Here is a 57,671-nt window from a genome sequence, read left to right as displayed (position 1 = left end):
CTGATAATAATGGGCACGAATCTGTCGTATAAACTTTACCTTTACTGTCAATGTTTTTTAATTCTTTTTGAAATGATTTCACAAGAGAAACTCTGCGTCCTGCTGAAGTTATTAAGATATTCATTATTGTAATTTAGGGAATTAATTTATTGCAAAACAAATTAGAGACGATAAATATAATGTAGTTAAAATAAAATATTTCACAAAATCACCATAAAATCACAATTCAGATTAAAAAATATTGAAGATCAAATCCAAAACCATGCATTAATTTTATTTACCTTAAAGTCAATTCTATTATATCATGAGTTATTGGTAGTTAAAAAAGATATTAGTAGAGAACCTTTCAGAAATTGACTATAGGTAAACGTAAATATTTACTTTTGGTCGTTTTAATTGGGAGTGATGAAGATATTAACGGATATTTAGACTATAATTTAGAATGTATCCCCGATCCCTATATTGACATGACATTGAATGGTAATTATATATTACTTCACAATTCTTACTTATGAAACCGAAAATTTGGCTGTCATCACCACATATGAGTGGTAATGAGCTACCTTACATACAAGAAGCATTTGACTCTAATTGGGTAGCGCCACTTGGACCAAACGTAAATGGCTTCGAATTTGATTTACAAACTTATCTCAAAGAAGATTGTCATGTAGCCGCGTTGGCATCTGGAACCTCCGCCTTACATCTAAGTCTTATATTGTTAGGGGTCGAAAAGGGTGATGAAGTTATTTGTCAAAGTAAAACTTTTTCCGCTTCTGCTAATCCTATAGTCTACCAAGGGGCAACTCCTATCTTTGTGGATAGTGAAAGAGAGACTTGGAATATGTGCCCTGTGCAACTTGAAATAGCAATCAAGGATAGAGTTTCAAAAGGTATTAAGCCCAAAGCTATCATTGCCGTACATTTATACGGTATGCCTTATAAAGTTGATGAAATAAATCAAGTGGCATTAAAATATGAAATTCCAGTAATTGAAGATAGCGCAGAATCCTTAGGCAGCGAATATAACGGTCGAAAATGTGGAACGTTTGGAGATTTTTCCATTTTATCTTTTAATGGAAATAAAATCATTACCACTTCAGGAGGAGGGGCATTAGTCTCAAAAACCTTAAAAAATAAAAAAAAGGCCGTTTTCTTGGCTACACAGGCACGAGACAATGCGCCACATTATTTGCATTCACAAATTGGATACAATTATAGAATGTCCAATATTGTTGCAGGAATCGGTCGTGGGCAAATGACTGTATTAGATAGCCACGTGGCAAAGCGGCGTTCAAACCATGAGTTTTATGTAAGTGTTTTTAAAAACAACGATAATATCGTATTTTTACAAGAGCCTGAAGGTTGTTTTTCAAACCGCTGGTTGTCTTGCATTTTATTGAAATCTAAATCAATTAGAGAAGGTTTAAGATTATCTTTAGAAAATGAGAACATAGAATCCCGGCCCTTATGGAAACCAATGCACCAACAGCCAGTCTTTAAAAACGCGCCACGATATCTCAATGGTGTTTCGGACGAGTTATTTGAAAAAGGTCTGTGTCTGCCAAGTGGTTCAAATTTAACTGATGCTGAACTCGATAGAGTAGTCACAACCATTAACACATATTTTAATAAATGATTTATAAATTTTTACATAAAATATCCCATAGGTATGCCTCCAAATGGTTGGTATTGCTATTGGATTTATTTATTGTAATTGTTAGTTTATTTTTCGCATATTTTATTAGGTTTAATTTTAAGATTGAATTCGATCTTAACTTGATGATGCGTCAAGTTCCCTTTGTGCTAATAGCCGCATTGATTAGTTTTTTGTCTGTTAGATCACATAAGGGGGTCGTAAGATTTACAGGGTATAAAGACATTATCAATATAATCATTGGCGTCAATATTTTAGCCACAATTTTGATTATTTCGACCTTTTTCAGTCGAAAATTCGGTTATAGTGATGTATATGATATTCCTGGCTCCATAATTTATATACATTTATTGCTGAACATATTGCTGCTTATTGGCTTTAAGTTATTTATAAAGTCACTCTATAATGCTTTAAGCAATGATTTTAGCGTTACTAAGAAAGTCTTAATATATGGCGCCGGTAATTCAGGAATGATAACTTACGAAGCCATCAGTAACGATCCTCAAAACAGTTATATTGTCATAGGCTTTATTGATGACAATGAGAGTAAAGTTGGAAAGAAAATAAATCTTTTAACTGTCTATAGTTTAGACAAAGTAACTCCAGAATTTGTTTTAAAAAATAAAGTTGAAGAAGTCATTGTTTCGATTCAGAATATTGATCCAACACGGTTACTTCAAATCACAGGTTATTTATTTGATTTGGGACTTCATGTAAAAATCGTCCCTCCTGTACAGAGTTGGATCGATGGCGATTTGAGTATTGGGCAAATTAAACATGTCAACATTGAAGACTTACTTGGACGAGATCCCATATCTATAATCAATCCAACAGAAGAGTATGAGAATAGGATTATTCTTATAACAGGCGCTGCTGGATCCATAGGCAGTGAAATCTCTCGAAAAGTCAGTTTATACAATTACAAAAAATTAATTCTTTTGGACAATTCAGAGTCGGCATTATATGATCTTCAGCAAGAGTTTAGACAACAAGGGCTTGAAAACATAGAGGTTATAGTTGCCGATATTCGCAATAGAACCAGAGTAGATCAAATACTTAATGAATATAAGCCAAAAGTAATTTTCCACGCTGCTGCTTATAAACATGTACCATTAATGGAAAACAATCCTTTTGAAGCTGTTAGTGTTAATATTGGAGGCACTAAAAACGTAGCGGATATGGCTGTTAAGCATGGTGTCGATAAATTTGTATTGATCTCTACCGACAAAGCGGTCAACCCAACAAATGTTATGGGAGCGACTAAACGCATCGCCGAGCTTTATGTGACCTGTCTTAAAGGAAAAGGACATACCAAATTTATTACCACTAGATTTGGTAATGTCTTAGGATCAAATGGATCTGTGATTCCATTATTTAAAAAACAAATTGAAAAAGGTGGGCCTCTAACAGTGACCCATAAGGATATCACTCGCTACTTTATGACTATACCTGAAGCCTGTCAACTTGTTTTAGAGGCTGCAGCCATGGGTAATGGAGGTGAAATTTTTGTTTTCGATATGGGAGAACCGATTAAAATTTTCAACCTAGCAAAAAACATGATCATATTATCTGGTTTAAGATACCCAGAGGATGTGGACATTAAAATCACTGGTTTGAGGCCAGGGGAAAAGATTTACGAAGAACTTTTGGCAGATGGAGAAAACACCACAAAAACCTATCATGAAAAAATAATGATTGCAAAATCGCGATATGTGGATATCGAAAGTGTTGAAAAACAAATAAACAAATTAACTGCTGTGAGTTCTCTAACACAACCCTTGGAAATAGTATCTTCGATAAAACTTTTAATTCCTGAATATATATCTAATAACTCGACGTATGAAGTTTTAGATATTAAAAAATAGTCCTATTTTTAAGCTAAATCTTTAAAACTATTTACATGAAAACACGTCTTGTCACGATTTCAATTATAGCAATAGCATTGGTTACCTCTTGCACTTCAAGTAAAGATCTCTTATATTTTCAAGATGAACCTTTAAGCGGTGGTTATATAGATTCAACACCCGAACAACTAGTTTATAAACCGGATGACATTCTTACGATTAATGTCACTGCTGCAGACCCTTTGGCAGCAAAACCCTTTAACTTGTCACTCGTAACTGAAAGTGAAGATCTTGTTAGTGCCACAGGTGCGACCAGAATGCAGACTTATTTGGTTGACTTTAATGGGAATATTGAGTTTCCTGTTTTGGGTACTTTGCATATCGCTGGAATGACTAGAATCGAACTTACCGCTTTTCTAAAAGAAAAAATCAGTGTCTATGCAAAAGATCCTATTGTAAACATTAGACTTATTAATTTTACCGTAACCATAATTGGTGAAGTTTCAAGCCCGGGCACTTTTACAATCCAAAAAGAACGAATTTCCTTACCAGAAGCTTTAGGATTGGCTCATGATTTGACCATTTTTGGTGAACGAAAAAATGTACTATTGATCCGTGAAGTTGATGGTAGGAAAAAATTCGCCAAAATTGATTTGACATCTGTAAATTCAGTTAGTTCACCTCTTTATTATTTACAGCAGAATGATGTAATTGTAGTTGAACCAAATAAGGCAAGAATACGCTCCTCAAATTATAACCAAAATAATGCTGTACTAATTTCTGCGATAGGAACCTTAACTACGATTGTAGCCGTATTCTTGATAAGATAATTTAGTTAAAAAAATGAAAAAGACAAATAGTTCAGCTAATAACGAATTAAAGCAACAATTGGAACTAATTACCTCCCATTGGTTGATAATATCATTAAGTCTTGTAATTGCGGTTTCCTTGGCTTATTCTTATTTGAGATACGAAACTTATCAATACAACGCTAGCGCAACAATTAAAATTCAGGATGATACTCAGTCTCAAAAACTACCAAGTTTAGAAGACATCACGGGTAAAGGATTGTTCGCTAATGGGTCAAATAAAATCCTTGACGAAATTGAAGTAATTCAATCAAGAACGTTGATCGAAAATGTAGTCAAAGACTTAAATTTGAATATTAAATATTATACACAAGGTCAGATAAAAGAACTTGAAATTTATAACAATCCTCCTTTAAAACTCAATTTTTTCGCACACGATTCTATTATACACAACGTAGATACCACCCTTTTTATTAAAATTATTTCTCCGTCGAAATACTTAATGTTTAAAGATGATGGAAAATCGTTAATTGACAGAGATGAATCTCATGGTGACCCGTATAATTTTGGTGATAAGATTAAAACTGGATTTGGAGATGTTATAATCGTTCCAAATATTGGAAAATATGCACCTATTATAGGTAGCAATCTAAGGGTATCTATAGTACCTGTAAGAAAAGTAGTTGATGATTACCAAAAAAGAATTGCCGTTTCAACAGAAACTGGTTCGAGTGTTGTAAAATTAGAATTGAAAGACAATATTCCTGAACGAGCTATTGATATTCTCAACAATTTAATTAACGAATACAACAATGATGTTATTGCAGATAAAGAATCAGTTATTGAAATTACCTCTGATTTTATCAATAATCGTCTCCAAGTAGTTTCAAAGGAGTTGAATGAAGTAGATTTTACAGCCGAACAGCTTCAAAAAAAGAATAAGCTTACCGCTCTGGGTTCTCAAGCAAATTTATATTTAGAAAGCGAAAGAATAACTGAAGACAGGATTAACTCAACCACAAATACGATTCAGTTAATTGATTATTTAAAGGAGGAAATTAAGGAAAAACATAAAAGCTCAGATTTACTTCCAGCAAATATTATTGAAGATCCAGCTATTTTACAGGTCACAAGAACCCATAATGAATTAGTCGCACAACGAGAGAGTATTTTAAAGAACTCTAGCGAAATAAACCCTACGGTCATAAACTTAGATAATCAAATAAATGCTCTAAAAGATAATCTAGAAAATACGCTTGAGAGCTTAAAAAAAACGAATGAATTAACACTTAACAGTTTATCTAGGGAAGGAGCTAGAATTCGTGGACAATTATACTCTGCTCCCACAAGAGAAAGACAATTTAGGGATATTGAGCGACAACAAGGTATTAAAGAGTCATTATTTCTCTATCTTTTGCAACAGCGGGAGGAGTCCGCAATTAGTTTAGGTATGTTTTCTCCTAAAGCAAAAATTATTGACCATGGCTATTCATCGTTTCTTCCTGTATCACCAAACAAAATGTTAACTTATCTTGGCGCTATATTATTTGGATTGGCAGTGCCGATAGGCTCTATTTATCTATTAAATTTATTGGATAATAAAATCCACAATAAAGAAGATTTGATTAAAATCCTTGATATTCCGTACATTGGTGATATCCCAAAAACAAGCAAAAAAAATAAAATAGTCAAACAAATTGACTATTCACCCAAGGCTGAGGCTTTTAGAATTTTGCGTTCTAATATAGATTTTATGTTATCCGGTAATTCTGGGTATTCTAAAAAATTATTTATAACCTCTACTACTGCACAGGAAGGAAAATCGCACACTAGCACTAATCTTGCCATGTCCATCTCATACTCGGAGAAATCAGTTCTTTTAATTGAAGCTGACGTGAGAATACCAAAAATAATGGCTTATTTGAATAAATCCGAAAAAATTGAAAAAGGCTTATCAGATTTTATTATAGATAAATCCATAAAACCCCAAGACATAGTTGTGCACAATAAGGAAAACCCTTTCATTGACATCATTCCTTCTGGCACACTACCACCAAATCCATCAGAACTATTAATGAGTGACAGAGTGGGTGAACTTTTTGAATATTTTGATAAAATATATGATTATATAATCGTGGATACATCTGCTGTAGGGCTTGTTAGCGATACATTGCTTATTTCCAAATATGCCGATATGTTTATTTATGTTGTAAGTGCAAACAATATTGATAAAAGGCAATTAGTACATGTTGCAAGACCATTATATGAGAAAAAAAGGTTACCCAATATGACCCTGTTACTAAACGGTGTAAAAACCGGAAGTGAAGGATATGGCTATGGGTATGGAAATAACCCACAAAAACAGAAGAAAGGCCTATTTAGAAAGTAAATCAGCTGAAATTCCAATATAAATTTATCCTAAATAAACCATTTTCAAAATTTTAAATAAATCTAAATGACAGTATTAATGTTTCATAGCGTTGGATGTGAGAAAAATGAATGGTATAGAAATTGGTTGTCGGTGTCTTTAGATCATTTTGAAAGTTTTTGCAAGTTTTTAGTAGATGAGAATTATGAAACAGTTTTTCTTGATGAGTGGTACAACGAACAAGGAAGTCCCTCAAAAGAATCTACTCGAAAAGTTGTTTTAACTTTTGATGATGGCTACTTAGATAATTGGGTTTATGCATACCCAATTCTAAAAAAGTATAGATTGAAAGGGACAATTTTTGTGAATCCGGAATTTATTGATAATTCAGAAAATATTCGTTTTAACTTAGAAGATGTATGGGATAATAAAATTAATGTCGGAGAATTATCGCCGATAGGTTTCCTTAATTGGTCAGAATTGAAGAAAATGGATTCATCTAATACCATCGACATACAATCACACAGTATGAGCCATAATTTCTATTTCCATTCCAATAATATTAGAGACATCTATACCGGTCAGCCACACTACGACTGGATGGCTTGGATTAATAAACCTCATAGAAAACCCTACTATACTACAGAAAATCAAAAACAATTTGTCCCTTTTGGAAATCCCATATTTGATTTTGGAAGAGCACTAGGATTAAGACGCTATTTTCCGGATGAAAATTTAGTTAAATACGCTATTGAATTGTATTCTAATAATGAGAAACTGAGAGACAAGTCTTTGTTAATTGAAAAGTTAAATAAGAAACTTATTACTTTTCCAGGAACTTACGAGACGGACGAGGAGATGGAAAAGAGATATCGCTATGAGCTCTTTGAAAGCAAGTCACTCTTAGAAGAAAAGCTCAACAAGAAGATTGACTTCTTATGTTGGCCCGGAGGAGGATATAATGATTTAAGTGTTAATTTATCTATCGAAGCTGGCTATAAAGCATCTACTGTGTCGTTTAAGGATAAAAAGCTCGTTGAAAATAATGCGGATGATTACAAAAGAATCAAACGTTCTGCAATGGGTTCGTTTATTTCCACGAACACAAAGTATCATTATGTAAAGGACTCTAATTATCTCATCAATCTATTTAAATACCATAACGGAAGTGTTCTTCACAAAAATCTTTATCGCATAAACAAATTAGGGTTCATCATTTTAGACAAAATAGGTTTATAACTATAACTTTCTTCGCTTTCTTTCTGTTTTTATTAATGACAACTCCCTACTCGTCTGACCTGCAACCGAGGTATTCTCCTCTGCCCTTCTGATTAAATAGGGCATCACATCCTTTACTGGACCAAAGGGCACATATTTAGCTACATTATAGCCATGTTCAGCCAGATTGAAGCTGATATGGTCACTCATACCATAAAGCTGCCCAAACCACACCCTATTGTCGCTTTTATCAATTCCCAAATCCGCCATCAACTGCATCGCCAAATAACAGCTTTGTTCATTATGGGTGCCTATAAACAATGAAATGGTATCTAGATTTCTTAGAATATATTCCAATGTTTCATCAAAATTTAAATCTGTAGCTTCTTTTGTGGCACAAATAGGTGATTCATACCCCTCTTCTTCGGCTCTTTCCCTCTCCTTCTCCATGTAAGCTCCTCGCACAATTTTAGCCCCTACGGTGAAGCCATCTTTCTTAGCACGTTTATGAAGCGATTTAAGATAATCCAATCGGTCCCATCGATACAACTGTAAGGTGTTGTAAACTACTGGAACTCCTGTATTATACTTACGCATCATGGCTTCGCATAAATCGTCAGCAGCATCCTGCATCCAGCTTTGTTCGCTATCAATCAGAATTTCCACATCCTTTTCTTTTGCTAATTTGCATACCTTATCAAAACGCGCCACTACACGCTCCCACTCTTCTTGTTCTTTAGGAGTAAATGGCTTTCCTTCACCTTTCTTTTGATATAGGTGGAATCTTCCAAATCCAGTAGGCTTAAATACAGCAATGGGCATAGACTTTTTCTCGTCGGCAAAATTGATAATTTTCAAGGTTTTCTCCATAGCAGCATCAAAATGGGACTCGATTTCCTTGCCTTCAACAGAATAGTCCAATACAGAACTTACACCTTTAGCATACATCCTGTCAATAACCGGTAAGCAATCCTCTTCATTCACTCCCCCACAAAAGTGGTCAAAAACCGTCGACCTGATCAAACCTTCTACCGGCAAACGGGCTTTCAAAGCGAAATTTGTTGCCGCCGTACCTATTCTGACCAAAGGCTCATGAGAGATCATCTTGAACAAAAAATAAGCACGCTCAAGCTCTGAGTCACTTTTAAGACGAAAAGCGACTTCTGTATTTTCAAAAATTTTAGATATTGCCATTATGAGAAAAATAAAGACAAATTTAATTATTCATTTCTGATTAATTAATTAAAAACTGCTTATTTTCAGCCTTTATTAAAGCTATTAAAATAATGACATCAATTACGACCAATTCTTATGCCGTTCACTTTAATGCAAAGGGATACAAAGAATTAAACAACTATCTGAAAAACAATCATTTCTCAAAATTATTTATTATTGTCGATACCAATACACATGTGCATTGCTTACCACGTTTTATATCCAAATTAGAAACGGACCTGACATGTGAAATCATTGAAATTGATGCTGGTGAAGCTCATAAAAACATTGAGACTTGCGTAGGTGTATGGAATGCATTATCAGAATTGGGTGCAGACAGAAAAAGCCTGATCATCAATGTCGGTGGAGGCGTTGTAACTGATTTGGGAGGATTTGTCGCCTGCACTTTCAAGCGTGGCTTGAAATACATCAACGTCCCTACATCGCTTCTATCTATGGTTGATGCCTCTGTAGGTGGGAAAACAGGAATTGATCTCGGACCACTTAAAAATCAGGTGGGGGTGATTTCTTCAGGTGATATGGTCATTGTTGATACCGGTTTTCTGGATACACTTCCGCAAAATCACCTAAAGAGTGGATTGGCTGAAATGCTTAAGCATGGACTTATTTATGATAGAGAATATTGGAACAAATTTTTAAACCTAAACACGTTAACCTTAGATGATTTAGACGCCTTAATTCATCAATCTGTTGAGATAAAAAACCACATTGTAACTGAAGACCCAAATGAACATGGCCTGCGGAAAACACTCAATTTCGGACACACTTTGGGCCATGCCATTGAATCTTATTTTTTAAGTCAGACAGATAAGGAAGAACTCCTCCATGGAGAGGCCATTGCCATTGGAATGATTATGGAGGCCTATATTTCATCTCACTTGCTTGGCTTCCCAAAAGACGACTTAAAAACCATAAAGGAAACCTTTCTTAAAATCTTCAAAAGAGTGACTATTGAAGCTTCAGATCATAACGCCATCATCGATCTTTTAAAATATGACAAAAAGAATGAGCATGGTAATATCAACTTTGTGCTTTTGCAAAGGATAGGGATGCCAAAAATTGATTGTTTGGTAGAAAACGAATTGATTATAAAAGCCTTTGATTATTACAGATCATAGATAATGCTCCTTGATCATTTGGAGGTGATGGCTCTCATGACCTAAAATTATTAACGCAATGGCCCTAACAGAAAGACGACTATGACTGACGGTGCCTATTCGTGCCAAACTTTTTTGATTAAAGCTTTCAAACAAGGATATTGTAGCCTTTCTAACACTTTGGTATTCAGACAGGAGGCTTTCCATGCTTCTTTTATCAGCGTTACTGTGGGCAACAAAATCATCTTGATCAAAACCGGGCAATTCGGTTTTGTCACTTCTTGCAATACACATTGCCCGATAGGCAAAAACGCGTTCCGTATCAATCAAATGAAGAAGAATTTCCTTTATGGTCCATTTGCCTTTAGCGTAACGATAATGGAGTTTTTCTACCGGTATACTTTTTAAAAATAAAATTATTGTCTCATGATTGCTCCTTAAATCATCAAACACATTGCCAGTACCAGCTTTATCAATATATGGTTGATAGTAACTATTATACTCCTCTAAACTTATTTCGCTTTTGTTCATATACTCAACCTTAATTGATCTCAACAAAAAACACCCTTCATTGAGTGCTCAACAAAGGGTATGAATTTTCAAAAAATCGTTACACAATTAGAGTTCGTTAAAAATAGAATGCATTAAGCGCTTCTTATCATTTATACTTTCCTCTAATGAAATCATAGTTTCAGTCCTGTAAATGCCTTCGATATCATCTAACATAAAGATAATATCTTTTGCATGCGATGTGTTTCTAGCTCTTACCTTACAAAAAATATTGAACTTACCTGTTGTAATATGAGCCACCGTAACAAATGGAATTTCACTAATGCGCTCTAAAACAAATTTTGTTTGAGAGGTGTTGTTTAAGAAAACTCCAACATAAGCAATAAAAGAATAGCCTAGCTTTTTATAATCTAAGGTCAAGGATGACCCTTGAATAATACCAGCTTCCTCCATTTTCTTGACACGCACATGAACTGTTCCAGCCGAAATCACCAATTTTTTAGCAATATCCGTAAATGGAATTCGCGTATTATCTATTAACATATCTAAAATTTGATGATCAATCTCATCTAATTTGAACTTCCCCATTTGTTGTAAATTATTAAATTTTTTACAAAAATAACAGAAATATATTGAAGATAATACACCAAAAGCTACTTTTTTACACAAATAGTGGGTATTTCTTGTTGTTTATTAATACGAAATCGATTGCGATGCCCTCACTCAATTCCAAAACGTCTTTGACAAAAACCAATTGTTCACGAGCATCAATTTCTCTGTGGCCAAAAAAACCGCTCAGATCAGAAATTTTTACAATTTTGGGAATAAAAACAACTCGATCCTGTTTAAATACTTCTTCATACTGCACAGCAACATCTAAAATTTGATGAGAATCCTTTCTTTTCAGTTTCGCATTTCGGATGATAATATCATAAAACAACTTATCGTTTTGTGGAATCTCAAAATAGCCACTTTTATCAACCTTATCAACGTCCCCAAATGCAATTTCAGTAACCCCAACCCATAGCGATTGGAATATTAGCTCCCTAACCATCTCCCTATTGTAATCATCATAATAATGGCCAGCTTCAAACAATACTGTTGGTACGTTCAGAGCTTGAAAAGTGTCCCCAACACAATTAATATTAAATGAATCGTCATAAATACCCACTTGACCAGGGATTTGGCTTTGGAGATTCTGATTCATTTTCACGATTAAACCCATGGCTTTTTGGCGCGTTTTAGACACTGAGCGAGCCTCATCCTGGGCTGGAGACAAAAAGGAGATAGTCGCTGGCTTGTCGGTTGCTCCAGCGCTAAAAATAGTGCGCTGTCCATGAAGATTAAAGCAAAAATCGGGCTTAAAATCCTCAAAACACTTCCTGAGAATCCTGCTTTCTGGCTGGGATAAACTTTGCGCATCTCTGTTTAAGTCCACCTGATTTGCATTTAAACGGCTATAAACTCTTGAACCATCAGGGTTTAACATAGGAATGATGCCAATAGTACATTCGCTCAAAAGCCGCCTCACGTTGTCGTCATTTGATTTGGACAGGATATTCAAAAGATCAAATACAGCTTTTGTAGTTGTACTTTCATTACCATGCATTTGAGACCACATCAAAACCTTCTTAGCACCTGATCCGACTTTTAGAAAATGGATATTTTCATTCAAAACCGACCTACCAAGAACTGAGACATCATAATGAGCATTATGCTTTTCAAGCAGGCTTTTAATATGATCAAAGTTGATATATCGCCCAAAGAGTAACACCTCTTGATTTTGCTTATATACGTTCTTTAAGTAGTCGATTGTCATGTCAAAAAGTTATGCTACAAATGTAAACAAATGATTATTTACAAATGTAAACATTAAAAATACAAAGAATTGTTTACATCGATAAACAAGTATTCATGGTGTTTAAAGCAAATCATTGTCAAAATACCTTGATAAGTCAAAGCATCATATATATTGGCTATAATTATCACAATATCAGCTTTTTGAATTGCTATATGTGAACTGTTGATTTATGTATATTTACAAGCTAAAATGAAAATATTAGCTTTAATAAATGCTTTTTGTTACATTTGTAATCGGGCAGGGTTTTAAAATGAGTTTACAATGATAAACAGTGATGATTTCGCAATGCGGCTACAACAAGTGATAGATTACTACACGGACTCGGCATCTTCTTTCGCCGATACAATAGGTGTTCAGCGCTCAAGCATCTCACATATTCTATCGGGTCGAAACAAGCCTAGTTTAGATTTTGTCCTTAAAGTTTTATCCTCCTATCCCGAAGTTGAACTGTATTGGCTTTTAAACGGCAAAGGTGAATTTCCAGCTAAGGCCATAACACTCACTACAGAAAAAAACAACGTTCCTAAAATTCCGCAGCGACCTTTGATTCCCCCTACAGAAACAAATGACAAAAGCATTGAAAAAATTGTTATTTTTTATACAGATGGAACTTTTAAGGAATTTATAAAAAATTGATTCTTTTGCGTTTCTTTATATGATGAGTCATTTTACAATATTTAGATATAAATTAGCTTTCTTTTAAGTAATTTTGTCTCCAAATTTGTAAAACATGAAATTTCCATTAGTTTTTATTTTCTTACTCTTATTATCAAGCTGCTACAATAAAGCTCGTGAATGCAAAGATTTTAGGACAGGTACATTTGAATTTAAGTACACAACGGATGGTGTCGAAAAGATAGGCCGATTTGTGAGAACTGAAGATCTCAACATCGATTACTATGAGAACAAGATCGATACCGCTTCTATAAGATGGATCAATGATTGCGAATTTATCATGAAGCATATCAATCCAAAAAATATGAGTGAAGAGAAAGCGATTCACATGAAAATTCTTACAACTTCTGAGGACTCCTACACCTTTGAGTATAGTTTGGCCATACAACCTGGCAATCAAAAAAAGCATGTCGAACAAGGTACCGCTACAAAAATTAAATAAGAAACTATATGGTTTATTGTGCAGTAATCCAATTCTGATTTGCACTAAGTGTTTTTCACAAATCAGATTAGGAATTAAATGATATCTTTTACATAATTGGGGACAATAAATTCTTCCTTCTTAAAAAAGGAATGTTCAAAACAGAATCTCCACTCTTCAAAGAAATCCTGAATATTGGTCCATTGTAAATTTATTTATCAGAAGAATAACTACTTTTTTGTTGCCTACGTGCCGATATTTTAAGTTTCATTCAAAATAGTATAATCCACATATTTTAAGAATTCAGGTTTATGGAAAACGAAAAAGACATTCTTTTTCTTTATTTCTTAATCTTTTTCCCCGTGGGGCTCATGGAAATGCTGTTTTCAAAAACAATTTTTTGCGGTATCTTATAAAGTGATAGTTTTTCGGCACATTTAGACAATATCACCTCCCTCATTTGGGCTTCATCTTTTGGATTGTCCAAGACGATAGTCGCTAAAATTGATTCCCCTAATACGTCATCATCGATTCCTGTGACAGTACAATCAACAACTTGAGGAACGGAAAGGATCACTTCCTCGATCTCTTTAGGACTTACTCGTTTTCCACCTACTTTTATAATTTCCTTTTTTCTGGCCTTGAGGTATAAATAGCCATCTTGATCAAATTCGGCAATATCTCCAGTATGCAACCATCCGTTTATAATGGTTTTACTAGTCTCTTCTGGCTCATTATAGTAGCCTATCATAATATTATCCCCTTTTGCCATTAATTCACCTTCTTCTCCAATACTCACCTCTTCTCCTTTTTCATTGACTACTCTTAGAGACACGCCGGGAATACCTTTACCAATTGAACCTTTCTTTACACTGACCATATGTGGTGGTAAATATGACAAACGAGCCGTGGCCTCTGTTTGTCCGTACATCACAAAAAAGGCTATCTTAGGAAAGGTATCGATAAATTCATCGATAAATACATCATGTAATTTACCCCCGGCCTGGGTGACATATCTTAAATCCGGAAAATCTGTTGTTTTGAAACTTTGGGATTTTTTAAGCAAAATTTGATAATGGCTAGGGACACCTGCAAACCCAGTACATCTATACCTTTTTAAATCATTAATTACAGATCCTATAAATATAAAACTGTTATTTAGCACAATTGAGCCTCCAACTCTTAAATGGGTGTGCAATAAGGAAAGGCCGTAGCAATAAAAAAAGGGCAAAACGACCTGCATAATATCCTTGGAGGTTAAACTCAAATATTCTATTATGGATTGCGTATTGGCAATTATATTTTGATGACTGATCATGACCCCTTTTGGAAGGCCTGTTGAACCAGAGGTGTACACGATCTCTGCTAAACTGCTTTTATCTATATCCGGGTCAAATCGAACTAATTCCTGCTTATTGATGATTTCGTTGAAATGATCTTCATCAATAAGGTTTACTTTATTGCTCAACTGCTGTTTTGATTGTAGGGTGTCTGCCATAAAAACATTTCTACAGTTTGTTGCTTCTATGATAAAATTAAGGTTATCCTGTTCAATAGAGAAATTTAAAGGAACACAAACATTTCCAGATTTAAGTATTCCAAGATAAACGGTGATAAAAAAAACCGAATTGGGACTAATCAAAACAACATTTTGATTTTGGCCGACATTTACTTTTAAATAAGAAGCAATTTTTAAACTGTCTTCATGTAGTTTTTTAAATGAAATTGTTTCTTTTGGGCCCAACACAAAATCCTTTTCAAGATGTTGAGTCGTGGCGAATAAATAATCAAAAACATTCATAAACGATATAATTATTATTTTAGAATATGGGTCTCATTCTCAAATATTCAGTAGTATTTCTTTTTCTTTCGAAGCTCTTATAAATATTTTCTATTTCTTGAGCTGTTTTACCCATTACCTTTCCAACTTCATCAGTCTTATAATTATTTTCCCAACCATACCAAATTAAGTCCATTTCCTTATGTGGCATCTGAAAGAAAAAATCCTCCTGCGTTTGTTCCGCTGTATAGGTGTCCGTTGTCGGAGTTCGGTCGATTATTTCTTGTGGAACCCCCAAATATCTTGCTAATTGATAGACCTGTGTTTTGTAGAGATGTCCAATAGGCATGACATCAGCACCACCATCACCGTGTTTCACGAAAAAGCCCTGCTCAACTTCGTGTTTGTTAGGCGTTCCAATAACTGCATAGTGCAATCTTTCAGCATGGTAGTACAACATTGACATTCTACTGCGTTGTTTAAAGTTGGTTGATGCTACAATTTGAAGATATTCCTTAACGGGCAATAATTTGCTAATCACCTCTCCATTAGGCTTTATAACAGTAACCGAAAATATTCCCGGAATATTTTGGCTTATATCTTGCTTAATTTCAATTTTGGCCTTGTCGACTTTCGGATCAAAATTATGAATTACCCTGGCAATGGCTTCATCTCTTCTTCTATAACAACCAAATCCATCCAAAGCTTTTGTAATGTTTTCTTCTATAGTCTTGACACTGAACTTATTTGCTAATTTCAAGGCGAGGTTTTTACTGTCATCACTTGAATCTTGCTCTGGTAACATAATTGCGGTTACTTTTTCAGGACCAAATGCTTTGGTAGATAACGCCATGCAGACAGATGAATCTATACCTCCACTGATTCCTACTACAGCTCCCCTTCTTTGTAGCTTTTGAGCAACATCTGTTTTTAGTTTGTTAACAATCGTATCGCAAACTTCCTCAATGTTTTCTATGTGCAATATCTCTTTTGAAAATGGTTTCATAAAATTGTTTTATTTAGGATTAATAATCTATAACGGTTTTATCAAGATTAACGAGTTCATTGTCATTTAGCTCCTGAATTGATCTGTTTATAAACAGGTCGTTCAATATCTGCACAGATAAAATGGCAGTAATGGCCATATTGTCAATTTCAGATACTTGGTTTTTGCTCCTCATCTTTTGGAGCAACTGTTTCACATGGTTAGGATTAAATATCCCCGCTTGAGTAATTGCTTCTTCTGAGAGCATCTTCTCAAGATATGGAGGCAATTCATCCGGAACAAATGCACTGCGTATTGGCGCTCTATATGCCTGTTTGGATCTATTTAAGATGGCATCAGGCAGCCGGTCTTTCATTAAAATTTTTAGAAGATACTTTTCGTTTAAACCTTTGAGCTTTAAATCAGGATGTAGACTCATACAAAACTCTATAACCCTATGGTCCAAAAACGGATACCGTCCCTCTATGGAGTTTGCCATACCCATTCGGTCGCCCTGAGACGATAAAAGGTAACCAGACATAAATATGTTTATTTCGATCCATTGTGCTTTGGCCAAAGAATCTATGCCTTCAAGCTTATTGTTAAACTTTTGCTCAATAGCAACTATAGGATCGTAATCTCCAATGGCGTTTCGGTATTCTTTCGTGAGATAATTATTAATTCTAGAAGTATTGTGCCATCTTAACAAGTGGGAATAGATAGGTGAGCCGGTTTCTAACAGCTTATATCCAAAAAACATTTTAAGAACATTGCTGTTGGCATTTTTCATTTGCGGTAAATAAGGGTATAACTTCTTCAACAAAAGTGGGCGGTATTTGGAAGTTGGGTCCTTCGCCCAAAACCGTCTAATTTTTGTTTCCTTAAAAATATTATAACCACCTAACAATTCGTCTGCACCCTCACCCGTAATTACCACCTTAATATTCTCGTCCCGTACGCTTTTGGCCAACAATCCCATAGGAATAGGAGCTGTACGCAGTAAAGGAGCTTCTGAATGCCAAACCATATTTCCGAAGTTATCGGCAATATCATTTGGACCACAGGATATACTTGTATGTTCAGTTTTAAAATAATCGGCAGCTATATTTTGATAGTGCGATTCATCATAATCTTTTTCGGTAAAACCAATGGAAAATGTTCGTAACCTATCAGGAGAAATCTTTTTAATAAAAGAAGTGGTCACACTAGAATCCAATCCTCCACTTAGGTACGCTGCCACTTGTACATCTGCTTTCATTCTAAGTTCAACGGCATCTGAAAAAATGGTTTCAAATTCCTTTATCGCTTCTTCTACTTTAGTGTACTTATACTCATTGGGCTTGTATAAGGGCAATTCCCAATAAGTGGTAATGTCTTTTGAATATTTGTTGATGATCATATAATTTCCAGGAGGAACCTCAAAAACATCCTCAAATACAGTTGCAGGAGATAAAGAGGTCCAAAAAGTAAAATATTCAGAGATTGCCTTTGCTGAAAGTTTAGGTTTAAAACCAGGAAATTCCAACATGCTTTTGATCTCTGAGGCAAACACAATTGTCTCTCCGACTTCTGTGTAATATAGAGGCCTTATCCCTACGCGATCACGAGCCAAAAACAATTCCTCCTTGACATTGTCCCAAATGGCAATAGCAAATTGACCATTTAGCTTGTCTACAAATTTTGGACCGTATTCTTCATATAAATGGACTATTACTTCGGTGTCACTATGGGTTTTAAAACTATGTTGCTTGGCTTCAAGTTCTTTTCTTAGTTCAATGTGATTAAATATTTCGCCGTTAAATACAATCCATAAAGAGTCATCAGAGTTAGACATTGGCATGGTGCCATTATTTAAATCGACAATACTTAATCTGGCACTTCCAAGTCCAACGGAATTGTTCAAGTAAATACCACTCTGATCCGGGCCTCTATGCTTGATACGAGTAAGCATACGACGAAGAATAGTAGTTGTTGACTGATCTTGCTTAGTAGTTTGGTAATTATAAAACCCCGCGATACCACACATATAATTTAATGGTTCTTAATTAAAAATTACTGTTTGCCTTCAATGAATTTTAAAATACTATTAACCGATTGGAAATTCTCTGGTAATAGCTCATCATCTTTCACTTCAATATTAAATTCTTCATTTAAATATTCAACAAGGAATAATAATCCCATTGAATCCAAAAGTCCTGTTTCAAAAATTAAAGTGTCATCATTAATAGCCTTGGTATCAGACAGCGTTGCGCTGATAATATAATTCTTTATTTTATTTTTATTTTCAGTTTCAACTTGTGTTTTCATAATAATAAATTACAGTGGTTAATATGGTTAATAAGACAGTATAGTTATATGGAAATTAAATACTAAGGCAAAATAGTATAGTCGTATTAAACTGTCACCTTAAATTAGTCAACGGACAGATATAATAGTTTAACTGACTTTTGTATTATGCTGATGGCCAGAATTTAGATGGAATAAACGAGATTTTTTGCATAGTTATTTTTTGTCTTCCCATTCTTTAAGAAATTCCATTTTCTTTTGCAATAGACCTTCGGATTTTTTCCCAAGCCTCTTCAATGGATTTCCGAAATATATATTCCAAGATTCCAGATTGGTAGCCACGAGGGAGAGTGCTCCTACGGAAACCCCAGTATCTATGGTAACATTGGGAAGGATGATACTGTTAGCTCCAATTATCACATGTTCATTTAAAGTGATCTTTCCTTTTTGTATGTTTTTATATTTTTCTGGAATTGTTGAATTGGTCAAGGATTTTCCTGAATAATCGTCACTCTTGCTATAAAGTTTCACCCCTTGCGATAAGCCGCTAAAATCTTTGATTTCAACACCTCCATTAGCTAAAATATGACAATACCCACCAATATGGACATGAGAACCCAATTTTAGCCATGCATCCTTACCACTAGCAATGATACAGCAAAACGAATCTATAATGACATTGTTACCAATACTAATATTTGAAAGTCCTACGATGTTACAGTTTTTAGAAATTTTAACATTCTTTCCAAGAGATCTAAAACCAAAGGTCTTCAATTCTTCATCGTGATAATAGCCAATTTCGAATGGATTCATTTTTTCTAGTTTGTTAGGATTAGCGGGTTTATAACTTTAAATTAATTATACATTTTGATTTGATGATGGTCTAACCCTTGTACTTCCAGAAGGTTAAATTAATCTGATTACACTCCTTAATCAGATCTTTACAATTGTTGGTCTTTTAAATTAAATAAACCAAAAAAAAACTGTAACAAAATTGCTATCACCTAGTCTAAAACAATCGTAAAAGAATTTGAAAAAAGCAATTCTGTAAAAATGTCAAAATTATAATGTTCAAAGTATCAAAGCTACAAAATTTAGTTCGTGATTTATTGATAAATATTTAAAAAAGACTGCTCCTTGGACTGCTTCTTTACTATCCAAGACATCTCTATACACACAAACAAATACTTTATGGCACAACCTCATTGACTTAAGCAATGAAGCTGTAAAGTCATTAGTGAACACATTGATATTCAACAAATAATTTTAATGCGAAGTGAAAAATAATCACAACGTATCTTACATACATTCACTAAGGTAAATGCTTTTACTCTTGAAATACTATTAATTACGTTGCAGCATTATTAACCACTGGTTGTAATTTAACTTTGCTAAAACTTAGGAGAGTTCAAATATAAGGAATTTGTTTTAATTCAAAAATAATCCACCTAATCCTTTTCAAAGTATCTTTTAGGAGGTAGTTAGGATTCGTAACCAAAAAATAGAACTCAATATTGATTGATGAAAGACTGTTTTTCTACATACAATAAATATGTAATTCCGAATCACGACCAGCACGCTAATGATTTATGATTTTTAAATATCTTCGACCGTTTTTAACTGTGCAGATGAAAAAAAACCGTTGGCAAAATAAAGAAAAACAATACCCGTTCTCGGTAGGAGAGTCAAGTTTACAAAAAGTAACAGAAGATGACGTGATCGAGTTGTCAAATCAAAAGAAATAATTACAAACATTTAAGAGATAGAAACGGATTGATATCATTCTATAAACCTTTTCTAAGCAGATGGATCGGGGTATAAAAATTAATTGTTGAAGAAAGAATACATTAGGGAAAATACAGTTATCAATAAAAACCAAAACAGCATTCCCAGCCGTTTGGCTTTTACTGATTGTTCCAGTTTTTTGCTAAACCATACTTTTTATAACGTTCAGATTCAGATAGTGACAAGTGGTCATCACGCCATCTCGGTCTTGGAGTGAAAAATGGAAAAACAAAACATATCAGATATTCCTGAGGGGATAAAGGTTGATCAATACGTTTTTGCTGAATAGCCTTATACGTGCGATAATCGGCTTCAATCTTCACAAGTTGTTGCAAGGTCAGCCTTCTGGAATCAAGCTCCAGATTCAACTCCTCAACTGAAAACTGGTCAGAGCCGTTAGTAATGGCATCGTACAATTCTATATTTGTCAACCTGTAAATTTTCTTACCTGTCACATGTTATATAAACATAAATTAAAACAACTTCCCCTGCCCATTTTCTTCAGCCTGGTTGTCGTCATCAGAATTGTTGTCTGAACTAGACTTAGGAGCATTAGTAGTTTTGTTTCCTGAAATATCATCTTCATCAACAACTTCAATCTCTTCAGCTGGTACTTCTTCAGGAGCTTCGTAAGGCAAAGGCTCCAACAAGCTAATTTGGTTGACCTTTTCCCTAGTCAATTGATTGCCCAAAGCCGTAATACCTTTGATACTTATAAATTCTTCAAGGTTGACTTCCAAATTGTCCTTTCTATCCTTACCACGCTCCTTTGTAAACTCCACTTCGACCATAGGTTTCCAATCGGTTGAGACGATTTCCAAATGCGATTTTGGATGTTCAGAGATAAACATTTCCTCTTTACCTTCATGTTCAACAAGAAAACGTTTCACATAATAGCGCTCTTTTTCACCATCAAAATAAATGGCAGAAATGGGTTTTTTAGGAATCCATTTCTCCAAAACAATCATGTCATTATCAAATCTCGTTGTCAATTCTGGCAAAATAGTTTTTAAAACCCCCGACTGGCTGATAATCAAGAGGCGATCTTCACCTCTAAACTCTCCAATCAGCTCGCCTCTCCCATCCACATTTAATCGCTGTACAGCATCATCAAACCAGATTTTTCTAGGTTTTAAGGTGGAAATTCCTTTTTCTTTAAGCTCAATCTTTTTGATGGGATATTTGGTCACGCGGTTTCCTTTAGAGTTTCGTCCTTTGATGAGAATATCCGCAAAACCAAGATCCCATTTCAATTTTTTGACACTCCCGGCCTGTCTGAGATAGACCGTAATCACTTCTGCTTCACCATTTGGATTAGATGAAAAATACCACACTGTAGAGCCTTTGCTACCATTGGTTAAGTCATATTCACGATCACGGGTGACACCCAAAACAGAAAAGCGTTTTACATATGATGGACCTTTCGCCCCATCTCGATAAATCATATTATAAATGGTACGCTTGTCTTTCCTGTTAAAAACTTCAACATTGATAATATCTTTTCCAACAAAGGTTTTGGCATCCACTTTGGTAACCATCATTTTACCATCCCTTGTAAATACAATAATATCATCAATATCACTGCAATCACACACATACTCATCTCTTTTAAGAGATGTACCAATAAAGCCTTCTGCCCTATTTACGTAAAGTTTTGTGTTTCTGATGACCACTTTTGTGGCATCGACATCGTCAAACAAACGAATTTCGGTCAAACGTTCTCTTCCTTTGCCATATTCTTTTTTAAGTCGTGTAAAATAGGCAATGGCATAGTCCACTAAATGTGTCAAATCATGTTTGACTTGAGCAATTTGTTCTTCGAGAGCATCAATTTTTTGTTGTGCTTTGTCAATATCAAATTTTGAAATACGCTTGATACGAATTTCCGTTAAGCGCTCAATATCTTCAGTGGTAATGGTGCGTCTTAAATGCTTGATGTGTGGTTGAAGCCCTTTGTCGATTGCTGTTATTACACCCTCCCAAGTCTCTTCCTCTTCAATATCACGATAAATCCTGTTTTCTATAAAAATCCGTTCTAAAGACGCAAAATGCCACTGCTCTTCAAGTTCATCGAGTTTTATCTCAAGGTTAAGCTTTAAAAGCTGAACGGTCTTATCAGTGGAATGACGCAACATTTCAGAAACACCTACAAATAGGGGCTTATTGTCCTCTATTACACAGCCCAACGGAGAGATTGAAACTTCACAATTGGTAAATGCATATAGAGCGTCGATGGTTTTGTCAGGTGAAATCCCAGAAGGCAGATGTACCAAAATCTCCACCTCCGCAGCTGTATTATCTTCGATCTTACGGATTTTGATCTTGCCCTTATCATTCGCCTTCAATATAGAATCAATCAACGACGAGGTGTTGGTGCTAAACGGAATCTCATTAATGACCAAAGTATTTTTATCCATTTGTGAGATTTTCGCCCTAACGCGAATTTTTCCGCCACGCATTCCATCTTTATAGTCCGTGACATCAATGATTCCTGCTGTAGGAAAGTCAGGATAAATAGTGAATTTTTTTCCGTTGAGATGTTTAATGGACGCATCAATCAGTTCTACAAAATTATGGGGCAATATTTTTGTAGAAAGTCCGACGGCAATTCCCTCACCTCCTTGCGCCAATAATAATGGAAACATGACAGGAAGATTGATAGGCTCTTTTCGTCTACCATCATAAGAAGCCTGCCATTCTGTAATTTTCGGATTAAAAACTACATCCAAGGCAAATTTCGACAACCGAGCTTCAATATAACGGGGAGCTGCAGCACTGTCTCCTGTCAAAATATTGCCCCAGTTACCTTGGGTATCAATAAGTAAATCTTTTTGACCAATCTGCACCATGGCATCTGCAATACTGGCATCGCCATGTGGATGGTACTGCATGGTATGGCCTACAATATTGGCTACTTTATTATAACGTCCATCATCCAAGTCTTTCATTGATTGCATAATTCGGCGCTGAACAGGCTTGAATCCGTCTTCAATTGCAGGAACCGCTCGTTCAAGAATAACGTAGGAAGCGTAGTCCAAAAACCAATCTTTAAACATTCCGGTAACTCTTGTAATGGTTTCATTACTGCCGTTTCCCTGAAGGTTTTCCTCTTCATTATGTATGTGATCTTCTTCCAATTTAAGGTGTTTAATTAGTAGGTTTTAAATTTTCTTTAATCATTTTGCTTAGCGATTGTCTAATATATCGCCTTTTTCTTTTAGTGACCAAGGTTACATTAAAGGTCTCTTTTTTGGTATGGCCTTTTGAATTTTTTATATAAAGCGTCAAACTTTTATAGATGAAATAATTTTTGAATTTAAAGGCTACCAGTCGCGATTTATCAAATTCCAATAAATGCTCTCTGTAATTAAAATAGTCTGATAATAAAAGTCCTTTATTGATCACAATCACCTTAATTCCGTCACTATCGTATTCAAAATATTTTGAAACGGCATGCACAGAAAAGAACAGGATCAAGAACCCCACAAGAATCAGAAGAAATGTTAATATTGGATTCGATGTCAAGTGACTGAATGCACTGAACACTGTGGCCAGAAAGATGGCAAACACGATCAGTATAAAATAAACTGATATAATTATATTTTTAACCTTAGAATTATTAGTTCTCATGAACCTCCTCCACTATATCTAATTCTACCTTAAGATTATCAATAATAAACTCTTGCCTGTCTGGTGTGTTTTTGCCCATATAAAACTCAAGTAAAGCATCAATGGACATATCTTTATCGAGCATAACGGGATCCAAACGAATACCCTCTCCGATAAAATTGACGAATTCGTCCGGCGAGATTTCACCAAGACCTTTAAATCGGGTAATTTCAGGTTTTGGTTTCAATTTTTCGATAGCATCACGACGCTCTTGTTCAGAATAACAGTAAATAGTCTCCTTTTTGTTTCTTACCCTGAATAAAGGGGTTTGCAGAATATATAAATGACCTTCCTTGATCAGCTCTGGAAAGAATTGTAAAAAGAAGGTAATCAGCAACAAACGAATATGCATGCCATCCACATCAGCATCTGTTGCAATGACTATGTTGTTATAACGTAAGTCCTCAATAGATTCCTCAATGTTTAATGCTGCTTGTAAGAGATTGAATTCTTCATTTTCATAAACAATTTTCTTGCTCATGCCATAGGAATTCAAAGGCTTACCCCTTAAACTGAAAACAGCTTGAGTGTTGACATCTCTTGACTTTGTTATACTTCCGGAAGCAGAGTCGCCTTCTGTAATAAATAAGGTGGATTCTAAATACCGATCATTTTTAGTATCCCCAAAATGTACCCGGCAATCACGCAATTTTTTATTGTGCAAATTGGCTTTTTTAGCCCTATCTTTTGCGAGTTTCCTAATTCCTGACAGCTCTTTCCGTTCACGTTCAGCTTGAAGGATTTTGCGTAGAATTTTATCAGCAGTTTCCGGATTCTTGTGTAAAAAGTTATCCAGATGCGTTTTAACAAAGTCGTTGACGTAGGTCCTTACCGTTGGCAAATCGCCTCCCATATCTGTGGAACCCAATTTGGTTTTGGTCTGACTTTCAAACACTGGTTCCATAACTTTTATGGCTACTGCTGTAACCACGGATTTTCGAATATCAGAAGGGTCAAAATTTTTACCGTAAAACTCTCTTATGGTTCTGACCAAAGCTTCACGATACGCCGCTAAATGCGTTCCGCCTTGTGTTGTGTTCTGTCCATTCACAAAAGAATGGTATTCTTCACTATATTGGGTTTTAGAATGAGTTAAAGCAATTTCTATATCATCTCCCTTAAGATGGATAATTGGGTAGGCCATATCAGACTCATTGATATTTTCCTCCAACAAATCCTTTAAGCCATTTTCACTATAATATTTTTCACCGTTAAAAACAATGGTCAAACCTGTGTTCAGATACACATAATTTTTGAGCATTTTTTCAACATATTCATTTCGATACTTATATTTTTTAAAGATAGCTTCATCTGGAACGAAAGAGACTTTTGTACCTTTTCTTCTTGATGTATCGTCCAACAATTCCTGATTGATGAGATTCCCTTGTGAAAATTCTGCAGACGCAGATTTGTTTTCCCGTGTGGATTCTACACGGAAAAAATTGGACAGGGCATTTACAGCCTTCGTACCAACTCCGTTAAGTCCGACTGATTTTTTAAATGCTTTGGAATCATATTTCCCTCCAGTATTCATTTTGGAAACGACATCTACCACTTTTCCTAAAGGAATACCACGGCCGTAATCACGCACAATCACCTTATTCCCTTGAATAGAAATTTCAATGGTCTTACCCGCCCCCATGACATACTCATCAATGGAGTTATCCAAAACTTCTTTTAGAAGGATATAGATACCATCATCAGGTGACGAGCCGTCACCAAGTTTACCAATATACATACCAGGACGCATACGTATATGCTCTTTCCAATCGAGCGAACGTATATTATCTTCGGTATAGGCAGTTTCTTGAGACATAAAAGTGTGAAAAATTTAGATAGGTTGCTAATATAACATTTCGTCATAAAACTTAAGAACACAAGGTACTAAAGTAATTAACAAAGTTTTTAAAAATTGAAATGGAAGATTGAACCAGAATGCATGAAGAATCCAATTCAACGCAATATTTTAGCTTTTACTCTTAAATGTAAAGTATAAAATAGGTACTATAAGAATTGCCAAGGCAATAATTAATGAGGTTATAAACACGAATTTAAAAACATAGTAAAGCAACACAAAAAAGATGATTGCTGCCGCAAGCCATAATACAATTTTCATAAAATTTCAATTTTTATCGATTTAAAGATAAGGATAAAATTGGTGATTAATGAAATTAATACAAATGCCGTGGCAATGACTGCTTGCTTTCACAATTTAATTTGATGAAGGTCCGCTAAAAGTTTAATGAAAACAACATTAAAAATTTTGTTTTCGAACCATTTCAATAACCATAAAGCTCCACAAGGACAAAGGACAGTAATCATAATCTTTTAAACCATATGAGTACGTCTTCTTACACATTAAACAAGAAATGCATCACATCGCCATCCTTAACGACATAATTCTTTCCTTCTACCCTCATTTTCCCTGCTTCCTTGGCCTTGGCTTCACTACCTAAGTTTGAAAAATCCTCAAAGGCAATAACCTCCGCTCTGATAAAGCCTTTTTCGAAGTCTGTGTGAATAACGCCTGCCGCTTGTGGTGCTGTTGCACCAACATCAATCGTCCAGGCTCGTACCTCTTTAACTCCAGCGGTGAAATATGTTTGTTGCTTTAAAAGTTTATATGCCGATCGGATCAACTTTGAAGATCCTGGTTCATCCAGACCAATGTCCTGCAAGAACATCTGACGCTCTTCATAACTGTCCAATTCCGTAATATCGGCTTCAGTTCCAACAGCTAAGACTAATATTTCAGCATTTTCATCTTTAACAGCTTCTCTGACCTTTTCAACGTAAGCATTACCTGTTACTGCAGAATCTTCGTCCACGTTGCACACATACATGACCGGTTTATCTGTGATAAACTGTGAGGGTTTAACAAATTCCTCGTAATCATCCTTATCAAATTCTAAAGCTCTCACTGAAATCCCTGCCTCTAAAGCTGTTTTTATTTTTATCAAAACCGCTTCTTCTTTCTGAGCTTCTTTATTGCCTGTTTTTGCGGCACGTTTTACTTTTTCTAATTTTTTATCAGCAGTTTCCAAATCCTTCAACTGAAGCTCCATATCAATGGTTTCCTTGTCTCTAATCGGATTGACACTGCCATCCACATGCACAATATTATCATTGTCAAAACAACGTAACACATGTAGAATTGCATCGGTTTCTCTTATGTTTGCCAAAAACTGATTTCCGAGACCTTCACCTTTACTAGCACCTTTTACCAAGCCAGCAATATCCACTATCTCTACGGTAGCTGGTTGTACCCGTACAGGTTTTACCAAAGCTTCTAGCCGCTCCAAGCGAGGATCTGGAACATTTACAATGCCAATATTTGGCTCAATCGTACAAAACGGAAAGTTGGCACTTTGCGCTTTAGCATTAGATAAACAGTTAAAAAGGGTCGATTTCCCTACGTTTGGCAATCCTACAATTCCGGCTTTCATTGAAAAACTTATTTTCATTCCCGCAACGGCGGGAATCTCATTAAATAAAATGGCAATTTTTTTGCGACTGCAAATTTAGTTAATTATCTGGATTATTTGCACAAAAAAATCCCAAGCAATACTTGAGATTTTTAAATCTATACTATTTCCGTTTTAATTAGCCTTCCGGATGCATAAAACGTTGTTTAGCCAAAAGTTGCTCTTCAGTTTCCATGTGTTCGTCGTCTGGAACACAACAATCCACAGGGCATACCGCAGCACATTGAGGCTCCTCATGAAAACCTTTACACTCCGTACATTTACTCGGAACTATATAATAAATTTCATCACTAATAGGTTCTTGAGACTCATCAGCATCAACCTCCTCTCCACTAGGAAGCACCACTTTGCCTCTTAAACTGGTCCCGTCTTTATATCTCCAATCATCGGCACCTTCATATATAGCGGTATTTGGGCACTCTGGCTCGCAAGCACCGCAATTAATACATTCATCTGTTATTATAATTGCCATAGCGTCTTTTCATTAAAAATTTTAACCGTAGAAAAAGTGATGAGATTTTATAGGTTTTAAAGTGATTTCATTGATTTTTAGAACCTTTTAGAAAAAGTGTGACTTAAACAAATCTCGTTCATTTCATTTTTCTAACTTTGCGATGCAAAAATAACGCCAAAACTATTCATAACCAAATACAGAATGGATTTACAGCAAAGAATTAACGCATTCGCAAAACTGGGAGAATTTATAGAACAATTTTCAACGGAAGGCTTCAAAAAAAATGAGAAGGTCAATGCCAATGCCTTATTTTTTGATGGGTTTAAACATCAAATCAAATTGGCGCATGAGCACAACGGCTGGTTCACCCAAGAGAACATTGCATTTTCCTTAAGTGGATGGTCCAAATTATTGAAAAAGAACACCATTGAAAATTGGCTGGAAAAGTATAATCTTAATCATATTTCTCCTAAAAAAGTGGCTATTGTTATGGCAGGAAACATTCCTTTGGTTGGTTTCCACGATTTCTTATCTGTCCTTATTTGTGGCCATGAGGTTATTGTAAAACAGTCTTCAAACGACAAACATCTACTTCCCTACTTGGCAAAGTATTTAGAGCATCTTGAACCTGGGTTTAGGGACAAAATTACTTTTACAGAAGAAAAGCTATCTGATTTTGATGCTGTCATCGCTACCGGAAGTGACAATACCGCTCGTTATTTTGAACACTATTTTAAGAACAAAGCGTCGATTATCAGAAAGAACAGAAACTCTGTAGCCATATTGACAGGAAAGGAGACCGAAAAAGAACTCAAAGCACTTTCAGAAGATATTTTCAGGTATTACGGTTTAGGCTGTAGAAACGTCTCTAAGTTATTTGTACCCAAAGATTACGAATTTGATGCCTTCTTTAATGGCGTTTATGATTGGCATCCTATCATCCATCAAAATAAATATGCCAATAATTATGATTACAATAAAGCTGTTTATTTGATGAGCGAATTTGATTTGTTGGAAAACGGATTTTTAATGCTCAAGCAGGACGCTAGTTATGGCTCCCCAATTGCAACCTTGTTTTACGAGTACTATAACGATATAGATGACCTAAAATCCTTGTTAAACGAAAACAAAAACAATATCCAATGTGTGGTATCTAAAGGGATTACGGAAGATTCAGTCGCTTTTGGACAGACCCAACACCCACATCTGTGGGACTATGCTGACAATGTTGACACAATTGCATTTTTGTTAAAAATATAGTTGATAAATTATCAATTTCTTACCATCAATTCCCTTTGAATTTAGCACCTTTGTATCTTTCAAAAACCAAAAACGATGAAAACACACAATTTTAGCGCTGGACCTTCAATTTTACCTCAAGAGGTTCTTAAAAAAGCATCCGAGGCTGTTGTTGAATATAATGGGATAGGACTTTCCTTATTGGAAATTTCTCATAGAAGCAAACACTTTGTAGATGTTATGGAAAACGCCAGAGCTTTAGCTTTGGAATTGTTGGGTCTTGAAGGGAAAGGTTATAAAGCTCTGTTCTTGCAAGGTGGTGCGAGCACACAATTTATCATGGTCGCCCTGAACTTACTAGAAAAGCGTGCTGGCTATTTAAATACAGGAACTTGGAGTGAAAATGCAATTAAAGAGGCCAAAATTTATGATGATATTTATGAAGTTGCTTCTTCCAAGGATGCCGGATATAATTATATTCCTAAAGGATATTCGATTCCTGAGGATTATGATTATTTCCATTGTACTTCCAACAATACAATTTTTGGAACACAAATAAAACAGTTTCCCAATTCGCCAATTCCGATGGTATGTGATATGAGCAGTGATATATTTTCTCGTCAATTGGATTTCTCTCAATTTGACCTCATTTATGCCGGTGCCCAAAAAAACATGGGTCCAGCAGGAACTACTTTAGTAGTGGTCAAAGAGGATATTTTGGGCAAAGTATCTCGCAAAATCCCTTCCATCATGGATTATAAAGTTCAAATTGCCAAAAGCAGCATGTTCAACACACCTCCTGTTTTTGCAGTATATACCTCTATGCTGACCTTAGAATGGCTTAAAAACTTAGGTGGGATAAAAGCCATTGAAAAAGTAAATGAAATGAAAGCGCGAGTGATCTATTCAGAGATAGACCTCAATCCTTTATTCAAAGGTTATGCGGTTAAAGAGGATCGTTCAAATATGAATGCCACCTTTAATTTGGTCAACGACGATTTGAAGGATACCTTTGAGACCATGTTAAAAGAAGCTGGAATTAGTGGATTGAACGGACACAGAAGTGTTGGAGGCTATAGAGCTTCCATGTACAACGCCTTGCCTTTAGATAGCGTTAAGGCTCTTGTGGAAGTGATGAGCGAATTGGAAACAAAAGCATAAGACAACCTTCGGTTGACAGCCTGCTTAGATTAAGAATTAAATATTAACAAAAGAATTTCCTACTTTGGTGGGAATAAAAAATAATTTTTCATGAAAGTATTAGCAAACGATGGAATTTCTCAAAGTGGAATTGAAGCATTAAATGCAGAAGGATTTGAAGTGATTACGACTACCGTAGCCCAAGAACAATTAATCAATTATATCAATGAAAAGAATATTGATGTCCTGTTGGTTAGAAGTGCTACCAAAGTTAGAAAAGATCTTATAGACGCCTGTCCAAATCTTAAGATTATAGGACGTGGTGGCGTAGGAATGGATAATATTGATGTGGAATACGCACGCAGCAAAAACCTGCATGTTATCAATACTCCTGCAGCCTCATCGCAGTCTGTTGCAGAATTGGTGTTTGCACATTTATTTGGCGGTGTAAGATTTTTATATGATGCCAATAGAAACATGCCTTTAGATGGTGATTCGAAATTCAATACTCTTAAAAAGAATTACGCCCAAGGCAAGGAATTGCGTGGCAAAACCTTAGGTATTGTTGGTTTTGGACGTATTGGACGTGAAGTTGCCAAGATTGCGTTAGGTGTAGGAATGAAAGTGATAGCAAGTGATAAATTTGTTGGGAAAGCAACCATCAAAGTTGAATTTTATAATGGTCAATTTATCAATGTTGAAATTGAGACCCAACCAATGAAGGACATCCTTAAACATTCGGATTTCATTACGTTACACGTTCCTGCCCAAGACAATTACGTGATTGGAGAAAAGCAATTTTCACAAATGAAAGATGGCGTAGGAATAGTCAATGCCGCCCGAGGAGGTGTCATTGATGAAGTTGCACTAGTAAAGGCTATTGATAGCGGAAAAGTGGCCTTTGCAGGCTTAGATACTTTTGAAAGCGAACCAACGCCAGCAATTAAAGTGCTCATGAATGGCAAAATGTCATTGACACCTCATATTGGTGCAGCTACCAATGAAGCCCAAGATAGAATTGGAACAGAATTGGCATCCCAAATTGTCAGTATTTTAAAAACTGAAAATGTATAAATTTTAAGATCTTTAGATAAAAATGCTTGCCATACAGTGTATTGCAAGCATTTTTTGTATTTTAACAGCTCAAATTTAAATCAAAACAACTATGTCTGGAATTTTGGATCTTTTAAACAGTGATCTTGGAAAATCAATTGTCAGTGGGGTTGCTGGTCAAACGAATCAGCCACAAAACAAAACACACGAAGTCTTAACCATGGCAATGCCCGTTCTAATGGCTGCTATGCAACGTAATGCTGCATCACCAAAAGGTGCAGAAGGCTTGCTTAGCGCATTAAACAGTAAACATGATGGCAGTATCTTAAGCAATCTTAGCAGTTTGTTTGAAGGTGGCGTGGATGATAAGGTCATGGCAGATGGAAGTAAAATTTTAGGACATGTGCTCGGCAATAAACAAAGTAATGTAGAAAAAGCAATTGGCGCTAAGTCTGGAATGGACGCAGGATCCGTCGCACAAATTTTAAAAGTAGCTGCTCCAATTTTAATGGGCATGTTGGGCAATCAAGCCAAACAACAAAACGTCAATAATCCAAGTGGACTTGAAGGACTTTTGAGTGGACTTTTAAAGGGTAATTCACCACAAAACGAACAAAGCTTTCTTGAATCTATACTCGACGCCAACAATGATGGAAGTATCATAGATGATGTTGCAGGTATGGTTTTGGGAGGCAATAAGAAGAAAGGTGGCCTTGGAGGTCTCATTGGAGGTTTGTTTGGAGGAAAAAATTAAACCAGAGATAAATTATAAAATCATTTAAGAAAGTCGTGTTCCTAAGAACGCGGCTTTTTTTGTTAAAATCAATAAAATTACATTTATTGGGCATGAATTTTGTAACTTTTAAAGAAAATAAAATGTTATGAAAACAATTGTCACACTTCTATTTTTAGGACTTTTCATGGTCTCGTGCAATAGTTCTAAACCATCCACCATGATGGCTTCAAACGTAAACAACAAAGAACAAGATACCGTCAGAATTGTCAATGATTCCTTGGAATATGAAATACTTATTATCGAACCAGGATTCAACTCTTGGCTTGCTTCCACCGCAAAACCTGAAGGTTACTATTCACAAGAATATATGGAAGCCCGAAATAGACAATATGTTTTGGAATGGAACCAACGCGTAATGCAACCTTTACGTTACAATAGCAAGCTGTACGAGGCTCCAATTGACTATCAGCCGCATATTGATTATGGTTATGAGGTCAATTATAAGTTATATAATTACTTCATTTACTTTCAGTTAACCTATAAGCAAAGATTAGGGCCTTTTACTCCTCGGATTTAAAAGAATTTGAAGTATCTTCGCATCGCAAAAAAATATGATGGATAATTTCAAGAAAAATTGGCAAATACAGCATAACTGGCAGTTGCTTTTTCCTGTTTTGGGTATTTTTATTTTAGGGTATTGTTCGTACAGATTGGCAGATGTTATTGTTGGAAATATTAACTTGTTTTTAGTAATAATAGCTTCGGTTGTTCTATTTTCTCTGCTTTTAAGACTGACCTTATTCTTATTTAAAAAACTTGAAAAAAAATGGATCTTAAAATATCGATGGGAGATGATTCGGGTATTCATAGTTTTTTCAATTACTGGGTCATCATCGGTTTTTATTGGAAAGCCCATTATGGCACTTATCGGAATTACAAAAGATAACTTAAACACAACCGTTTACTGGGTTTTATATATTATTGTAGGACTCATTTTTTATCAAATCATGTTGATCTTTTTTGGATGGCTGTTTGGTCAGTTTAAATTTTTCTGGGAGTTTGAAAAGAAAATGTTTAGCAGATTTGGATTCAAAAAATTCTTAAACTAATGAGTTTTTTAAGAGAGCATATCCTATTTAAAAGTTTGACACTCATTTTGGTCTTGACTTTTCTGTTGCCTTCTGCCGTAAAATTCATGCACATTTTTGAAACGCATAAACACGAAGTGTGTTATGGCGAATCTGATGCACATTTCCATACCTTGGATGTTGATTGCGAGTTTTATAAGTTTAAACTCAACATTCCATTTACCATTCCCGAAAATCTTGCTACTTTAATTGTCTATCCCGAAGTCCCTATTTTCAACACCAAAGAATATGACTTTCTCAGTGAATTCCAAAGACTTCATTTTACTCGTCGAGGCCCTCCTATGATTAATTTAATCTAATCTCATCTGAAATTAATTCAGACAGTATTTTTATTAAATTAATCTTATACATTCATATGAAACATTTATTCAATGTATTGCTCTTATTAGCAATACCATCTATTTACGCACAAAACAGTTTAAAAGGCAGCGTAGTTGACAAGAGCACCAATGAACCACTAATTTTTGCAAATATCTACATACCACATCTCGAAAAAGGGACCACCACCGATTTTGAAGGTCATTTTAAACTCACCAATATACCTAATGGCACCTTCCCAATTGTAGTGTCCATAATGGGTTATGAAACACTTTCACAAAACATAACCTTTCCGTCCGCCGAGCAGTTAAATTTAGCGCTGATACCATCTGCAATTGAAATGGAGGAAATCATCATCTCGACACCTTTTCATAAATTGCAAAGTGAAAATGTAATGAAGGTAGAACGCAAAACGATTGCCAATTTAAAATCAAAAGGCGCGGTCACGTTAGCTGATGGCATCACGACAATTGCCGGTGTAGAAAGCATCACAACAGGCGTCAGCATTGGTAAACCTGTCATTAGAGGCTTAAGCTCTAACCGTGTATTGGTGTACACACAAGGCGTAAGATTGGAAAACCAACAATTTGGCGACGAACATGGACTCGGATTAAGTGATGCTGGAATTGAAAGTGTGGAAGTCATAAAGGGCCCAGCTTCCTTACTTTATGGAAGTGATGCGCTTGGTGGAGTCCTTTATTTGAATCCCGAACGGTTCGCACAAGCCAATACCAACAAAGCAGATGCTAGTTATAACTATTTCAGCAACACCAAAGGTTTTAATACGGACGCAGGTTTTAAAACATCTGGCGATAATTTCAAATTCTTATTCAGGGGTAGTCTTGCCGAACATTCCGATTACAATACTGCAGACTACAGAGTGACCAACAGTCGGTTCAGAGAACAGGATTTTAAAACCGGATTGGGATATCAAAAATCTGGTTTCAAAACCGAACTTCGCTATAATATCAACAACTCAAAGCTCGGAATTCCTGGGGAACTCGGAGAACAAACCACAAACAAAACACCATTATTGCCTTTTCAAGAAGTGACCAATCATGTGTTGAGCTCAAAATCGACTGTGTTTCTCAAAAATTCTAGTTTCGACATCAGCTTAGGCTTACTTTATAATGATAGAAAAGAATTTGAAGACCACCATCATAATAATGGCGGCAATAATCATGAAGATCATCAAGATCATGAGCATTTGGAAGCTGCACTCCATATGAAATTGAAGACTTTCAATTATGATGTGAAATATAATTTGCCAACTCTTGGCAAGTTTGAAACTATTGTGGGCGTTCAGGGCATGAGCCAAAGTAATAACAACTACGGCGAAGAACAATTAATTCCGGATGCCATAACCAACGACTTTGGCATTCTTGCCACCTCACATATCCATTTTGAAAATTCTGATATTCAAATCGGAGCCCGTTTTGACCACCGGACCATTGATGTGATTTCGGGATTAAATAAAGAATTTTCGAGCTTTAATGGTGCTCTTGGATACAAAACAAGAATTTTTGAAAAAATTACTTCAAGAATTAATTTCGCCTCAGGTTATCGCGCTCCAAATTTGGCCGAACTCACCTCTGATGGTACTCATGAAGGAACGAACCGCTATGAAATTGGAAACGAAAATCTTGAAAACGAACAAAATTTCCAAGCGGATTTAGCTTTGGAATACAAAAGCGAACATATTGAGGTTTTTGCCAATGCTTTTTACAACAAGGTAAACAATTATATTTTTATCTCACCAAACGGGGAATTTATTGAAAATACTCCTGTATACAACTATTTACAGGATGATGCCAATTTGTACGGTGGCGAAATTGGATTACATCTGCATCCACATCCATTAGATTGGCTACACCTTGAAAGTAGTTTTGAAATAGTCACTGGAAAACAAAAGAATGACCGCTATTTACCACTCATCCCTGCCAACTCCCTATCCAATACGCTCAGAGTGGAGTTCGACACAAAGTCTGTTAAAAACCTGTATGGATTCATTAGATTGAATACGTATTTCAAACAAAATAATGTCAGTGGGTTTGAGACATCTACTGACGGTTACAATCTTTTAGGCGCAGGTTTTGGGGGGTCTGTCAATCTTTTTGAAAACAATCTGGACATTAGAATTTCTGGGAGCAACCTGACAGACAAATCCTATATCAATCACTTATCGCGATTAAAATCGGATGGGATCTATAATATTGGACGCAATATCAGCGTAGGACTGACCTACACCTTATAAAATTAAAAATCCCTTTCAGCATTTGAAAGGGATTTTTTTCATCTTACTTCAATAACTTTAGGTTTTTTGCTGAATACATAGGTATAAAACCACATAATTGTAAAGGAAGGAATGATGTCAAATCCTGGCAGTATTTCTTCAATAAATGAAAATACACCTGCAACTTTACCTTTTCTTCCTGCATACATTTTTGTCATAATTAGCCCTGATATAGGCGCCCAAATGATATCGATAAAAGTAATCATTCCAATGAGATCCAAAATGATGCCCAGAACGAGTTTTTTGTTTTTGCTTAGATTGTCCAATGTCATTGTATAATTATTAATTCAAATTATTTATTACAAGAAATATACCAAAACCATTCAGGAAAACTTATTGCTTATCAGTTTTAAAAATTCATTACGAGTTTCAATCTTTTCAAATTGCCCTCTAAATCCTGATGTAGTGGTCACTGAATTCTGTTTTTGTACACCTCGCATCATCATGCACATATGTGCTGCCTCTATAACAACGGCAACACCCTGAGGTTGAAGCGTATCATTGATACAATCCAAAATTTGCTCTGTTAAACGTTCCTGAACTTGCAAGCGCCTTGCAAACACATCCACAATCCGGGGCAATTTGCTCAGCCCAACGATTTGGCCATTCGGAATATACGCAATGTGCGCTTTTCCAAAAAAAGGAAGAATATGATGTTCACAGAGTGAATACACTTCAATGTCCTTAACAATGACCATTTCATTATAAGATTCCTTAAACATGGCGCTTTTCAAAATTTCCGCGGCATCTTGGTTATAACCTTGAGTCAAAAATTGCATAGCCTTTGATGCACGTTCAGGAGTTTTTAAAAGTCCCTCTCTCGAAGCATCTTCTCCTAGATCCTCAATAATACGCTTATATCGTTCTTTAACATCTTCCGTTACCTGGATGTTATATTCTTCAAAATGTTGGTACGCCATTGTTTCTAATTTAAGTTATGTTAAAAGTACAGGATTTATGTGAAAATTAAAACCTTTAAAACTTTCAGCTAATGCTTCTTGCTTGTGATGATATATAATAACTAAGAATCCCACGGCAAGGTCCTGTTTTATGTTTTAAATTCCGAATTCCCTTTCAGAATAATACCTATTCATAATTGTGCAAATGCAAACAATACATTAACTTGCCCGCAATTAGGAGTCTATGATAAAAGCAACCAATATACATAAATACTACAGTGATCTACACGTACTTAAAGGTGTGGATCTCAATATTCAAAAAGGGGAAATTGTTTCTATTGTAGGCGCTTCAGGTGCTGGAAAAACCACCTTGTTACATATTTTGGGAACTTTGGATAGAGCCTCCTCCAAAGAACAGAGCTCACTACACATCAATAATGTTGATATTATTAGCTTATCGGATAAAACTTTAGCAAAGTTTAGAAATGAGCATATTGGATTCATCTTCCAATTTCATCAATTACTGCCAGAATTCACGGCATTGGAAAACGTATGCCTGCCTGCATTTATAAAAAATACATCTAAACCAGATGCTGAAAAACGTGCCAAAGAATTATTGGACTTTTTAGGGTTGAGCCACAGATACCACCATAAACCTGGAGAATTATCGGGCGGTGAACAGCAACGTGTAGCGGTTGCCAGAGCATTGATCAACAATCCTGAATTGATTTTTGCCGATGAACCTTCAGGAAATTTAGACAGTGAGAGCGCAGAGAATCTGCACAATCTCTTCTTTAAGCTACGTGATGAATTTGGTCAAACATTCGTCATAGTAACCCATAACGAGGAGTTGGCGAATATGGCAGATCGTAAGTTGGTCATGGTGGATGGCAAAATTGTATAATATATTTACTTTCTATTTGGAATAATATCCACGATATTATCAATCAATTTGCTAATGGCACCGCCCATATTATGACCACTTTTATAAAGTGGAACATGCCCCAAAACATTATCAAAATTAGAAATAGAGCTGCTTACAACGTTTAATGTTGAATCTATAATGTCATTAATATCATTTTCCATTGCTTAAGTGTTTACGGTCGTCTTGAAATTGTTTTAAATCATTTATGGCGTCCTTGCCTAGTTTGGTCCCTACGCCAATGACGAAAAGCGCAATGGCGGATTTTAAACCAAATTTTATAATAGATTTCATTAGTATACCTTTTTAATGAGGATGCCTAATTTAACTAAATTAAACGATTTCTAAAAACGAAATCTGATTTGCGTCTAAAATTATATCAATTGCGTTAATTGGAAAATTGGGCCTATAAAAATCGATTCTTCATTATTACGGAGTGTGGCAAGGAAATTGCTGTTTAATAAGGTTTACAGATAGTTATTAATATCTCATACCATTGAATAAAATAGAACTTAAAGAGTTTTTGGAAGCCAAAGTCGAAGAGTACAACCATCCACGATTTATAGAAACTGATCCTATCCAAATTCCTCATCAATTCTCAAAAAAAGAAGATATTGAAATTGCTGGTTTTTTAACAGCGACCATTTCATGGGGAAATCGTAAAAGCATCATCACCAATGCAAACAAAATGATGACGCTTTTAAACCAATCTCCTTTCGATTATGTGATGAATCACGAAGCATCAGACCTGGAGAAATTAAGGCCTTTTGTACACAGAACCTTCAACGAAGACGATCTTATTCAGTTTATAAAAAGTTTAAACCATATTTATAAAAATCATGGCGGATTGGAAGCCGTTTTTTATAAATATTCAGAAGAATTTTCTACCCAAAACGCCATTCACCAATTTAAAAAGCATTTCTTTGAAATTGAACATTTAACACGAACCCAAAAACATGTCAGTGACCCATCAAAAAACTCGGCAGCAAAACGCATCAATATGTTTTTAAGATGGATGGTCAGAGACGACAATAATGGTGTTGACTTTGGAATCTGGAAAAGCCTCACACCTGCTCAACTTTCATGTCCGTTAGATGTACATTCGGGAAATGTAGCTCGAGCTTTAGGACTTTTAAAAAGAAAACAAAACGATGCGAAAGCTTTGAAAGAATTAGATTTAGCTTTAAGAAAATTGGATATAAACGACCCTGTAAAATACGATTTTGCCCTTTTTGGCCTCGGTGTATTTGAAGGGTTTTAAAAAATATAAATACTTGACTACATTTATTTACTAACAAAACTAATATACATATCATGCAAAGCCCTAAGTTACCTTCCAACGAACGACTTCGACTAGACAAGTTGTCTGAGTACAAATTACTCGACACCCTGCCTGAAGAAGAATTCGACAATATAACAAGCCTTGTAGCAACTATTTGTGACGCTCCTGTTTCCTTGATTACATTGCTTGACAAGGATCGTAATTTCTTCAAGTCGCACCACGGCATTCCGTTTCGAGAATCTCCTAGAGATATATCCTTCTGTGGTCATGCTATTTTGGGAAATGATCCCATATTCATTATCAATGATGCCCGATTGGATGAGCGTTTTATAGATAACCCTCTCATCGACACTGCAAATGCTATTTTTTATGCTGGCGTCCCCCTTATAAATCCTGAAGGTTTTGCTCTAGGTACATTATGTGTATTTGACCATAAACCCAGGGTTTTAACCGAGTCGCAACAACACGCACTTATCACCTTAGGAAAACAAGTGGTCAATTCGTTGGAATTAAGACGTCAAAATTTAAAATTGAAAGCCGCCAAGATAGAATTGACCAAACACAATATCGAATTAAAGAAGTTTGCCAGCCATGTGTCGCACGATTTGAAATCACCGTTGTCCAACATCATTTCCTTAACCCATCTATTAAAAGATGAACTTAAGGAAAAACCTTCGGAAGCATCATCGGAATACCTTGATTATATTGAAGAATCGGCTTTAATTCTTAAAGATTATATCGATGGCATACTATTGCACTATAAAGCTGACGAACTGCTTGAAGCTAAAAAGGAAGACATCCAACCAAATGCACTAATAGAAGACATACAACACATATTGATGACAAGTGATAATACTCTGTCATATTCCGGGGTTCATGCAATAAAAAATATCAATAAACCTGCTTTGACACAAATTCTCATGAATTTGGTGGATAATGCACTCAAATATAATACCTCAGAAACACCAAAAATAAAGATTACCTATGTGGAAGAACCTAAATTCCACAAGTTCTCAGTCTCAGATAATGGAGTTGGAATAGAAATGAACAAACAAGATTTAATTTTTAATTTATTTGCCATTATTCCTCACGAAAACATCAAACCTAGTACCGGTATCGGCTTAAGCACTATAAAAAACCTTGTCAATAAATTGGGCGGTGATATTAGTGTCAAATCAGAAGTTGGCATTGGGAGTGTCTTCACTTTTACGATAGCCAAATAAATCCAAAACCCAACAAAATGATATTTTAAAACACTTGTCAGTGTGTTTCTCTGTTCTTAAAGACTCTAATAGTTTGAAGAATTAATTTAAAATGGAAAAAAGGCACTCTCTTTAAACACTTGCGCTCCGCTGCATTTATCCCTTTTTAACATATTTTCAAAATAGCTTTCGATAAATCCTTTTATCTTTAAAGTTTTAAAATTCTAGCTATATGAAAAACTACTTCTTATTAATTGCCACATTTTCGGTAAGCTTGCTCTTTTCGCAAGTCAAAAAAGTCCCTTTGGACACAATGGTCGTCACCAATCATTCCATAGTCATTAATGGTCAAAATCTATCATACCAGGCAACGGCGGGAACGCAGCCTGTATGGAATGCCAAAGGCGAACCTATCGCTACCTTATTTTATACCTACTACAAAAAAAGTAATAGTGAAAAAGAAAAACGTCCAATAGTATTTTCTTTTAACGGTGGTCCAGGCTCTGCATCTGCTTGGATGCATATTGCTTACACCGGACCTGTCATTTTGAATATTGATGACGAGGGTTATCCTGTACAACCATATGGCGTAAAGCCCAATCCACATTCTATTTTAGATGTGGCCGACATTGTTTTTATCGATCCCGTAAATACAGGTTATTCAAGAATGGTAGAAGACAAGGAAGGAAAACTTCCGGATAGAAAAACATTTTTCGGGATCAATGCTGATATTAAATATTTGGCCGAATGGATGAACACCTTCGTTTCCAGAAAAAATCGTTGGGAATCTCCTAAATATTTAATTGGGGAGAGTTATGGTGGCCCAAGAGTTATGGGATTATCTAAAGAGTTGCAAAACAGCCAATGGATGTATTTGAACGGTGTTATTTTAGTGTCACCAGCCGATTATAAAATTTATTCTACTGATCAGCCCATTTATTCCGCTTTAAATCTACCGTACTTTACGGCAGCAGCTTGGTATCAGAAAGCACTTTCTCCTGCATTACAACAAAAGGATCTATTGGAAATATTGCCTGAAGTAGAAGCTTATACCATTGACAATGTGATGCCTGCCATTGCAAAAGGTGGCTTTATCTCTGATGCAGAAAGAAATCAGGTGGCCGAAAAAATGAGCCTTTACTCAGGATTGAGCAAATCCTCAATTATAGATCACAATTTGAATATTCCAACAAGTTTTTTCTGGAAAGAATTAATTCGCGACAAAGGCTATACCATAGGAAGATTGGATTCGAGGTATTTGGGAATTGACAAAATGAACGCAGGAAACTCACCAGACTATAATGCGGAATTAACGTCATGGCTCCACTCCTTCACTCCAGCTATTAATTATTATATCCGTGAAGAACTTAAGTTTAAGACTGATATCAAATACAATATGTTCGGGAACGTGCATCCTTGGGACCGACAATATGATAGTACAAGAGATGATTTACGCCAGGCCATGGCTCAAAACCCATATTTAAAAGTTTTGGTTCAGTCTGGCTATTATGATGGCGCAACCACTTATTTCGCTGCGAAATATACCGTAGGTCAAATGGATCCGAGCGGTAGAATGAAAGATCGTTTCTCTTTCAAAGGATATAGAAGTGGGCACATGATGTATTTAAGAAAAGAAGATTTAAAGACCGCTACTGAGGATATTAGACAATTTATTATAAACTCTACCCCCAAGGGAGAAGCTGCAAAATATTAACCATAAAAAACCTGATAATTGATTTTATCAGGTTTTTTTATACCCAAATCTTAAGGCACTAACATTTTGGCTAAGCTATACAAAGTTGCAAGGCATAATTTTAGATCCATACCATAGTTTATATATCATAAAGAAAAAAATATCAATAATCAGCTCATAGGCGGTCATTCTGTTATTGTCAATCCATTGTTTTAGTCTACATAATGTTCACTGGAAATTGTATTTTAGCAGTATGCATCAGCCATTAATCAGTATTCTTACACCTTTTAGAAATAGCTCATACTTCATAACTCCCTATCTCGAATCTATAATTAAACAAACCTATCCCAATTGGGAATTGATTATCGTGGACGACCATTCTACTGATGGCAGTCATAATATTGTAGCTTCATATGCACAGGGAGAAGATAGAATCAAGTTGTTGAAAAATCAGGGAAAAGGAATTATTGATGCTTTAAAGCTGGCTTTAAATAACAGTTCAGGACAATACATCACCCGAATGGACAGCGACGACCTCATGGCTCCCAAAAAACTGGAACTCATGATCCACGATTTAAAAACCCATGGAAAAGGACATGTCGCTTTAGGATTGGTGAATTATTTCTGTGAAGAGGAACTTGGAGAAGGCTATCAAAATTATGAGGAATGGCTCAACAGGCTTACCAAATCAGGAAGCAACTACACTGAAATCTATAAGGAGTGTGTCATCCCTTCACCGTGTTGGATGGTGTCGCGAGATGATCTGTTGGCCTGTGGCGGTTTCAATAATGACATCTATCCTGAAGATTATGACTTGGCATTTCGGTTTTATAAACAGGGCTTAAAATGTATTCCATCAAACCACATCCTCCATTATTGGAGAGATTACAGCCATAGAACCTCACGAACAGATGACCATTATGCCACTAATCATTTTCTAAAATTGAAAATTCATTATTTTTTGGAACTGGATCGCGATGCCGACCGACCGTTGGTACTTTGGGGTGCAGGTTTCAAGGGAAAATTTTGTGCTAAACTATTGAAAAAAAATAAAGTGCCGTTTATATGGATCTGCAATAACCCAAAAAAAATTGGCAAACACATTTACAAATTAAAACTTCATGCTATTTCAGCGCTAAGTCATTTGCAACAGCCTCAAGTGATCATTGCTGTGTCCAATAAAAAGTCACAAAAACGGATCACTTCCATTTTAGAAAACCATCAATTGACAAAAGCCAAAGATTATTTCTTCTTTTGTTAGCAATCTCAAGTAATTAACGTTAAATTTCTCAAAATCAAAAGGCACTAATCTTCTTGTATTTTTTATATTTGACACGCTTATTTGACCTCTAAAACCAGAAAAAAGGAATGCAGTTTAAAAACCCCGAAATTTTATATGCCTTACTGCTGCTCATCATTCCTATTATCGTCCATTTATTTCAATTCAGACGCTTTGAAAAGGTCGCTTTTACCAATGTTCAATTCCTAAAGAACATCACTTTACAAACGCGTAAAAGTTCGCAAATCAAAAAGTGGCTGACTTTATTGACGCGGCTGTTGCTTTTAGCATGCATAATCATCGCTTTTGCTCAACCTTACCAAGCCAATATAAATAGTTTCACCACCAAAAATGAGACCGTCATCTATCTGGACAATTCGTTTAGCATGCAGGCTAAAGGTGACAATGGCACACTGTTAAATACCGCTGTACAGGATTTAATTGAACATGTGGATGAGAATGAAACACTCAGCCTTTTTACAAATGATCTCAGCTTTTACAACACAAGCATCAAAGCCATTAAAAACGATTTGATACAACTCTCCTACTCTCCCAATCAGCTGGATTATGATGTCGTAGTGTTAAAAGGAATAAATGCATTTTCCAAAGATAAAGGCAGTATCAAAAACTTGATCTTGATCTCTGATTTTCAACAAAAAAAAGATGGTCTGACGTTACAGAACGACAGCCTTGTCAACTTTAGACTGGTTCAGCTACATCCTAAAGACAAAGGTAATATCAGTATTGATTCTCTATATATTTCCAAAAACAATGTGGAAACTTTAGAGTTAACGGTTGTTTTGAGCAATCAAGGGACCCCCATTGAAACCCTACCTATATCTTTATTTGAAGACAATCAACTAATTGCCAAAAGTGCAGTCACTATTGATAATAAAACCGAATCAATTTTTACAATTCCCAACGACGAAGCCTTTAAAGGAAAAGTTACGATTGACGATGCAAGTTTAAACTACGACAACACCTTATACTTTAACCTAGATGAAAAAGAACGTATAAAAATATTGGTGATCAGTGAAGCTAATGCCGATTTTTTAAGAAGGCTTTATACTGATGATGAATTTGATCTGACGATTGTCAACTATAATGAATTAAATTACAACGACATAATTGATCAGAATTTGATTGTTCTCAATGAGTTAAAAAACATTCCCAACGCAATGACCACCTCTTTAAATTCGTTTTCCGATGATGGCGGGAGCATTTTAATTATACCTTCAAATGAATCTGATTTAAGCTCTTACAATCAATTACTTAACACTTTTTTATTACCAAACTTCTCTTCTCTAATTTCAACAGAAAAACGCATTACAAAAATCAATTTTTCACATCCACTTCTAACCAATGTCTTCGATAAAAAGGTGGACAATTTTCAGTATCCAAAGGTCAATTCGTATTATAGTTTATCCAATCCATCCTTTACACGCATTTTAAGTTTTGAAGATGACACAGCATTCTTGACCCAATCCCATAATGTGTATGCTTTTTCTGCTAGTCTGGAGGAGGACAATTCCAACTTTAAAAACTCGCCATTAATTGTGCCAGTGCTTTACAATATTGGCAAACAAAGTTTAAAACTACCTCAACTTTATTATACAATTGGCACTAAGAACACCATTGATATCAATATCCGCTTGGGTCAGGATGAAATTTTAAAATTGGATAATGCCGAAGCCTCTATTGTTCCCTTGCAACAGACCTACAGCCATAAAGTTCAATTAATTACGGACGAATACCCCAATACAGCAGGTATTTTCGAGATAAAAAGCCAAGATAATGTAGTACGACACTTAAGTTATAACTACAATAGAAATGAGAGCAATCTCAATTATATAAACCTTTCACAGGTGACAAACAGCGTAAAAAACAACTCTGTGGCTTCGGCAATTGACGATATAAAAAGTACCACAAATGTGAATGAGCTATGGAAATGGTTTGTTATTTTTGCAATAGCTTTTTTAATTATTGAAATGCTCATCTTAAAATTCCTTAAATGAACGTACTGATAAAATCTGCCACTATTGTAGACCCAAAAAGCGATTTCCATAATCAAACCTGTGATATCCTCATAGAAAAAGGCATCATCTCCCAGATCTCAGAACAAATTAAAAACCCAGATAAGGTGAAGGAGATTTCACTTGACAACCTCCATGTCTCCCAAGGTTGGTTTGATAGCAGCGTAAGCTTTGGCGAACCTGGTTATGAAGAGCGCGAAACCATTGCCAATGGACTTGAAACCGCAGCACGTTCTGGTTTTACAGATGTTGCAGTCAATCCCAACACGAATCCTGTCATTGACAGTTATGCAGATATTTCATTTTTGAGAGGAAAAGCCAAGGGGAATGCTGTAAACTTATATCCAATTGGTGCCTTGACAAAAAACAGCGATGGTGAAGATTTAGCGGAACTTTTCGATATGAAAAATGCCGGTGCGATCGCTTTCTATGATTACCAAAAGCCTGTTAGAAATCCAAATCTTATGAAACTGGCCTTACAATATGCCAGTAATTTTGGGGGTTTGATTTATTCCTTTCCTCAGGAATCTAAAATCTCCGGGCTTGGGGTCATGAATGAAAATGTCATGAGCACTTCATTGGGCCTAAAAGGGAATCCGACAATAGCTGAAGAACTTCAGATTGTACGCGATCTATTTTTATTGGAATATACGGGTGGAAAATTACATATTCCGACGATTTCTTCTGCCAAGTCTGTAGAATTGATCAGAAACGCAAAAGCTAAAAAATTGGATGTGAGCTGCAGCGTAGCCATTCATAATTTGATTTTGACAGATGACGTTTTGAAAACCTTTGATACGCGATTTAAAGTCGCGCCTCCTTTAAGAACTCAATCTGATAGCGACGCACTTATAGAAGGATTAAAAAATGGCACTATCGATATGGTAACCAGCGATCACAATCCGATCGATATTGAGCATAAAAAAATAGAATTTGATTATGCCAAGTACGGCACGATCGGTCTGGAATCAGCCTTCGGTGCCTTACATACGGCTTTCACGATGAAGAAAACCATCGACCTATTGACCAAAGGAAGAGAACGTTTTGGAATAAAGTCCGCCCCGATCGGCATTGGATCTGAAGCCAAACTGACCTTCTTCAATCCGATTGAAAATTATCAATTCGACAAAGAAATGATTCTTTCTACATCAAAAAATGCCATCTTTGAAAATTACAATCTAAAAGGCAAGGTCTATGGCGTTTTCTCAAACAATCAATTGGTTTTAAATTAATTATGAAAGATGCTGTTATCAAGGATGGTAAAACACTGGCCATCATTAGTTATTTAACGTTCATAGGCCTTATTATCGCCATTATCATGAATTTGGAAAAACGAAATCCGTTTGCTCTATTTCATATCAGGCAGATGTTTGGCTTAATGATTATGTTGATTTTTTCCAATTTGGTAGAACAATATGTCAATAGTCTTTTGGGAACTGCTTTTTGGATTATCACCTTTGCATGTTGGCTGTTTGCAATCTTTTATGCCATAAAAGAAGAATATAAACCCATTCCTGTTCTTGGTGAAAAATTCCAAGAATGGTTTAAAAATATCAATTAATAATGTCCGAACTCTCTTTACATCATATCACAAGACCTTCAATTTTAAAAGAAAATGCGCCTGCAATCATCATGTTCCATGGTTATGGCAGCGATGAAAACGATCTTTTTGGCTTCGCTTCTGAATTGCCAGAGGAATTGTATATTATTTCAGCAAGAGCACCCTATCCCATGCAGCCCTACGGCAATGCATGGTATGCCATTAACTTTGATGCTGAAATGAACAAATGGAACGACAATGAACAAGCTCTCAAATCGAGAGATTTGATTGCCAATTTCATTGACGAAGTGAAAGAGGCGTATCCCATCAATAAAGACAACCTAACACTTTTAGGCTTTAGTCAGGGTACAATTCTCAGTTATGCTGTAGCCTTGACCTATCCGGAGAAGATACGAAACATTATTGCTTTAAGTGGCTATATCAGTCCTGAAATGCTTCCGGATGACATAGAAACAAAAGACTATTCACATTTAGCTTTTTATTGTTCCCATGGAAGCGTGGACCAAGTCATACCCGTTGAATGGGCAAGAAAAGTGCCTCAGTTTTTAAATGCTTTGTCGATAAAAAACACCTATAAGGAATTCCCAGTTGGACATGGCGTTGCACCTGAAAACTTTTATGAATTTAGAAGCTGGCTCAATAAACGCTTGGGGAATTAGTGGGTTGATTCAAAGTTCTATGTTTAGGAATCAAGGTTCAGAAACATATATTAAACATTGATTCTGTAAAAATCTATGCGACAACAGTGGAAAAAATGTTTGGATCTTCAGTCGCAGTCGCTGTTTTCAGTTGCGGTATCGGAGTATTAAACTTAATTCAGTTAGTTCTGCGACGATCTACACCATCTGCGAGAGAATAATTTTAATATTCAGTCGCAGTTTTCATTCTCAGATTGGGAATATAAATCCTCATTCACGGACGGCAACTTCATACCTTTGCAATAGCTATCTAACTTCGTTTTGTTACGAAACGGGTAAGGAATTTCGACTTTAATTTCAATTTCCCGCCTTCGCAAATGCTCCGGACGGGCAGGCAATTTCAATTTTCACAATAGAACCCTCTACTCCATGGGAGTTCTACTTTTGAGTGCTTTCAACTCCTTATTCAAGTGATTGATAGAATCTTTAAGCACTTGCTCTTTTTCAATCAGTTTCGTCATTTTTTCTTGATATGTCTCAAATATGTTCTTGGAGTTCACATATTGAAATACTATCAACAACAATGCAAAAACGAACATGTACATAAAGAGTTTTCCTTTCATAAGTTTTATAAGTTAATTTGTAGGTTATCATAAGCCAAAAACACATTGTCAGGAAGTGTTTTTTCGACTTCATCATGAAATCCGAGCATATGACTGATATGTGTCAGATACGCACGCTCTGGTTTTACTTTATTTATAATCTCCAAAGCTTCCCTCAGATTAAAATGAGATATATGCTCCTCTTCTCTTAACGCATTGACCACAAGCACCTTCACCCCTTTTAGCTTCTCGATTTCCTTATCTTCAATCGTTTTCATATCGGTTAAATAAGCAAAATCTTTAAATCTGAATCCAAAGACTTGGAGTTTGTAATGCATCCCATTAATTGGAACCACATTTAAATCGCCCAATCGGAACGCCTTATTTTCAATCCTGATAGGTGTTACTCCCGGGGCTCCAGCATATTTGTTTTTTGTTTCAAAAATATACGCGAACCGTTCCTTAAGTGCTTTTAAAACCCTTTTGTGGGCATAAATAGGAATATCACCCTGCTTGAAATAAAACGGTCTAATATCATCTAAACCTGCGGTATGATCAGCATGTTCATGAGTAAAAACCACGCCGTCCAACTTTGTGCATTTGGCATTAAGCATCTGTTGTCTAAAATCAGGTCCACAATCGATAACATAGGTATATGTGCGCCATTCGATCAACACGGAAACACGTAGACGTTTGTCTTTTGGATTCTCACTTAAACATACAGGATGAGTGCTTCCTATTACCGGAATTCCTTGCGATGTACCTGTTCCTAAAAATATTACTTTCAAATGCACTATGTTTACAACAAAAGTAAGTTTATTATTTTGTTTAAGATAGCAATTTGATACCTTTGTAGCTTATAAAACTCAATCTACGACATGGAGATTACCTTAAAAGGCGACAAGGAATTTGAAGAGATTCCATCGCTTAAGAACAAAGCGCTTCGTATCAATCTTAATGAGAATATTTACGGGACCTTTGCTGAGATTGGCGCAGGTCAAGAAACTGTGCGTCAGTTTTTTAGAGCTGGCGGCGGATCAGGTACTATTGCTAAGGCCATGTCAGCTTACGACAAAGACTTTAGTGATGCCATTTACGGTGCTGAACAAGATGGCCGTTATGTCACTGAGGAGCGATTGAGAAAAATGCTGAATCATGAAATTCAACTCATTGAAGAACGTCTTTCAAGAGACAAGCATCCTAATAAAATGTTCTTTTCTTTTGCCAATACAGTGGCTACGATTGATTTTGCCAAAAAATATAAAGGCCACGGATGGGTAGGCATAAAATATCAAATTGAACCACACCATACGGCTTACAACGAAATCATTCTCCACTTTCGTTTTAAGGAAAATGATGCACGCTTGCAGCAAGAAACGCTAGGTATCTTAGGGACCAACCTTATTTATGGTGCCTATTATAAATATAATGAACCTAAAAAGATATTGCGTTACCTCTACGATCATTTAGATAAAGACCAAATTGAAATTGATACGATTAATTTCTCTGGTCCTGTATTTAAGGATGTGGACAATCGTTTAATGAGTTTGCAATTGGTGAAAAACAACATGACGGATGCGGTCATGTTTGCTCCAGATGGCAACAACGTGCTTCCTGCTCGAATTTTATACAAAAAAAATATTTTGGCATTACGCGGTAGTTTCAGACCCGTTACCAAGGTAAACATAGACATGTTTGAGAAATCATATGATATGTTTATTAAAGAAAATAAAGTTGACATTAATAATACCCAAGTTGTTTTTGAGATTACACTTTCAAATTTAAGAGCAGAAGGAGAAATTGATGAGCAGGATTTTATGGACAGAGCGGAATTATTATGTTCTCTTGGTCATACGGTCTTGATTTCCAACTTCCAGGAATATTACAAATTAGTAGAGTACTTCTCTCAATATTCAAAGAATAGAATGGGATTGGCCATGGGTGTCAGCAATTTAGTGGACATATTTGACGAGAAATATTACCGCCATTTGAGTGGTGGGATATTAGAAGCTTTCGGCAAATTGTTTTTTAAGGATTTACGAGTTTACCTCTATCCTATGTTGGATGATAACGGCGAATTGAGCAATAGCGAAAACTTAAAAGTACATCCAAGGATGAAAGAATTGTATAAGTTTTTTAAATACAATGGAAAGGTTGTTGATATTACTGATTATGACCCATCCATCCTTACCATTTTCTCAAGATCAGTACTTAAATCCATTTCTGACGGTGATGAAGGCTGGGAAGCCATGTTACCTCCTGGAGTTTCAAAAATAATTAAAGAAAAGAGTCTCTTTGGGTATGAAGCTGAAGAAGTCTATAGAGATCAATAAAAAGAAAAAGATCTTAGTTTAAAACGCTAAGATCTTTTTTGTTTCCCACCAGTGGGTTTTAATGCCTGTAAGCCCTTCTCGAACGAAATATATTTTTTTTCTGACTTCGTGAGTTTGCCCATCCGTAGCGGACGGTCGGACCCCGAGGTTCTTGATTTTACATTTCAAAGCAATCAGTCCAAGATCTGCTCGGTGTGTATCTTGGCTTTCACTTTATCAATCACTTTTTCAATAATGCCGTTTTCATCAATGACAAAGGTCACCCGATGAATTCCGTCAAAGGTACGCCTCATAAATTTCTTTTCACCCCAAACGTCAAAGGCCTTAATCACTTCTTTGTCTTCATCTGCCAACAAAGGATAGGGAAAATTATATTTGCTTTTAAAATTTGACTGTCTTTTGGCACTATCGGCGCTGACCCCCAAAATCTCATAGCCCTTATCTCGTAGAACCTTATAATTATCCCTTAGATTGCATGCTTCTGTGGTACATGTGGGTGTACTTGCCTTAGGATAAAAAAATATCACTAATTTCTTGCCTTTATAATCTGAGAGGGAGATTGTATTTCCCTGTTCGTCCTGTGCTGAAAAATCTGGAGCTTTGTCTCCTGCTTTTAATTTGGTCATAACTGTTTTAAATTTGATATTTGTAAAAATACAACTTATGACCAAACAAGAAAAGGTAGAATTCGTTATAAATACGTTAAACCAACTGTACCCAACAATTTCTGTGCCTTTAAACCATAAAGACCCATACACCCTCTTAATTGCTGTATTATTATCTGCTCAATCTACAGATGTTCGGGTCAATCAAATTACGCCACTTCTTTTTGCAAAAGCCGATAATCCATATGATATGATTAAACTTTCTGTTGAAGAGATTCGAGAAATCATCAGGCCCGTCGGGTTATCCCCTATGAAAAGTAAAGGTATTCATGGATTATCACATATCTTAATCGACAAACATGATGGTCAAGTGCCACAAACCTACGAGGACCTAGAAGAGTTACCCGCAGTTGGTCACAAAACTGCAGCGGTAGTGCTGTCTCAAGCATTTGGTATTCCCGCCTTTCCAGTCGATACACACATCCACAGATTGATGTATCGTTGGAATTTTTCAAACGGTAAAAATGTCGTACAAACAGAAAAAGATGCGAAGCGCCTTTTTCCAATCGAAACTTGGAACGATTTACATCTACAAATGATCTGGTATGGACGTGAGTACTCTCCAGCGCGTGGCTGGGACTTAGAAAAGGATATTATTACCAGAACTATTGGAAGGGCTAGTGTTTTGAAAGATTATTATAAAAAGAAAAAGTGAAGTAGCCTTAAGATTTATGCTCTAATAATAAGAATATTAGGCATGAGACTTGTTTCCCTGAACTTAAAGAATCTTGTTTTTGCAGTAATGAAAAAGTCCCGATGAGCTATATCTCGGGACTTTCCAATCTTAGTTCAGAAGTGCTTCAAACTTCCACTTATTACAATGTATAACACTTAAAGCCTTAGAATAATTCAAAAGAAAATTAACTGTTTCTTCTTTTGGATTGAGGTTGTCATTTTTTTGGGGACATTCTGAGTAAAGTTTTGCCATTAGTTTTAGGAGTTTTAATTAGATTATAATCCTATTAACGCAGCAAAAACTTTTTTATTATGTTTAATTGGTCAAGATTATATTTTTATGCTCAATGACCTTCCTTAAATTGATCAGTGCATAACGCATTCTACCTAAGGCAGTATTGATGCTAACACCCGTTTTTTCTGATATCTCCTTAAAACTCATATCATTGTACATACGCATGATCAAAACAGCTTTTTGTTCCTCGGGCAATTCCTCTATCAAACGTCTCAAATCAGATTCAATTTGCTCTTTAATCATACCTTTTTCAGCATCTAGGGACGAATCGCTCAGAACTGAAAAAATACTGAATTCTCCAGTATTGGAAAATTTAGGCATGCGATTGTTTTTTCTAAAATGATCAATAACCAAATTGTGCGCAATGCGCATCACCCAAGGTAAAAACTTACCTTCTTCGTTATATTTTCCTAATCTGAGGGTTCGAATGACTTTAATAAAAGTGTCTTGAAAAATATCTTCAGTTATATCTCTATCATAAACTTTAGAATATATAAAACTATAGATTTTTTGTTTGTGCTTGGTGATCAATTCAGAAAGAGCATTTTCGTCTCCTTTAAGATAATTGTTCACTAAAACAGCGTCTGTGATAAGTTCGTGTTTCATCATAATTACTTTAATGCTTGGAATGAATTCCTAGCTTGGGGTTAATCTTTATAAAGTAATATTATGATATAGGCAACTCTGTTTTAGAAGATTGAGGTCAAATATAACAACAATCATTCCTAAAATGCAAAAAATCTACTGAAACTTTAACATTTTATTGGACTACAACTTTTTTTCGCGACCGAATTAGATGTAGTATCTTTGCATTCTTATATGCGAAAACGACCATGAAGCTTAACCTTTCCGAAGTAAATCCGAAACAAAATATCATTATCAAAGGTGCTAACCTCCACAATCTCAAAAACATGGATGTGGTTATTCCGCGAAATAAATTGGTGGTTATTACCGGATTATCCGGTTCGGGCAAGTCGAGTCTCGCGTTTGATACTTTATATGCAGAAGGCCAAAGACGCTATGTTGAAAGTTTGTCAAGTTATGCCCGCCAGTTCTTAGGAAGACTAAACAAGCCAAAAGTAGATTATATAAAAGGAATTGCTCCCGCCATCGCTATTGAGCAAAAGGTGAATTCCACCAATCCGCGATCTACCGTAGGAACAACCACAGAGATTTATGATTATTTGAAATTGTTGTTCGCAAGGATTGGAAAAACCTATTCTCCTATTTCTGGGAATTTGGTCAAAAAACATACGACTGCAGATGTGTTAAATTTGATAAAATCTTATCAAGATGGTGAAAGGCTTCTTCTCCTAGCTCCTATTATCTTAGAAGAAGGACGATCATTGGACGATAAGCTTAAGGTCCTTCAACAACAAGGTTATGCTCGCGTTCAGTACAAAAATGAAGTCCTTAGAATTGAAGATGCCCTCGAAAAGGATCTCAAAAAAGATATGTTTCTGGTAGTGGACAGAATAGTTGTCAAACACGAAGAGGATTTTTATAATAGACTTGCCGATGCTATTGAAACAGCCTTTTTTGAAGGTAAGGGCAGTACGATAATTGAGTCGCTGTCTGATCATAAACAAACTTTTTTTAACAATAAGTTTGAAATGGATGGGATGACTTTTATGGAACCCAACGTGCATTTGTTCAGCTTTAACAATCCATATGGAGCGTGTCCGAAATGTGAGGGTTATGGCGATGTCATCGGAATTGACGAAGAACTGGTCATTCCAAATACTGCACTTTCTGTTTATGAAAATGCCATTTTCCCTTGGAGAGGTGAAAGCATGAGCTGGTTCCGGGATCAATTGGTCAATAACTCACATAAATTTGACTTTCCAATACACAAGCCTTATTATCAACTCACAGAAGCACAAAAGCAACTAATCTGGGATGGCAACAACTATTTTGAGGGCTTGAACAGTTTTTTCGCGGAACTGGAATCAAAAGCATACAAAATTCAGAATCGTGTGATGCTTTCTCGTTATAGAGGTAAAACCAAGTGCAGTAAGTGCCACGGAAAACGTTTACGACCAGAAGCCAATTACGTAAAAATTAATAATGTGACCATCACCGATCTGGTGACCATGCCGCTAGATAAATTGGCAGATTTTTTCAAAAATTTGGAATTAAACGATTATGACGCCACCATCGCCAACCGATTACTGAAGGAGATTTCTAACCGGTTGTCATTTTTGTCGAACGTAGGACTTGATTATTTAACACTCAACAGAAAATCGAATACGTTATCTGGAGGTGAAAGTCAACGTATCAATTTGGCAACCTCGTTGGGCAGTAGTTTAGTAGGTTCGATGTATATTTTGGATGAGCCAAGCATTGGACTCCATCCTAAGGACACTGAGAAATTAATTGTAGTACTGAAAGCGTTGCGCGATTTGGGCAATACTGTAATTGTAGTAGAACATGATGAAGATATCATGCAAGCTGCCGACGAAATCATTGATATCGGTCCGGAAGCTGGCACACTTGGCGGCGAAGTTGTAGCTGCCGGAACCTATTCAGATATCTTGAAATCCAATTCTTTGACGGCGCAATATCTAAACGGAAAACTCAAAATTGACCTACCCAACAAACGCCGTACATCAAAATATCATATAGATATTATTGGTGCCAGAGAACATAATTTACAAAATATTGATGTTAGCTTTCCTTTAGAAATGCTAACGGTCATTACTGGTGTTTCTGGAAGTGGTAAAAGTACATTGGTCAAGGACATCCTATATCCGTCCATTCAAAAGCATTTGACCGGTTTTGGAGATAAAGCAGGACAGTTTACTGAACTAAAAGGGAATTTTAAAAACATCAAGCACATTGAGTTTGTCGATCAAAATCCCATTGGCCGCTCTTCACGCTCAAATCCCGTGACCTATGTGAAGGCCTATGATGATATCAGGGGACTGTATGCGAGTCAGAAACTGAGCAAAATACGAAATTACCAAGCCAAACATTTTAGTTTTAATGTAGATGGCGGCCGTTGTGAAACCTGCAAAGGCGATGGCGAAGTGACTATCGAAATGCAGTTTATGGCTGATGTCCATTTAACCTGCGAAACCTGCAACGGAAAACGCTTCAAAAAGGAAATCCTGGAGGTCACTTTTGAAGACAAAAATATTGACGACATTCTTACGATGACCATTGATGATGCGATTGCTTTTTTTGAAAAACATAATGAATTAAAAATACAAAGCAAATTACAGCCATTACAAGATGTTGGTTTGGGCTATGTCACTTTAGGTCAAAGCTCGTCTACCCTCTCTGGTGGTGAGGCACAACGTATTAAATTGGCTACTTTTTTAGGAAAAGGCTCAAGAAGTGATAATGCTCTATTTATATTTGATGAACCTACCACAGGACTGCATTTTCACGATATTAAAAAACTCTTAAAATCTTTTCAAGCACTGATAGCACAAGGGCACTCTATAATTGTTATTGAGCATAATCTTGAACTGATAAAATGCGCAGATTATATTATCGATCTAGGTCCAGAAGGTGGTGAAAGAGGTGGAAAATTAGTCGCTGCAGGAACACCCGAGGAATTGGTTCAAAATAAAAACTCTGTGACAGGAAAGTACTTAATGGAGAAGCTTTAGTCAGCAGTGAGCAGTCGGAAGTATTTCATTAAATTAATTGAATAGACTCAGGGACCTTTACGGCATTACATTTTTTCATTTATACTAATCGGAAATCGAACATTCAAATGAAAATAAAAAGGGAAAATCCCACAAGGTGCTTTGAGGCATACTCCTGCAGGACTTTCCACTAACCAACCAAAAATTCTTATTAATTCCCTCTACTTTGGGTCGATCTTGACCTTGATGGTGAAGATTGACTTTTTGCTTCGGTTCTTGTTCTATTTCTACTTTGTACGGCACGAGGGTTTTCACTCGTACTTCGCCCTTTAGAATATGTACGATTTTGAGAGGCAATTGGTTTTCTTTGAACCGAACTTTTATTGACTTCACTAGACCTGTTTGTTCTAGATGAGGATGACCTAACGTTTTGGTTTCTTGTGGATGCGCTTACTTTATTTGCATCCCGTTTATTAGCCTCTGAACGTGTTGTTACATTTCTAACATTAACGTTCCTATTAACATTTCTATCCATACTTCTTGACGCATTGTTGTTTGCGGTAGGTCTACTACTTCTTGAAGTTTGAACAGTACGCTCAGTGGTGTTTTGTCTCACTCCTCTTCTTGAAGCATTCTTACTGGTACTACTTGAAACATCACGAGTGGTTCTTGATACCTCCCTGCCTCTTGTAGCTGTTGTGTTTTGTTTTCTGCTATCAACAGTTCTTGAGCTACTTCTTGATGTTGCAGCAGCACTCCTACGTGGTGAGGCTTCCTGACGGTATCGATCGCTAATTCGCGCATTGGTGGCCACAGTATTCCTTCTGCCAGAGCTATATGAGCTTTCACGACGTGGCGAGTATCTTACTGGTTCTCTGTAGTTATTGGTATAAGGTCTGTAATAGTGATGTCTAACAGGTTTGTAATATTGTCTATATGGCCTTGTATAAACCACACGATATGCAACGGCAGGAACGGTATAGTAACGATGCCACGGTCTGTGCACATACACTCGGTTATATACATTGATATAACCTGTATAATGTGTGAACCTATGGTGGTGGTCGTAGTATACATGTAATCCTCCAACACGACTCACATGACCATAATGGTTGTAGCGAATTTTAACGTTCCCTGCCTGAGTAATACGTCCGTAGTAGTCATAATAAATTGGAACGTTTTCTATTTGTATGATGGCTCCATAATCGTCATACTGTACATATGGACCATAATCATAGCCAGTATTAAAACTAAACGAAATATTAGGAGTGTTGATGGAAATATTGGCTTTAGGACCATAGTTTGGAGCATAAAAATCAAATTGACCATCGGGAAATACAGAAAACTCAATACCACCTTCGGTGAAAATAAAAGAATTTCCATATCCCTTTAAATAACCGTTATTGTATGAATTATCTTTAGCAAGGTTGGTGGTTTTTGCGTTCACTGATGTCCCAATAAGGAACACTGCAGTAAAAAGTAGAGCTAATTTTTTCATGAGTGTTTGTTTTTTGTTCAACATGTCTCGTAGAATACAAAGAATGTGCCAAGAATCACAAAGACAACTTAGACTCTTGATTATAAGAATGTTGTCGCATCAGTTGCTTTAAACAGGTGCTAATGGAAAAAAGAACGTCCGGCAAATACTTCTATCAAAAGACTTTATTCAGTTTGTTTTTAATTAAATCCATAGATCTTGCTGAAGACAACATTTAATACTTAACTTCCCGCCTCAACAATTAGTCTTCATTTCAGGCTTTTTCTTAAACATTTTTATGGATTTTACCAATCCCCTTGTCTATGGGGAGGCCACTGAAAAAGTCCCCTTAAAAATATTGGGGTAAAAAGAGATAAAAAGGAGTGTAAACCGTAGTGTTTTCACTCCTTTTTTCGTATCTTTTTTACTGATTAACAAACACTTGGATATGTTAT

Annotated in this window: 54 protein-coding genes (1 of these 54 running past the window's edge); 28 read left to right on the top strand and 26 right to left on the bottom strand. The window is 35.9% G+C overall.

The genetic code is table 11. The annotated features are described in order from the left end of the window. On the bottom strand, positions 1–124 hold the 5' end (the start) of the coding sequence (locus G6N06_RS08080; protein WP_163515705.1) for an ATP-grasp domain-containing protein. Its footprint begins 848 nt before the window's first position; only the first 124 of its 972 coding nucleotides appear in the window; it begins with the start codon at positions 122–124; its stop codon lies off the left edge, out of view. Between the two features lie 387 nt (positions 125–511). On the opposite strand from G6N06_RS08080, the gene G6N06_RS08075 reads away from it, so the two are divergent. The 5 genes from G6N06_RS08075 (at position 512) to G6N06_RS08055 (ending at position 7,914) form a co-directional block, all read left to right on the top strand. Next, positions 512–1,636 (top strand): DegT/DnrJ/EryC1/StrS family aminotransferase, encoded by a 1,125-nt coding sequence (locus tag G6N06_RS08075; RefSeq protein ID WP_163515703.1) that lies wholly within the window; start codon positions 512–514, stop codon positions 1,634–1,636. Further along, positions 1,633–3,519 carry a polysaccharide biosynthesis protein gene (locus G6N06_RS08070; protein WP_163515701.1) on the top strand — a complete coding sequence of 629 codons (1,887 nt, stop codon included), beginning with the start codon at positions 1,633–1,635 and terminating at the stop codon, positions 3,517–3,519. Before G6N06_RS08075 ends, G6N06_RS08070 begins: the two co-directional genes overlap by 4 nt. Before the next feature lie 35 nt (positions 3,520–3,554). Next, positions 3,555–4,328 (top strand): polysaccharide biosynthesis/export family protein, encoded by a 774-nt coding sequence (locus G6N06_RS08065; RefSeq protein ID WP_163515699.1) that lies wholly within the window; start codon positions 3,555–3,557, stop codon positions 4,326–4,328. A 13-nt stretch (positions 4,329–4,341) separates the two neighbouring features. Continuing rightward, positions 4,342–6,696, top strand: coding sequence for a GumC family protein (locus G6N06_RS08060; RefSeq protein ID WP_163515697.1), 2,355 nt, complete (start codon positions 4,342–4,344; stop codon positions 6,694–6,696). Between the two features lie 66 nt (positions 6,697–6,762). Beyond that, entirely contained in the window at positions 6,763–7,914 is a 1,152-nt protein-coding gene (locus G6N06_RS08055; RefSeq protein WP_163515695.1) for a polysaccharide deacetylase family protein, read from the top strand. On the opposite strand, the gene G6N06_RS08050 is transcribed toward G6N06_RS08055, so the two are convergent. Beyond that, entirely contained in the window at positions 7,915–9,081 is a 1,167-nt protein-coding gene (locus G6N06_RS08050) for a proline dehydrogenase family protein (RefSeq protein ID WP_163515918.1), read from the bottom strand. Between the two features lie 98 nt (positions 9,082–9,179). Here G6N06_RS08050 and aroB point away from each other — a divergent pair, with 98 nt between their 5' ends. After that, positions 9,180–10,247 carry a 3-dehydroquinate synthase gene (gene aroB, locus G6N06_RS08045; protein WP_163515693.1) on the top strand — a complete coding sequence of 356 codons (1,068 nt, stop codon included), beginning with the start codon at positions 9,180–9,182 and terminating at the stop codon, positions 10,245–10,247. Here the strand turns inward: aroB and G6N06_RS08040 are convergent. The 3 genes from G6N06_RS08040 to G6N06_RS08030 form a co-directional block, all read right to left on the bottom strand. Then, complete coding sequence (locus tag G6N06_RS08040; protein ID WP_163515691.1) at positions 10,242–10,757, bottom strand: DinB family protein; 516 nt, start codon at positions 10,755–10,757, stop codon at positions 10,242–10,244. The genes aroB and G6N06_RS08040 overlap by 6 nt on opposite strands. An 87-nt stretch (positions 10,758–10,844) precedes the next feature. Further along, complete coding sequence (locus tag G6N06_RS08035; RefSeq protein WP_163515916.1) at positions 10,845–11,324, bottom strand: Lrp/AsnC family transcriptional regulator; 480 nt, start codon at positions 11,322–11,324, stop codon at positions 10,845–10,847. Positions 11,325–11,397: 73 nt separating this feature from the next. Continuing rightward, the gene (locus G6N06_RS08030) at positions 11,398–12,555 is read right to left on the bottom strand and encodes a M14 family metallopeptidase (protein ID WP_163515689.1); all 1,158 of its coding nucleotides are present in this window, start codon (positions 12,553–12,555) and stop codon (positions 11,398–11,400) included. 303 nt (positions 12,556–12,858) lie between these two features. Here G6N06_RS08030 and G6N06_RS08025 point away from each other — a divergent pair, with 303 nt between their 5' ends. Next, complete coding sequence (locus G6N06_RS08025) at positions 12,859–13,233, top strand: helix-turn-helix domain-containing protein (protein ID WP_163515687.1); 375 nt, start codon at positions 12,859–12,861, stop codon at positions 13,231–13,233. 94 nt (positions 13,234–13,327) lie between these two features. Then, a complete protein-coding gene (locus G6N06_RS08020) occupies positions 13,328–13,714 on the top strand; it encodes a hypothetical protein (protein WP_163515685.1) in 387 nt (128 codons plus the stop codon). Positions 13,715–14,033: 319 nt separating this feature from the next. Here G6N06_RS08020 and G6N06_RS08015 read toward each other — a convergent pair whose 3' ends face one another. The 12 genes from G6N06_RS08015 to G6N06_RS07960 all read right to left on the bottom strand — a co-directional run bounded on the left by G6N06_RS08015 (position 14,034) and on the right by G6N06_RS07960 (position 28,155). Then, positions 14,034–15,494, bottom strand: a complete 1,461-nt coding sequence (locus G6N06_RS08015; RefSeq protein WP_163515683.1) for a class I adenylate-forming enzyme family protein — start codon at positions 15,492–15,494, stop codon at positions 14,034–14,036. Between the two features lie 19 nt (positions 15,495–15,513). Further along, a complete protein-coding gene (gene nadE, locus G6N06_RS08010; RefSeq protein ID WP_163515681.1) occupies positions 15,514–16,479 on the bottom strand; it encodes an NAD(+) synthase in 966 nt (321 codons plus the stop codon). 19 nt (positions 16,480–16,498) lie between these two features. Further along, entirely contained in the window at positions 16,499–18,484 is a 1,986-nt protein-coding gene (asnB, locus tag G6N06_RS08005) for an asparagine synthase (glutamine-hydrolyzing) (protein WP_163515679.1), read from the bottom strand. A gap of 26 nt (positions 18,485–18,510) precedes the next feature. Then, positions 18,511–18,765 carry an acyl carrier protein gene (locus tag G6N06_RS08000; protein WP_163515677.1) on the bottom strand — a complete coding sequence of 85 codons (255 nt, stop codon included), beginning with the start codon at positions 18,763–18,765 and terminating at the stop codon, positions 18,511–18,513. A gap of 195 nt (positions 18,766–18,960) precedes the next feature. Then, complete coding sequence (locus G6N06_RS07995; protein ID WP_163515675.1) at positions 18,961–19,557, bottom strand: acyltransferase; 597 nt, start codon at positions 19,555–19,557, stop codon at positions 18,961–18,963. Positions 19,558–20,648: 1,091 nt separating this feature from the next. Continuing rightward, positions 20,649–20,960 (bottom strand): hypothetical protein, encoded by a 312-nt coding sequence (locus G6N06_RS07990; protein WP_163515673.1) that lies wholly within the window; start codon positions 20,958–20,960, stop codon positions 20,649–20,651. Positions 20,961–21,002: 42 nt separating this feature from the next. Continuing rightward, complete coding sequence (locus tag G6N06_RS07985; protein ID WP_163515671.1) at positions 21,003–23,666, bottom strand: DNA gyrase/topoisomerase IV subunit A; 2,664 nt, start codon at positions 23,664–23,666, stop codon at positions 21,003–21,005. A gap of 10 nt (positions 23,667–23,676) precedes the next feature. Beyond that, on the bottom strand, positions 23,677–24,159 hold the full coding sequence (locus tag G6N06_RS07980) for a hypothetical protein (protein ID WP_163515669.1): 483 nt from the start codon (positions 24,157–24,159) through the stop codon (positions 23,677–23,679). Next, a complete protein-coding gene (locus tag G6N06_RS07975; protein WP_163515667.1) occupies positions 24,149–26,014 on the bottom strand; it encodes a DNA topoisomerase IV subunit B in 1,866 nt (621 codons plus the stop codon). Before G6N06_RS07975 ends, G6N06_RS07980 begins: the two co-directional genes overlap by 11 nt. Positions 26,015–26,164: 150 nt before the next feature. Beyond that, positions 26,165–26,314 (bottom strand): hypothetical protein, encoded by a 150-nt coding sequence (locus G6N06_RS07970; RefSeq protein ID WP_163515665.1) that lies wholly within the window; start codon positions 26,312–26,314, stop codon positions 26,165–26,167. Positions 26,315–26,549: 235 nt separating this feature from the next. Beyond that, positions 26,550–27,644 (bottom strand): redox-regulated ATPase YchF, encoded by a 1,095-nt coding sequence (gene ychF, locus G6N06_RS07965; protein WP_163515663.1) that lies wholly within the window; start codon positions 27,642–27,644, stop codon positions 26,550–26,552. A gap of 157 nt (positions 27,645–27,801) precedes the next feature. After that, complete coding sequence (locus G6N06_RS07960; protein ID WP_163515661.1) at positions 27,802–28,155, bottom strand: 4Fe-4S dicluster domain-containing protein; 354 nt, start codon at positions 28,153–28,155, stop codon at positions 27,802–27,804. Between the two features lie 183 nt (positions 28,156–28,338). Here G6N06_RS07960 and G6N06_RS07955 point away from each other — a divergent pair, with 183 nt between their 5' ends. From G6N06_RS07955 to G6N06_RS07920, 8 genes are all read left to right on the top strand, one after another. Then, positions 28,339–29,397, top strand: coding sequence for an acyl-CoA reductase (locus G6N06_RS07955; protein ID WP_163515659.1), 1,059 nt, complete (start codon positions 28,339–28,341; stop codon positions 29,395–29,397). 75 nt (positions 29,398–29,472) lie between these two features. Beyond that, on the top strand, positions 29,473–30,537 hold the full coding sequence (gene serC, locus G6N06_RS07950) for a 3-phosphoserine/phosphohydroxythreonine transaminase (protein WP_163515657.1): 1,065 nt from the start codon (positions 29,473–29,475) through the stop codon (positions 30,535–30,537). Positions 30,538–30,627: 90 nt separating this feature from the next. Next, positions 30,628–31,590: a D-2-hydroxyacid dehydrogenase gene (locus G6N06_RS07945; RefSeq protein ID WP_163515655.1), complete on the top strand. Its 963-nt coding sequence runs from the start codon at positions 30,628–30,630 to the stop codon at positions 31,588–31,590. 91 nt (positions 31,591–31,681) lie between these two features. Beyond that, positions 31,682–32,323 carry a DUF937 domain-containing protein gene (locus G6N06_RS07940; protein WP_163515653.1) on the top strand — a complete coding sequence of 214 codons (642 nt, stop codon included), beginning with the start codon at positions 31,682–31,684 and terminating at the stop codon, positions 32,321–32,323. A gap of 127 nt (positions 32,324–32,450) precedes the next feature. Beyond that, on the top strand, positions 32,451–32,882 hold the full coding sequence (locus G6N06_RS07935; protein ID WP_163515651.1) for a DUF6146 family protein: 432 nt from the start codon (positions 32,451–32,453) through the stop codon (positions 32,880–32,882). Positions 32,883–32,916: 34 nt separating this feature from the next. Further along, positions 32,917–33,414, top strand: coding sequence for a DUF6787 family protein (locus tag G6N06_RS07930; RefSeq protein ID WP_240338011.1), 498 nt, complete (start codon positions 32,917–32,919; stop codon positions 33,412–33,414). Then, positions 33,414–33,752: a hypothetical protein gene (locus G6N06_RS07925; RefSeq protein ID WP_163515648.1), complete on the top strand. Its 339-nt coding sequence runs from the start codon at positions 33,414–33,416 to the stop codon at positions 33,750–33,752. The genes G6N06_RS07930 and G6N06_RS07925 overlap by 1 nt, the downstream gene beginning before the upstream one ends. A gap of 56 nt (positions 33,753–33,808) precedes the next feature. Then, complete coding sequence (locus tag G6N06_RS07920) at positions 33,809–36,025, top strand: TonB-dependent receptor (RefSeq protein ID WP_163515646.1); 2,217 nt, start codon at positions 33,809–33,811, stop codon at positions 36,023–36,025. Between the two features lie 38 nt (positions 36,026–36,063). Here the strand turns inward: G6N06_RS07920 and G6N06_RS07915 are convergent, their stop codons facing one another. Both G6N06_RS07915 and folE read right to left on the bottom strand, forming a co-directional pair. Next, positions 36,064–36,336: a hypothetical protein gene (locus tag G6N06_RS07915; protein WP_163515644.1), complete on the bottom strand. Its 273-nt coding sequence runs from the start codon at positions 36,334–36,336 to the stop codon at positions 36,064–36,066. A gap of 51 nt (positions 36,337–36,387) precedes the next feature. Then, positions 36,388–36,984 carry a GTP cyclohydrolase I FolE gene (gene folE / locus G6N06_RS07910; protein WP_163515642.1) on the bottom strand — a complete coding sequence of 199 codons (597 nt, stop codon included), beginning with the start codon at positions 36,982–36,984 and terminating at the stop codon, positions 36,388–36,390. Between the two features lie 223 nt (positions 36,985–37,207). Between folE and G6N06_RS07905 the strand changes: the two genes are divergently transcribed. After that, positions 37,208–37,867, top strand: a complete 660-nt coding sequence (locus G6N06_RS07905; RefSeq protein WP_163515640.1) for an ABC transporter ATP-binding protein — start codon at positions 37,208–37,210, stop codon at positions 37,865–37,867. A 5-nt stretch (positions 37,868–37,872) separates the two neighbouring features. On the opposite strand, the gene G6N06_RS07900 is transcribed toward G6N06_RS07905, so the two are convergent. Together G6N06_RS07900 and G6N06_RS07895 are read right to left on the bottom strand one after the other, a co-directional pair. Next, a complete protein-coding gene (locus G6N06_RS07900) occupies positions 37,873–38,049 on the bottom strand; it encodes a hypothetical protein (protein WP_163515638.1) in 177 nt (58 codons plus the stop codon). After that, complete coding sequence (locus tag G6N06_RS07895) at positions 38,039–38,179, bottom strand: hypothetical protein (RefSeq protein ID WP_163515636.1); 141 nt, start codon at positions 38,177–38,179, stop codon at positions 38,039–38,041. Before G6N06_RS07895 ends, G6N06_RS07900 begins: the two co-directional genes overlap by 11 nt. 202 nt (positions 38,180–38,381) lie before the next feature. Between G6N06_RS07895 and G6N06_RS07890 the strand changes: the two genes are divergently transcribed. From G6N06_RS07890 to G6N06_RS07855, 8 genes are all read left to right on the top strand, one after another. Next, positions 38,382–39,146 (top strand): TIGR02757 family protein, encoded by a 765-nt coding sequence (locus tag G6N06_RS07890; RefSeq protein WP_163515635.1) that lies wholly within the window; start codon positions 38,382–38,384, stop codon positions 39,144–39,146. Between the two features lie 53 nt (positions 39,147–39,199). Next, on the top strand, positions 39,200–40,390 hold the full coding sequence (locus G6N06_RS07885; RefSeq protein WP_163515633.1) for a sensor histidine kinase: 1,191 nt from the start codon (positions 39,200–39,202) through the stop codon (positions 40,388–40,390). A 211-nt stretch (positions 40,391–40,601) separates the two neighbouring features. Beyond that, positions 40,602–42,083, top strand: a complete 1,482-nt coding sequence (locus tag G6N06_RS07880; protein ID WP_163515631.1) for a S10 family peptidase — start codon at positions 40,602–40,604, stop codon at positions 42,081–42,083. A 232-nt stretch (positions 42,084–42,315) separates the two neighbouring features. Next, the gene (locus G6N06_RS07875) at positions 42,316–43,323 is read left to right on the top strand and encodes a glycosyltransferase family 2 protein (protein ID WP_163515629.1); all 1,008 of its coding nucleotides are present in this window, start codon (positions 42,316–42,318) and stop codon (positions 43,321–43,323) included. Between the two features lie 107 nt (positions 43,324–43,430). Continuing rightward, entirely contained in the window at positions 43,431–45,356 is a 1,926-nt protein-coding gene (locus tag G6N06_RS07870; RefSeq protein ID WP_163515627.1) for a BatA domain-containing protein, read from the top strand. Beyond that, the gene (locus tag G6N06_RS07865; RefSeq protein ID WP_163515625.1) at positions 45,353–46,606 is read left to right on the top strand and encodes a dihydroorotase; all 1,254 of its coding nucleotides are present in this window, start codon (positions 45,353–45,355) and stop codon (positions 46,604–46,606) included. Before G6N06_RS07870 ends, G6N06_RS07865 begins: the two co-directional genes overlap by 4 nt. Before the next feature lie 2 nt (positions 46,607–46,608). Beyond that, on the top strand, positions 46,609–46,935 hold the full coding sequence (locus G6N06_RS07860) for a DUF4870 domain-containing protein (protein ID WP_163515623.1): 327 nt from the start codon (positions 46,609–46,611) through the stop codon (positions 46,933–46,935). Between the two features lie 2 nt (positions 46,936–46,937). Further along, complete coding sequence (locus G6N06_RS07855) at positions 46,938–47,594, top strand: alpha/beta hydrolase (RefSeq protein WP_163515621.1); 657 nt, start codon at positions 46,938–46,940, stop codon at positions 47,592–47,594. A gap of 401 nt (positions 47,595–47,995) precedes the next feature. Here G6N06_RS07855 and G6N06_RS07850 read toward each other — a convergent pair whose 3' ends face one another. Then, positions 47,996–48,196: a hypothetical protein gene (locus G6N06_RS07850; RefSeq protein ID WP_163515620.1), complete on the bottom strand. Its 201-nt coding sequence runs from the start codon at positions 48,194–48,196 to the stop codon at positions 47,996–47,998. Between the two features lie 5 nt (positions 48,197–48,201). Beyond that, positions 48,202–48,963 (bottom strand): MBL fold metallo-hydrolase, encoded by a 762-nt coding sequence (locus G6N06_RS07845; protein WP_163515618.1) that lies wholly within the window; start codon positions 48,961–48,963, stop codon positions 48,202–48,204. Between the two features lie 90 nt (positions 48,964–49,053). Between G6N06_RS07845 and G6N06_RS07840 the strand changes: the two genes are divergently transcribed. Continuing rightward, a complete protein-coding gene (locus G6N06_RS07840; protein ID WP_163515617.1) occupies positions 49,054–50,508 on the top strand; it encodes a TonB-dependent receptor in 1,455 nt (484 codons plus the stop codon). A gap of 173 nt (positions 50,509–50,681) precedes the next feature. Here G6N06_RS07840 and bcp read toward each other — a convergent pair whose 3' ends face one another. Continuing rightward, positions 50,682–51,134, bottom strand: coding sequence for a thioredoxin-dependent thiol peroxidase (gene bcp, locus G6N06_RS07835; RefSeq protein WP_163515615.1), 453 nt, complete (start codon positions 51,132–51,134; stop codon positions 50,682–50,684). Between the two features lie 37 nt (positions 51,135–51,171). Here bcp and G6N06_RS07830 point away from each other — a divergent pair, with 37 nt between their 5' ends. Next, positions 51,172–51,828 carry an endonuclease III domain-containing protein gene (locus tag G6N06_RS07830; RefSeq protein WP_163515612.1) on the top strand — a complete coding sequence of 219 codons (657 nt, stop codon included), beginning with the start codon at positions 51,172–51,174 and terminating at the stop codon, positions 51,826–51,828. A gap of 336 nt (positions 51,829–52,164) precedes the next feature. On the opposite strand, the gene G6N06_RS07825 is transcribed toward G6N06_RS07830, so the two are convergent. Beyond that, positions 52,165–52,749, bottom strand: coding sequence for an RNA polymerase sigma factor (locus G6N06_RS07825; RefSeq protein ID WP_163515912.1), 585 nt, complete (start codon positions 52,747–52,749; stop codon positions 52,165–52,167). Positions 52,750–52,976: 227 nt separating this feature from the next. Between G6N06_RS07825 and uvrA the strand changes: the two genes are divergently transcribed. Beyond that, positions 52,977–55,760 (top strand): excinuclease ABC subunit UvrA, encoded by a 2,784-nt coding sequence (gene uvrA, locus G6N06_RS07820; RefSeq protein ID WP_163515610.1) that lies wholly within the window; start codon positions 52,977–52,979, stop codon positions 55,758–55,760. A gap of 190 nt (positions 55,761–55,950) precedes the next feature. Here the strand turns inward: uvrA and G6N06_RS07815 are convergent, their stop codons facing one another. After that, positions 55,951–57,237: a hypothetical protein gene (locus tag G6N06_RS07815; RefSeq protein ID WP_163515608.1), complete on the bottom strand. Its 1,287-nt coding sequence runs from the start codon at positions 57,235–57,237 to the stop codon at positions 55,951–55,953. Between the last annotated feature and the right edge of the window lie 434 nt (positions 57,238–57,671).

This window comes from Gelidibacter japonicus (assembly GCF_010725055.1).
GTDB classification, from domain to species: domain Bacteria; phylum Bacteroidota; class Bacteroidia; order Flavobacteriales; family Flavobacteriaceae; genus Gelidibacter; species Gelidibacter japonicus.
This window is presented reverse-complemented; position numbering and strand designations above follow the sequence as displayed.

Bases quoted from the DNA above. Each gene is read 5' to 3' on its own strand.
- G6N06_RS08075 (WP_163515703.1), top strand. From the start codon at position 512: ATGAAACCGAAAATTTGGCTGTCATCACCACATATGAGTGGTAATGAG.
- G6N06_RS08070 (WP_163515701.1), top strand. From the start codon at position 1,633: ATGATTTATAAATTTTTACATAAAATATCCCATAGGTATGCCTCCAAA.
- G6N06_RS08065 (WP_163515699.1), top strand. From the start codon at position 3,555: ATGAAAACACGTCTTGTCACGATTTCAATTATAGCAATAGCATTGGTT.
- G6N06_RS08060 (WP_163515697.1), top strand. From the start codon at position 4,342: ATGAAAAAGACAAATAGTTCAGCTAATAACGAATTAAAGCAACAATTG.
- G6N06_RS08055 (WP_163515695.1), top strand. From the start codon at position 6,763: ATGACAGTATTAATGTTTCATAGCGTTGGATGTGAGAAAAATGAATGG.
- aroB (WP_163515693.1), top strand. From the start codon at position 9,180: ATGACATCAATTACGACCAATTCTTATGCCGTTCACTTTAATGCAAAG.
- G6N06_RS08040 (WP_163515691.1), bottom strand. From the start codon at position 10,757: ATGAACAAAAGCGAAATAAGTTTAGAGGAGTATAATAGTTACTATCAA.
- G6N06_RS08035 (WP_163515916.1), bottom strand. From the start codon at position 11,324: ATGGGGAAGTTCAAATTAGATGAGATTGATCATCAAATTTTAGATATG.
- G6N06_RS08030 (WP_163515689.1), bottom strand. From the start codon at position 12,555: ATGACAATCGACTACTTAAAGAACGTATATAAGCAAAATCAAGAGGTG.
- G6N06_RS08025 (WP_163515687.1), top strand. From the start codon at position 12,859: ATGATAAACAGTGATGATTTCGCAATGCGGCTACAACAAGTGATAGAT.
- G6N06_RS08020 (WP_163515685.1), top strand. From the start codon at position 13,328: ATGAAATTTCCATTAGTTTTTATTTTCTTACTCTTATTATCAAGCTGC.
- G6N06_RS08015 (WP_163515683.1), bottom strand. From the start codon at position 15,494: ATGAATGTTTTTGATTATTTATTCGCCACGACTCAACATCTTGAAAAG.
- nadE (WP_163515681.1), bottom strand. From the start codon at position 16,479: ATGAAACCATTTTCAAAAGAGATATTGCACATAGAAAACATTGAGGAA.
- asnB (WP_163515679.1), bottom strand. From the start codon at position 18,484: ATGTGTGGTATCGCGGGGTTTTATAATTACCAAACTACTAAGCAAGAT.
- G6N06_RS08000 (WP_163515677.1), bottom strand. From the start codon at position 18,765: ATGAAAACACAAGTTGAAACTGAAAATAAAAATAAAATAAAGAATTAT.
- G6N06_RS07995 (WP_163515675.1), bottom strand. From the start codon at position 19,557: ATGAATCCATTCGAAATTGGCTATTATCACGATGAAGAATTGAAGACC.
- G6N06_RS07980 (WP_163515669.1), bottom strand. From the start codon at position 24,159: ATGAGAACTAATAATTCTAAGGTTAAAAATATAATTATATCAGTTTAT.
- G6N06_RS07975 (WP_163515667.1), bottom strand. From the start codon at position 26,014: ATGTCTCAAGAAACTGCCTATACCGAAGATAATATACGTTCGCTCGAT.
- G6N06_RS07970 (WP_163515665.1), bottom strand. From the start codon at position 26,314: ATGAAAATTGTATTATGGCTTGCGGCAGCAATCATCTTTTTTGTGTTG.
- ychF (WP_163515663.1), bottom strand. From the start codon at position 27,644: ATGAAAGCCGGAATTGTAGGATTGCCAAACGTAGGGAAATCGACCCTT.
- G6N06_RS07960 (WP_163515661.1), bottom strand. From the start codon at position 28,155: ATGGCAATTATAATAACAGATGAATGTATTAATTGCGGTGCTTGCGAG.
- G6N06_RS07955 (WP_163515659.1), top strand. From the start codon at position 28,339: ATGGATTTACAGCAAAGAATTAACGCATTCGCAAAACTGGGAGAATTT.
- serC (WP_163515657.1), top strand. From the start codon at position 29,473: ATGAAAACACACAATTTTAGCGCTGGACCTTCAATTTTACCTCAAGAG.
- G6N06_RS07945 (WP_163515655.1), top strand. From the start codon at position 30,628: ATGAAAGTATTAGCAAACGATGGAATTTCTCAAAGTGGAATTGAAGCA.
- G6N06_RS07940 (WP_163515653.1), top strand. From the start codon at position 31,682: ATGTCTGGAATTTTGGATCTTTTAAACAGTGATCTTGGAAAATCAATT.
- G6N06_RS07935 (WP_163515651.1), top strand. From the start codon at position 32,451: ATGAAAACAATTGTCACACTTCTATTTTTAGGACTTTTCATGGTCTCG.
- G6N06_RS07930 (WP_240338011.1), top strand. From the start codon at position 32,917: ATGATGGATAATTTCAAGAAAAATTGGCAAATACAGCATAACTGGCAG.
- G6N06_RS07925 (WP_163515648.1), top strand. From the start codon at position 33,414: ATGAGTTTTTTAAGAGAGCATATCCTATTTAAAAGTTTGACACTCATT.
- G6N06_RS07920 (WP_163515646.1), top strand. From the start codon at position 33,809: ATGAAACATTTATTCAATGTATTGCTCTTATTAGCAATACCATCTATT.
- G6N06_RS07915 (WP_163515644.1), bottom strand. From the start codon at position 36,336: ATGACATTGGACAATCTAAGCAAAAACAAAAAACTCGTTCTGGGCATC.
- folE (WP_163515642.1), bottom strand. From the start codon at position 36,984: ATGGCGTACCAACATTTTGAAGAATATAACATCCAGGTAACGGAAGAT.
- G6N06_RS07905 (WP_163515640.1), top strand. From the start codon at position 37,208: ATGATAAAAGCAACCAATATACATAAATACTACAGTGATCTACACGTA.
- G6N06_RS07900 (WP_163515638.1), bottom strand. From the start codon at position 38,049: ATGGAAAATGATATTAATGACATTATAGATTCAACATTAAACGTTGTA.
- G6N06_RS07895 (WP_163515636.1), bottom strand. From the start codon at position 38,179: ATGAAATCTATTATAAAATTTGGTTTAAAATCCGCCATTGCGCTTTTC.
- G6N06_RS07885 (WP_163515633.1), top strand. From the start codon at position 39,200: ATGCAAAGCCCTAAGTTACCTTCCAACGAACGACTTCGACTAGACAAG.
- G6N06_RS07880 (WP_163515631.1), top strand. From the start codon at position 40,602: ATGAAAAACTACTTCTTATTAATTGCCACATTTTCGGTAAGCTTGCTC.
- G6N06_RS07875 (WP_163515629.1), top strand. From the start codon at position 42,316: ATGCATCAGCCATTAATCAGTATTCTTACACCTTTTAGAAATAGCTCA.
- G6N06_RS07870 (WP_163515627.1), top strand. From the start codon at position 43,431: ATGCAGTTTAAAAACCCCGAAATTTTATATGCCTTACTGCTGCTCATC.
- G6N06_RS07865 (WP_163515625.1), top strand. From the start codon at position 45,353: ATGAACGTACTGATAAAATCTGCCACTATTGTAGACCCAAAAAGCGAT.
- G6N06_RS07860 (WP_163515623.1), top strand. From the start codon at position 46,609: ATGAAAGATGCTGTTATCAAGGATGGTAAAACACTGGCCATCATTAGT.
- G6N06_RS07855 (WP_163515621.1), top strand. From the start codon at position 46,938: ATGTCCGAACTCTCTTTACATCATATCACAAGACCTTCAATTTTAAAA.
- G6N06_RS07850 (WP_163515620.1), bottom strand. From the start codon at position 48,196: ATGAAAGGAAAACTCTTTATGTACATGTTCGTTTTTGCATTGTTGTTG.
- G6N06_RS07840 (WP_163515617.1), top strand. From the start codon at position 49,054: ATGGAGATTACCTTAAAAGGCGACAAGGAATTTGAAGAGATTCCATCG.
- bcp (WP_163515615.1), bottom strand. From the start codon at position 51,134: ATGACCAAATTAAAAGCAGGAGACAAAGCTCCAGATTTTTCAGCACAG.
- G6N06_RS07830 (WP_163515612.1), top strand. From the start codon at position 51,172: ATGACCAAACAAGAAAAGGTAGAATTCGTTATAAATACGTTAAACCAA.
- G6N06_RS07825 (WP_163515912.1), bottom strand. From the start codon at position 52,749: ATGAAACACGAACTTATCACAGACGCTGTTTTAGTGAACAATTATCTT.
- uvrA (WP_163515610.1), top strand. From the start codon at position 52,977: ATGAAGCTTAACCTTTCCGAAGTAAATCCGAAACAAAATATCATTATC.
- G6N06_RS07815 (WP_163515608.1), bottom strand. From the start codon at position 57,237: ATGAAAAAATTAGCTCTACTTTTTACTGCAGTGTTCCTTATTGGGACA.